At 64.5% G+C, this 54778-nt stretch carries 59 protein-coding genes (2 of these 59 running past the window's edge); 33 read left to right on the top strand and 26 right to left on the bottom strand.

Features of this window, described 5'->3' with window-relative positions; genetic code table 11:
* The 5 genes from LRP30_RS26160 to LRP30_RS26140 all read right to left on the bottom strand — a co-directional run.
* On the bottom strand, positions 1–500 hold the 5' portion of the coding sequence (locus LRP30_RS26160) for a branched-chain amino acid ABC transporter substrate-binding protein (protein ID WP_128932936.1). It extends 619 nt beyond the left edge of the window; only the first 500 of its 1119 coding nucleotides appear in the window; its start codon is at positions 498–500; its stop codon lies off the left edge, out of view.
* Positions 501–671: 171 nt separating this feature from the next.
* A complete protein-coding gene (locus tag LRP30_RS26155) occupies positions 672–1415 on the bottom strand; it encodes an ABC transporter ATP-binding protein (RefSeq protein ID WP_091888961.1) in 744 nt (247 codons plus the stop codon).
* Positions 1412–2245: an ATP-binding cassette domain-containing protein gene (locus tag LRP30_RS26150; RefSeq protein WP_128932937.1), complete on the bottom strand. Its 834-nt coding sequence runs from the start codon at positions 2243–2245 to the stop codon at positions 1412–1414. Before LRP30_RS26150 ends, LRP30_RS26155 begins: the two co-directional genes overlap by 4 nt.
* Entirely contained in the window at positions 2242–3543 is a 1302-nt protein-coding gene (gene livM, locus LRP30_RS26145; RefSeq protein ID WP_128932938.1) for a high-affinity branched-chain amino acid ABC transporter permease LivM, read from the bottom strand. The genes LRP30_RS26150 and livM overlap by 4 nt, the downstream gene beginning before the upstream one ends.
* A gap of 24 nt (positions 3544–3567) precedes the next feature.
* Positions 3568–4485, bottom strand: coding sequence for a branched-chain amino acid ABC transporter permease LivH (locus LRP30_RS26140; protein ID WP_128932939.1), 918 nt, complete (start codon positions 4483–4485; stop codon positions 3568–3570).
* A 269-nt stretch (positions 4486–4754) separates the two neighbouring features.
* Here LRP30_RS26140 and LRP30_RS26135 point away from each other — a divergent pair, with 269 nt between their 5' ends.
* Together LRP30_RS26135 and LRP30_RS26130 are read left to right on the top strand one after the other, a co-directional pair.
* A complete protein-coding gene (locus tag LRP30_RS26135; RefSeq protein WP_164940188.1) occupies positions 4755–4916 on the top strand; it encodes a hypothetical protein in 162 nt (53 codons plus the stop codon).
* Positions 4917–5104: 188 nt separating this feature from the next.
* The gene (locus LRP30_RS26130) at positions 5105–5629 is read left to right on the top strand and encodes a hypothetical protein (protein ID WP_249756671.1); all 525 of its coding nucleotides are present in this window, start codon (positions 5105–5107) and stop codon (positions 5627–5629) included.
* On the opposite strand, the gene LRP30_RS26125 is transcribed toward LRP30_RS26130, so the two are convergent.
* The 3 genes from LRP30_RS26125 to LRP30_RS26115 form a co-directional block, all read right to left on the bottom strand.
* Entirely contained in the window at positions 5591–5983 is a 393-nt protein-coding gene (locus tag LRP30_RS26125; protein WP_091888951.1) for a carboxymuconolactone decarboxylase family protein, read from the bottom strand. The two genes, LRP30_RS26130 and LRP30_RS26125, sit on opposite strands and share 39 nt — an antisense overlap.
* A gap of 111 nt (positions 5984–6094) precedes the next feature.
* Entirely contained in the window at positions 6095–6877 is a 783-nt protein-coding gene (pcaD, locus tag LRP30_RS26120; protein WP_128932941.1) for a 3-oxoadipate enol-lactonase, read from the bottom strand.
* A 37-nt stretch (positions 6878–6914) separates the two neighbouring features.
* Positions 6915–8270, bottom strand: a complete 1356-nt coding sequence (locus tag LRP30_RS26115) for a 3-carboxy-cis,cis-muconate cycloisomerase (protein ID WP_128932942.1) — start codon at positions 8268–8270, stop codon at positions 6915–6917.
* A 169-nt stretch (positions 8271–8439) separates the two neighbouring features.
* Here LRP30_RS26115 and LRP30_RS26110 point away from each other — a divergent pair, with 169 nt between their 5' ends.
* From LRP30_RS26110 to adhP, 11 genes are all read left to right on the top strand, one after another.
* Positions 8440–8886 carry a carbon monoxide dehydrogenase subunit G gene (locus LRP30_RS26110; protein ID WP_128932943.1) on the top strand — a complete coding sequence of 149 codons (447 nt, stop codon included), beginning with the start codon at positions 8440–8442 and terminating at the stop codon, positions 8884–8886.
* Between the two features lie 135 nt (positions 8887–9021).
* On the top strand, positions 9022–9507 hold the full coding sequence (locus LRP30_RS26105) for a (2Fe-2S)-binding protein (protein WP_091888943.1): 486 nt from the start codon (positions 9022–9024) through the stop codon (positions 9505–9507).
* A 33-nt stretch (positions 9508–9540) separates the two neighbouring features.
* Entirely contained in the window at positions 9541–10347 is an 807-nt protein-coding gene (locus tag LRP30_RS26100; RefSeq protein WP_128932944.1) for a xanthine dehydrogenase family protein subunit M, read from the top strand.
* 62 nt (positions 10348–10409) lie between these two features.
* Positions 10410–11333 (top strand): MoxR family ATPase, encoded by a 924-nt coding sequence (locus LRP30_RS26095; protein ID WP_128932945.1) that lies wholly within the window; start codon positions 10410–10412, stop codon positions 11331–11333.
* Positions 11334–11496: 163 nt separating this feature from the next.
* The gene (locus tag LRP30_RS26090) at positions 11497–12699 is read left to right on the top strand and encodes a VWA domain-containing protein (RefSeq protein ID WP_249756670.1); all 1203 of its coding nucleotides are present in this window, start codon (positions 11497–11499) and stop codon (positions 12697–12699) included.
* A gap of 10 nt (positions 12700–12709) precedes the next feature.
* The gene (locus LRP30_RS26085) at positions 12710–13033 is read left to right on the top strand and encodes an XdhC family protein (protein WP_008564652.1); all 324 of its coding nucleotides are present in this window, start codon (positions 12710–12712) and stop codon (positions 13031–13033) included.
* A 2-nt stretch (positions 13034–13035) separates the two neighbouring features.
* Positions 13036–13737, top strand: a complete 702-nt coding sequence (locus tag LRP30_RS26080; protein WP_128932947.1) for an XdhC family protein — start codon at positions 13036–13038, stop codon at positions 13735–13737.
* Entirely contained in the window at positions 13734–15338 is a 1605-nt protein-coding gene (locus LRP30_RS26075; RefSeq protein ID WP_128932948.1) for a molybdopterin-binding/glycosyltransferase family 2 protein, read from the top strand. Before LRP30_RS26080 ends, LRP30_RS26075 begins: the two co-directional genes overlap by 4 nt.
* 209 nt (positions 15339–15547) lie before the next feature.
* Positions 15548–15937 carry a DUF4189 domain-containing protein gene (locus tag LRP30_RS26070; protein WP_249756669.1) on the top strand — a complete coding sequence of 130 codons (390 nt, stop codon included), beginning with the start codon at positions 15548–15550 and terminating at the stop codon, positions 15935–15937.
* Positions 15938–16111: 174 nt separating this feature from the next.
* Positions 16112–16522: a DUF2000 family protein gene (locus tag LRP30_RS26065; protein WP_128932949.1), complete on the top strand. Its 411-nt coding sequence runs from the start codon at positions 16112–16114 to the stop codon at positions 16520–16522.
* Between the two features lie 135 nt (positions 16523–16657).
* Positions 16658–17683 (top strand): alcohol dehydrogenase AdhP, encoded by a 1026-nt coding sequence (gene adhP, locus LRP30_RS26060; protein WP_249756668.1) that lies wholly within the window; start codon positions 16658–16660, stop codon positions 17681–17683.
* 105 nt (positions 17684–17788) lie between these two features.
* On the opposite strand, the gene LRP30_RS26055 is transcribed toward adhP, so the two are convergent.
* The 3 genes from LRP30_RS26055 to LRP30_RS26045 are packed head-to-tail and all read right to left on the bottom strand — an operon-like array spanning position 17789 to position 19020.
* Positions 17789–18202 (bottom strand): GFA family protein, encoded by a 414-nt coding sequence (locus LRP30_RS26055; protein WP_128932950.1) that lies wholly within the window; start codon positions 18200–18202, stop codon positions 17789–17791.
* Between the two features lie 12 nt (positions 18203–18214).
* Positions 18215–18688, bottom strand: coding sequence for an SRPBCC domain-containing protein (locus LRP30_RS26050; protein WP_128932951.1), 474 nt, complete (start codon positions 18686–18688; stop codon positions 18215–18217).
* Complete coding sequence (locus LRP30_RS26045; protein ID WP_128932952.1) at positions 18685–19020, bottom strand: metalloregulator ArsR/SmtB family transcription factor; 336 nt, start codon at positions 19018–19020, stop codon at positions 18685–18687. Before LRP30_RS26045 ends, LRP30_RS26050 begins: the two co-directional genes overlap by 4 nt.
* Positions 19021–19128: 108 nt before the next feature.
* On the opposite strand from LRP30_RS26045, the gene LRP30_RS26040 reads away from it, so the two are divergent.
* The 6 genes from LRP30_RS26040 (at position 19129) to LRP30_RS26015 (ending at position 25127) form a co-directional block, all read left to right on the top strand.
* Positions 19129–19824, top strand: a complete 696-nt coding sequence (locus LRP30_RS26040; RefSeq protein WP_091888919.1) for a TetR/AcrR family transcriptional regulator — start codon at positions 19129–19131, stop codon at positions 19822–19824.
* Positions 19821–20609 carry an efflux RND transporter periplasmic adaptor subunit gene (locus LRP30_RS26035; RefSeq protein WP_128940429.1) on the top strand — a complete coding sequence of 263 codons (789 nt, stop codon included), beginning with the start codon at positions 19821–19823 and terminating at the stop codon, positions 20607–20609. The genes LRP30_RS26040 and LRP30_RS26035 overlap by 4 nt, the downstream gene beginning before the upstream one ends.
* Complete coding sequence (locus tag LRP30_RS26030) at positions 20606–21538, top strand: ABC transporter ATP-binding protein (protein ID WP_128932954.1); 933 nt, start codon at positions 20606–20608, stop codon at positions 21536–21538. Before LRP30_RS26035 ends, LRP30_RS26030 begins: the two co-directional genes overlap by 4 nt.
* Before the next feature lie 12 nt (positions 21539–21550).
* Complete coding sequence (locus tag LRP30_RS26025) at positions 21551–22714, top strand: ABC transporter permease (RefSeq protein ID WP_128946572.1); 1164 nt, start codon at positions 21551–21553, stop codon at positions 22712–22714.
* A gap of 30 nt (positions 22715–22744) precedes the next feature.
* The gene (locus LRP30_RS26020) at positions 22745–24052 is read left to right on the top strand and encodes an adenylate/guanylate cyclase domain-containing protein (RefSeq protein ID WP_128956132.1); all 1308 of its coding nucleotides are present in this window, start codon (positions 22745–22747) and stop codon (positions 24050–24052) included.
* Between the two features lie 160 nt (positions 24053–24212).
* On the top strand, positions 24213–25127 hold the full coding sequence (locus LRP30_RS26015) for a PhzF family phenazine biosynthesis protein (protein WP_128932957.1): 915 nt from the start codon (positions 24213–24215) through the stop codon (positions 25125–25127).
* A gap of 180 nt (positions 25128–25307) precedes the next feature.
* Here LRP30_RS26015 and LRP30_RS26010 read toward each other — a convergent pair whose 3' ends face one another.
* Both LRP30_RS26010 and LRP30_RS26005 read right to left on the bottom strand, forming a co-directional pair.
* Positions 25308–25769 (bottom strand): DUF488 domain-containing protein, encoded by a 462-nt coding sequence (locus tag LRP30_RS26010; protein WP_128932958.1) that lies wholly within the window; start codon positions 25767–25769, stop codon positions 25308–25310.
* An 8-nt stretch (positions 25770–25777) separates the two neighbouring features.
* Positions 25778–26614, bottom strand: a complete 837-nt coding sequence (locus LRP30_RS26005) for a DUF72 domain-containing protein (RefSeq protein WP_128932959.1) — start codon at positions 26612–26614, stop codon at positions 25778–25780.
* A gap of 101 nt (positions 26615–26715) precedes the next feature.
* Between LRP30_RS26005 and LRP30_RS26000 the strand changes: the two genes are divergently transcribed.
* The 4 genes from LRP30_RS26000 to LRP30_RS25985 all read left to right on the top strand — a co-directional run bounded on the left by LRP30_RS26000 (position 26716) and on the right by LRP30_RS25985 (position 30263).
* The gene (locus tag LRP30_RS26000) at positions 26716–27081 is read left to right on the top strand and encodes a hypothetical protein (protein ID WP_128932960.1); all 366 of its coding nucleotides are present in this window, start codon (positions 26716–26718) and stop codon (positions 27079–27081) included.
* An 87-nt stretch (positions 27082–27168) separates the two neighbouring features.
* On the top strand, positions 27169–27363 hold the full coding sequence (locus LRP30_RS25995) for a hypothetical protein (protein WP_128932961.1): 195 nt from the start codon (positions 27169–27171) through the stop codon (positions 27361–27363).
* 257 nt (positions 27364–27620) lie between these two features.
* Positions 27621–28754, top strand: coding sequence for a glycosyltransferase family 2 protein (locus LRP30_RS25990; protein WP_128932962.1), 1134 nt, complete (start codon positions 27621–27623; stop codon positions 28752–28754).
* Positions 28755–28760: 6 nt separating this feature from the next.
* Complete coding sequence (locus tag LRP30_RS25985; RefSeq protein WP_249756667.1) at positions 28761–30263, top strand: glycosyltransferase family 39 protein; 1503 nt, start codon at positions 28761–28763, stop codon at positions 30261–30263.
* Between the two features lie 36 nt (positions 30264–30299).
* On the opposite strand, the gene LRP30_RS25980 is transcribed toward LRP30_RS25985, so the two are convergent.
* Both LRP30_RS25980 and LRP30_RS25975 read right to left on the bottom strand, forming a co-directional pair.
* Positions 30300–32189: an adenylate/guanylate cyclase domain-containing protein gene (locus LRP30_RS25980; protein WP_249756666.1), complete on the bottom strand. Its 1890-nt coding sequence runs from the start codon at positions 32187–32189 to the stop codon at positions 30300–30302.
* A 62-nt stretch (positions 32190–32251) separates the two neighbouring features.
* Entirely contained in the window at positions 32252–32776 is a 525-nt protein-coding gene (locus LRP30_RS25975) for a FecR domain-containing protein (RefSeq protein WP_128940604.1), read from the bottom strand.
* 679 nt (positions 32777–33455) lie between these two features.
* On the opposite strand from LRP30_RS25975, the gene LRP30_RS25970 reads away from it, so the two are divergent.
* Positions 33456–34562, top strand: coding sequence for a DUF2778 domain-containing protein (locus LRP30_RS25970; RefSeq protein WP_164939647.1), 1107 nt, complete (start codon positions 33456–33458; stop codon positions 34560–34562).
* 123 nt (positions 34563–34685) lie between these two features.
* Here the strand turns inward: LRP30_RS25970 and LRP30_RS25965 are convergent, their stop codons facing one another.
* On the bottom strand, positions 34686–35279 hold the full coding sequence (locus tag LRP30_RS25965; protein WP_164940190.1) for a cysteine hydrolase family protein: 594 nt from the start codon (positions 35277–35279) through the stop codon (positions 34686–34688).
* A 129-nt stretch (positions 35280–35408) separates the two neighbouring features.
* Here LRP30_RS25965 and LRP30_RS25960 point away from each other — a divergent pair, with 129 nt between their 5' ends.
* The gene (locus tag LRP30_RS25960) at positions 35409–36242 is read left to right on the top strand and encodes a LysR family transcriptional regulator (RefSeq protein WP_249761835.1); all 834 of its coding nucleotides are present in this window, start codon (positions 35409–35411) and stop codon (positions 36240–36242) included.
* 176 nt (positions 36243–36418) lie between these two features.
* Positions 36419–37171, top strand: a complete 753-nt coding sequence (gene lepB / locus LRP30_RS25955) for a signal peptidase I (protein ID WP_249756665.1) — start codon at positions 36419–36421, stop codon at positions 37169–37171.
* A gap of 289 nt (positions 37172–37460) precedes the next feature.
* On the opposite strand, the gene groL is transcribed toward lepB, so the two are convergent.
* Positions 37461–39101, bottom strand: coding sequence for a chaperonin GroEL (groL, locus tag LRP30_RS25950; protein WP_060736470.1), 1641 nt, complete (start codon positions 39099–39101; stop codon positions 37461–37463).
* Between the two features lie 45 nt (positions 39102–39146).
* Complete coding sequence (locus LRP30_RS25945) at positions 39147–39461, bottom strand: co-chaperone GroES (RefSeq protein ID WP_128932969.1); 315 nt, start codon at positions 39459–39461, stop codon at positions 39147–39149.
* A 381-nt stretch (positions 39462–39842) separates the two neighbouring features.
* Here LRP30_RS25945 and LRP30_RS25940 point away from each other — a divergent pair, with 381 nt between their 5' ends.
* Positions 39843–40130 (top strand): usg protein, encoded by a 288-nt coding sequence (locus LRP30_RS25940; RefSeq protein WP_091888885.1) that lies wholly within the window; start codon positions 39843–39845, stop codon positions 40128–40130.
* Between the two features lie 7 nt (positions 40131–40137).
* On the opposite strand, the gene LRP30_RS25935 is transcribed toward LRP30_RS25940, so the two are convergent.
* Positions 40138–42264, bottom strand: a complete 2127-nt coding sequence (locus LRP30_RS25935; RefSeq protein WP_249756664.1) for a tetratricopeptide repeat protein — start codon at positions 42262–42264, stop codon at positions 40138–40140.
* A 219-nt stretch (positions 42265–42483) separates the two neighbouring features.
* Between LRP30_RS25935 and LRP30_RS25930 the strand changes: the two genes are divergently transcribed.
* The gene (locus LRP30_RS25930; protein WP_128940440.1) at positions 42484–43011 is read left to right on the top strand and encodes a cupin domain-containing protein; all 528 of its coding nucleotides are present in this window, start codon (positions 42484–42486) and stop codon (positions 43009–43011) included.
* Between the two features lie 132 nt (positions 43012–43143).
* Here the strand turns inward: LRP30_RS25930 and LRP30_RS25925 are convergent, their stop codons facing one another.
* On the bottom strand, positions 43144–44394 hold the full coding sequence (locus LRP30_RS25925; protein ID WP_249756663.1) for a nucleoside transporter C-terminal domain-containing protein: 1251 nt from the start codon (positions 44392–44394) through the stop codon (positions 43144–43146).
* A gap of 172 nt (positions 44395–44566) precedes the next feature.
* On the opposite strand from LRP30_RS25925, the gene LRP30_RS25920 reads away from it, so the two are divergent.
* Positions 44567–45805, top strand: a complete 1239-nt coding sequence (locus LRP30_RS25920; protein WP_249761834.1) for an MFS transporter — start codon at positions 44567–44569, stop codon at positions 45803–45805.
* 133 nt (positions 45806–45938) lie between these two features.
* On the opposite strand, the gene LRP30_RS25915 is transcribed toward LRP30_RS25920, so the two are convergent.
* From LRP30_RS25915 to LRP30_RS25895, 5 genes are all read right to left on the bottom strand, one after another.
* Entirely contained in the window at positions 45939–46697 is a 759-nt protein-coding gene (locus tag LRP30_RS25915; protein ID WP_091888875.1) for an SDR family oxidoreductase, read from the bottom strand.
* Between the two features lie 24 nt (positions 46698–46721).
* Positions 46722–47480, bottom strand: a complete 759-nt coding sequence (locus LRP30_RS25910; protein ID WP_128932974.1) for a proteasome-type protease — start codon at positions 47478–47480, stop codon at positions 46722–46724.
* A 205-nt stretch (positions 47481–47685) separates the two neighbouring features.
* A complete protein-coding gene (locus LRP30_RS25905; RefSeq protein ID WP_128932975.1) occupies positions 47686–48528 on the bottom strand; it encodes a transglutaminase family protein in 843 nt (280 codons plus the stop codon).
* A gap of 167 nt (positions 48529–48695) precedes the next feature.
* Positions 48696–49640, bottom strand: a complete 945-nt coding sequence (locus tag LRP30_RS25900) for an alpha-E domain-containing protein (protein WP_091888869.1) — start codon at positions 49638–49640, stop codon at positions 48696–48698.
* A 4-nt stretch (positions 49641–49644) separates the two neighbouring features.
* Positions 49645–51063 carry a circularly permuted type 2 ATP-grasp protein gene (locus LRP30_RS25895; RefSeq protein WP_128932976.1) on the bottom strand — a complete coding sequence of 473 codons (1419 nt, stop codon included), beginning with the start codon at positions 51061–51063 and terminating at the stop codon, positions 49645–49647.
* Positions 51064–51284: 221 nt separating this feature from the next.
* Between LRP30_RS25895 and LRP30_RS25890 the strand changes: the two genes are divergently transcribed.
* From LRP30_RS25890 to LRP30_RS25880, 3 genes are all read left to right on the top strand, one after another.
* Entirely contained in the window at positions 51285–52022 is a 738-nt protein-coding gene (locus LRP30_RS25890; RefSeq protein ID WP_128932977.1) for a molybdopterin-binding protein, read from the top strand.
* A 42-nt stretch (positions 52023–52064) separates the two neighbouring features.
* Positions 52065–52592 (top strand): xanthine phosphoribosyltransferase, encoded by a 528-nt coding sequence (gene gpt / locus LRP30_RS25885; RefSeq protein ID WP_128932978.1) that lies wholly within the window; start codon positions 52065–52067, stop codon positions 52590–52592.
* Positions 52593–52699: 107 nt separating this feature from the next.
* Positions 52700–53317, top strand: coding sequence for a hypothetical protein (locus LRP30_RS25880; RefSeq protein WP_128946585.1), 618 nt, complete (start codon positions 52700–52702; stop codon positions 53315–53317).
* A gap of 20 nt (positions 53318–53337) precedes the next feature.
* On the opposite strand, the gene LRP30_RS25875 is transcribed toward LRP30_RS25880, so the two are convergent.
* Entirely contained in the window at positions 53338–54360 is a 1023-nt protein-coding gene (locus LRP30_RS25875; protein ID WP_128946586.1) for a methionine synthase, read from the bottom strand.
* Positions 54361–54465: 105 nt separating this feature from the next.
* On the opposite strand from LRP30_RS25875, the gene LRP30_RS25870 reads away from it, so the two are divergent.
* Positions 54466–54778 carry the 5' portion of a 2-hydroxychromene-2-carboxylate isomerase gene (locus tag LRP30_RS25870; RefSeq protein ID WP_249756662.1) on the top strand. It continues 296 nt past the right edge of the window, so 313 of the gene's 609 nt are visible here — the first part of the coding sequence; its start codon is at positions 54466–54468; its stop codon lies beyond the right edge, outside the window.

The following is a 54778-nucleotide window of genomic DNA, read 5'->3' as shown; positions in this document are numbered from 1 at the left end:
AGGATCGCGATGTTCTTGCCCTTGAAGTTCTTGGCGATGTACTGCGCCGCGATCAGGCCCTGCTGATCGTCGCGGCCGCAGACGCGCGCCACGTTCCAGAGCTTGCGCTCGGTGAACAGCGGGTTAGTCGAGGCGGGCGTGATCTGGAGCACGTTGCCGTCGGCATAGGCTTCAGAGGCGGGGATCGACGACGACGAGCAATAGTGCCCGGCCACGAACGGGATTTTCGCGCCGGCGATCTTCTCAGCGATCGAGCGCGCCTGCTTCGGATCGCAAGCGTCGTCCTCGACGGATAGCGCCAGCTTCTTGCCGTTGACGCCGCCGGCGGCGTTGATGTCGGTCACGGCCATCTCGGCGCCGTTCTTCATCTGGCGGCCGAAGGCGGACTCGCCGCCGGTCATCGGGCCAGCGACTGCGACGCTGACATCCTGCGCGAATGCCGCGCTCGACAGCGCGAGCGATGCGCCGAATGCCAGACCGATGAGCTTCAGTGATTTCATGAGATACCTCGCGGGTGGTCGCCTGTGGGAGTTGCCGGGATTGCCCGGTCCAAACCGGTCCCATTCTCGAATGAAATTGCCGAGAAGTCACCGGCAAAATACGGGCGTGGGCGGAGATATCTCGCCACATTGGGCCGCACGTGGTTCGCCCATAGTCGCCCTTGGGGGGCGTCAGCCGTGCCGGCCGCCTTCCAGATAGGCGGCGCGAATCTCGGGGCGCTGCAACAACTCGGCGCCGGTCCCCGCCAGCGTGATCAGACCATTGACCATGACATAGCCGCGATGGGCAAGCTTGAGGGCATGGTTGGCGTTCTGCTCGACGATCAGGACGGTCAGGCCGTCCTGCCGGTTCAGGGTGCGGATCGCATCGAAAATCTGGCGGGCGATCAGCGGTGCCAGCCCGAGCGAGGGCTCGTCCAGCAGGAGCAGGCGGGGACGGCTCATCAGGGCGCGGCCAATTGCCAGCATCTGCTGCTCGCCGCCGGACAGGGTTCCACCGCGCTGGGCAAAGCGTTCCTTCAGCCGCGGAAACAGCGTGAACACGCGCTGGAGCGTCGCCTCGCGCTCCGCATCGGTGCATCCGGTGGCATCCGCCCCCATCTGGAGGTTTTCCGCAACGCTCATGCGCGGGAAGATGCGGCGGCCTTCTGGCGATTGCGCGATGCGCAAATGCGCAATCTCGTGGGTGGGAACGTCGGTGATGTCGCGACCTTCGTACAGGATCTGGCCGGCGCGGGCGCGCGGCTTGCCGAAGATCGTCATCATCAGCGTCGACTTGCCGGCGCCATTGGCGCCGATCAGGGCAACGATCTCGCCGGCATTGATCTCGACATCGACGCCCTTCAGCGCCTCGATCTTGCCGTAGGCGGCACGAAGACCGTGGATCGCGAGCAGGGGAGTGGGGGCCGACGTCACGTCCCGCTCTCCATCACGGCCACGGCCTCGTCCTCGTCGGCGCCGAGATAGGCGGCGATCACCTTGGGGTCGTCACGGACTTCGCGCGGGGATCCTTCCGCGATCTTGACGCCATGGTCCATCACCACGATGTGGTCGGAGATCTGCATCACGACCGACATGTCGTGCTCGATCAGCAGGATCGAGGTGCCGAGCTCGTCGCGGATCGAGAGCAGGAGTTCGCCCAAGGCGGCGCTCTCGCGCGCGTTGAGGCCGGCCGCGGGTTCGTCCAGGCACAACAGCGCGGGCTCGGTGCACATGGCGCGCGCGATCTCGAGCCGGCGCTGATCGCCATAGGCGAAATTGCCGGCAGCGTCGTCGGCGCGGTCGAGCAGATTGACCCGCCTGAGCCAGTCGGTGGCGAGATCGATCGCGCGCTTTTCGGCGTCGCGGTAGGCGGGGACGCCGAGGAGACCGAGGAGGGTGAAGCCGGAGGCGCGCATCAATGGGTTGTGCTGCGCCACCATCAGGTTCTCCAGCGCGGTCATGCCGGGAAACAGGCGGATGTTCTGGAAGGTGCGCGCGACCTTGGCCTGCTTGGCGATGCGGAAATCGTTCAGCCGCTCCAGCGCGATGACCTTGCCGTCGTCATGCTTCAGGCGAATGGTGCCGCCGCTCGGCTTGTAGAAGCCGGTGATGCAGTTGAAGACGGTGGTCTTGCCGGCGCCGTTCGGTCCGATCAGTGCGGTGATCTTCTTCCGCTCAGCCGAGAGCGACAGGTCCTGCACGGCGACGATGCCGCCAAAGCGCATGGTGAGCCGGTCGACGCTGAGAATCTTGTCGCCGCTCATCCGTGCCCTTCCTTGACGAGGTCGGAGGAGATCGCCTGCGCTTTGGTCAGATACACGGTGGGGGAGCGGTGGCCGATCAGGCCGCGCGGCCGCCAGATCATGATCAGCACCATCGCCATGCCGAACACCAGCATGCGATAGGTTTCGAGGCCGCGGAACAGCTCGAAGCCGCCAATCATGGCGAGCGCTGCAAGCGCGACGCCGAGCTGCGAACCCATGCCGCCGAGCACGACGATGGCGAGCACCAGCGCCGATTCCTGGAAGGTGAAGGATTCCGGGCTGATGAAGCCCTGGCGCGTGGCGAAGAACGCGCCGGCGAAGCCGCCGAACATGGCGCCCGTCGCAAACGCCGTGAGCTTGGTGGTCGTGGTGTTGATGCCGAGCGCGCGGCAGGCGACCTCGTCCTCGCGCAAGGCCTCCCAGGCTCGTCCGATCGGCAGGCGGCGCAGGCGGATCGTCACCCAGTTGGTCAGGAGCGCAAGCGCCAGGATCAGGTAGAACAGGAAGATGATGCGGTGGGTCGCCGAATACTCGATGCCGAGCCTGGCGGCGAGCCCCTCATCGCTGTTGTCGAGCGGGATGCCGAAGAAGGTGGGACGCGGAATGCCGCTGACGCCGTTGGGACCGCCGGTGAGCTGCTGCCAGTTGATGATGACGAGGCGGATGATCTCGCCGAAGGCGAGCGTCACGATGGCGAGATAGTCGCCGCGCAGACGCAGCACGGGGAAGCCGAGCAGCACGCCCCAGAATGCGGCGAGGATGCCGGCGAGCGGCAGGCAGATCCAGAACGACCAGCCGAAATTGGTGGCGAGCAGCCCGTAGGAATAGGCCCCGACGGCATAGAAGGCGACGTAGCCGAGATCGAGCAGGCCGGCGAGGCCGACCACGACGTTCAACCCCCAGCCCAGCATGACATAGGTGAGCACGAGGATCGCGAGGTCGAGGATGTAGCGCTGGTCATAGAAGAAGACAGGTACCAGCAGCGTGAAGATCAGGAGCGCCGGCGCGAGAAAGCGGCCGATGAAGGACACACCGCTCTGCACCGCAGGCGGCACCAGCTTCTCGCCGCCATTGGGACCGATCCATTGCCGCACCAGCTCGATCAAGATCGAGCCGCCGAACACGATGGCGACGAGGGAGGCGAGCTCACCGAAGCGCGTCCAGTAGGTGAGCTGGCCGGAAGAGCCCGCCTCGGTGCGGATACCGACCATCAGCGAGAACAGCACCAGCGCGACCAGCGCGTTGATGACGGCTGTCTTCAGGAGGGAGAGGATGCCCGTTGCGGATCTGGCCGTCATGGTCGAGGGAGCTGTCACGCGGCGTCAGACTTTTTCGACTTCGGGACGGCCGAGCAGGCCGGTCGGCATGAAGATCAGCACGACAATCAGGATCGAGAACGCCGCGACATCCTTGTACTCGACCGAGAAATAGGCCGACCAGAACGTTTCGATCAGACCGATCGCAAGCCCGCCGAGCATGGCGCCGGGCAGCGAGCCGATGCCGCCGAGCACGGCTGCGGTGAAGGCCTTGATCCCGGCGACGAAGCCCATGAAGAAATCGACCAGGCCATAATAGAGCAGGTACATCAGGCCCGCGACCGCGGCGAGCGCGGCGCCGATCACGAAGGTCATGGAGATGGTGCGGTCGACGTTGACGCCGAGCAGCGCCGCCATGGTCTGGTCCTGTTCGCAGGCGCGCATGTCGCGCCCGAGCCGGGTGCGCGAGACCAGCCAGGTGAAGATCGCCAGCAGCACGATGGTGGTAATGACCACCATGATCTGGATGTTGGAAAGCTGGATCACGAAGCCGTCCGGGCTCTCATGCAGCGTGTAGCCGCCGGTGATGAAGGGCGGGATCGGCTTGACGCGGGCACCTTGCGTAACTTGCGAGTAGTTGGTCAGCACGAACGACATGCCAATCGCCGACAGCATCGGAGCGAGGCGGAAGGAATGGCGCAGCGGCCGGTAAGCGATACGCTCGATGGTCCAGCCATAGAGCGCGGTGATCGCCATCGAAACCAAGAGAACCACGAGCAGGATCACCGGGATTGCGGTGAGGCCGAACGAGATCAGGATCAGGAAGGTGATCAGCGCAATGAAGCCGCCGATCATGAAGATGTCACCATGGGCGAAGTTGATCATGCCGACGATGCCGTAGACCATCGTGTAGCCGATCGCGATCAGGCCGTAGATCGAGCCCAGGACGAGACCGTTGATGAGCTGCTGGGCGAAATAATCCATGCGCTGCCGTTTACCAAACCTGACGCGGCTCAAAGGGAGAGAGAGTTCTCAAGTTTCTTCTCGGGCCCCGGCAGCCCTTGAGCGTTCTTCCGGTTTTTGTAACAGGAGGGAACTGGCGGCTGCAACTGGCCAGATCCCGACATCAAGGCTTGTACAGAGGTCATTTTCACCTTCGGTTCCCACGAACAGTGAGGAACCGGGTTCCTGGGCAACCAAAATGGAGGGCGGCCGTTGTCTCGCCTCTGTCGTCCAACAAGGGAGTTCCCCGAATGACGAAGCAACAGAACCAGAATCCGGGTCAGCAGAATCAGAACCCCGGCCAGCGCACCCCTCAGCAGCAGCAGGGCGGCGGGCAGAAACCCGGACAGCAACAGCAGGATCCGATGCGCCAGGGCGACCGGCCCGGTCAGCAACAGGGTCAGGACAAGTAATTTGGGAGCCCAGGCGTGAGAATAGGGGCCCTGCCGTAAGGCGGGGCCTTTTTATTGCGGCGCCCCGGTCCACCGGGCAGTTAAGGTAAACAAAGGGTTTAAATTGCCGCCACAGTCCGATGCGAGTTAGCTCCGGCAAAGCCGCTGCCTTCCGTTGAGGGCCTTCGGCAAACCAAGCGGGAAGCGGCATGTTCAGGAATTGGCGGATCGGCTCGGTCAACGGCGCGCTGCTGGCGGCCTATTTCATCCCGGCCTGGACCCTCGTCGCCTTCAGCATCATGGTGGCACCGGTGCACGGCCTCTATGAGCGGCCGAGCGTCGCGGTCGCGCTGTTCCTCAGCGACCATCTCGAGATGACGGGAATGAGCACGGTGCGGGCCGCCTGGCTGCTGGCCCTGGGCCGACTGACTGTCGTGGCGTTCTTCGTGATCTATCTCGCGCTGCTCTGGATCCCCCGCACGCGGAAGAATGGCGGCAGCGACGAGGCGCTCGGCGTTGCCCTGGCGATCGGCAGCCTGATCTCGTTTGCCAGCATGGTGATGGCCTCGAAGGTCGGCGAGATGGCCGCGCTCCGGCTGCACGCCACCGAGCTCTTGCTCTTGCTCGGTGCCGCCATCGTAGTGGTGATCGAGAAGCCGGCGACGGCGCCAAAGACCGTCGAGACCGCCGCACCGCTAGGTCTTGAGCAGGCCGAGCTCCTGCACAATCGCTGAGGCTTCCTTCACGGCGTGGTTCGCCGCCGGGACGCCGCAATAGATCGCCTGCTGCAGCAGGATTTCCTTGATGTCGTCGGGCGTGAAGCCGCCCTCGGCAAGCGCGGCGCGCACATGCAGGCGGAATTCGTCCCATTGCCCGAGCGCGACCATGGTGCCGATCACCAGCACCCGCCGCGTGCGCTCGTCGAAATGCGGCCGCGTCCATATCTCGCCCCAGGCATAGCGGGTGATCAGGTCCTGGAAGTCGGTGTTGAACGCGTTGCGGCCCGCGATCGACTTGTCGACCCAGGCGTTGCCCAGCACCTTTCGGCGCACATTCATGCCGGCATCGCGGCGGTTCTGGTCGTCCATTGTGTTTCCTCCTTCGTCATTGCGAGCGTAGCGAAGCAATCCAGAAATGCGTCCGCGGAGACAGTCTGGATTGCTTCGTCGCTACGCTCCTCGCAATGACGCGTTGTGAGATCAGCGCTGTGTCAAGAACCCCACCACCGCGTCCGTAAACGCGTGCGGCTGTTCGACGTTGGAAATGTGGGCGGCGTCGATGATGGTCATGCTGGCGCCGGGAACGTTCGAGCGGATCAGTTCGGCTGCCGAGATCGGCGTCGCCATGTCGTGGCGGCCGGCGATCACCAGTGTCGGGCTCTTGATCTTGGGAAGCAGCGCGCGCTGGTCCAGCGTCGACAGCGCCTCGCAGCAGGCGAGATAGCCCTTGACGGGGGAGGCGAGCAGCATCGACTTCATTCTGGCGGTGATCTCCGGCTCGCGCTCGCGGAAGTCCTGGGTCAGCCAGCCCGCGATCACGGCATCCGCGACCGCCGCGATGCCGCCCTTCTTCACGGCGTCGATGCGCTCCAGCCATTTAGTCGGCTCGGCATAATAGCAGGAGGTGTTGGCGAGGACGATCTTGCCGAAGCGTTCCGGCGCGTTGGCGCCCAGCCATTGCCCGACCATGCCACCCATTGACAGGCCGCACCAATGCACCTTCTCGATGTTGAGATCGTCGAGGATCGCGAGCACGTCGCGGCCGAAGCGCTCCATCGTGTAGGGACCGGGCGGCACGTTCGATTTGCCGTGGCCGCGGCGGTCGTAGCGGATGACGCGGAACACCTGCGTCAGCGCCTTCATCTGCGGCTCCCACATTTGCAGCGTGCAGCCGAGCGAGTTGGAGAGCATCAAGGTCGGTCCGCCGTCGCGGCCCTCGACGGAGACGTTGAGCAGGCATCCGTCGGCATCGATCATGGGCATGCGGCGTCTCCGTCGTATTTGGTCGTAATTGCGGTTCTTATTCGCGGTCCAGGCTGTCGAGCAGCCGGTCGATCAGGGCTTGGGAAGCTCCTTGATAGGCCATCGGCTCGAACAATGCCGCAATTTTTTCCGGCGGCAGATGAGCAGTGACTAGCGAAACAGCCGACAGCACCTCGCGCAGATGCTTCTTCTCGGCGACCGCGCGCTTGCTGGCGGCTTCGACGAGATGATGCGCATCGCTCTTGCCGATCTTCTCTGCCAGCGCAAAGGTGACCGCTTCCGCCATGATCAGGCCATGCGTCGCATCGAGATTGCTGCGCATGCGCGCGGCGTCGACGTCGAGGCCTTCGGCGATGTCGACGATGGCGGCAAGCGCCCCCGAGGTGACCAGCATCAATTGCGGCAGCGTCGGCCACTCCGCATGCCAGGGGCCGGCACTGCGCTCATGATCCTGCACCTGCGCGGCCAAAATCGTCGCGGCGAGCTGCGGGGCCATGGTCGCAGCGCCGAGAGCGCTTGCGGCGGCAACCGGGTTGCGCTTGTGCGGCATGGTCGAGGAGCCGCCGCGGCCTTCACCGGCAGGCTCGAACGCTTCGGCGACATCGGTCTGCATCAGCAGCGAGACGTCGCGCGCGATCTTGCCGCAGCTGCCGGCGAGAATTGCAAAGCAGGAGGCGGCTTCCGCGATGCGGTCGCGATGGGTGTGCCAGGGCGCCTCAGGCAGCGGCAGGTTCAGCTCCTCCGCCAGCCGCTCGGCGACCGCGAGTCCCTTGTCGCCGAGGGCTGCGAGGGTGCCGGCGGCGCCGCCGAATTGTAGCGCGAGACCCTCGCGGGAGAGCCGCCTGAGGCGGCAGCGGGCGCGGGCAAGGCTTGCAGCGTATTCGGCGGCCTTCAACCCGAACGGCATCGGCAGCGCGTGCTGGAGCCAGGTCCGCGCTACCATCGCGGTGGCGCGATGGGCTCGCGCCAGCGCGGCAAAACCCTTGATGGCGCGGCTGAGGTCGGTGTCCAGCGCATCGATGCCAGCGCGCAGCGTGAGCATGGTTGCGGTATCGATGACGTCCTGGCTGGTCGCGCCCCAATGCACGTAACGCGCGGCTTCCGCATCGGCCTTGCCGACATTGGCGGTCAGCGCCTTGACCAGGGGAATCGCGAGATTGCCTGATCGCGTTGCCGCCTCGGCCAGGGCTGCCATATCAAAGGCATCAGCCTTGCAGGCAGATGCGATCGGCCCCAGCGCGGATGCGGGAATCACAGCTGTGGCGGCCTCGGCCCGTGCCAGGGCTGCCTCGAAATCGAGCATGTTCTGAAGGGTCGACCGGTCGTCGCAGACCGCGCGCATGGCTGCGCTCGACAGCATCGGCGCGAGCAGGGGGGAGAGGGAAGTGCTCATATTGTGCGGGACCTAACCACCATGGCCCGCCTGTGCCAATCCCAAACTATCGGCGCAAGCTTTTTGCAGTTGCGAATATGCATTGCACGGGACCGGAGGCCGCCCTTTCCTTTACGTCCTCCGTGCGTTACTTGAACAGCATTATAGTTGTGCGATCCGGGAGGCACCCATGGCCATGACGATGAACGGCGAAGTCCAGCTTGCGGCGTCGCGCGAGGCCGTGTGGGACAAGCTCAACGATCCCGAAGTGCTGAAGGCCTGCATTCCCGGCTGCGAGGAGCTGGAGAAAACTGACGACGGCGGCTTTCGCGCAACGGCGAAAATGAAGGTCGGCCCGGTATCCGCGCGCTTCAGGGGCAAAGTCATGCTGTCCGATCTCGACCCGCCCAATGGCTACAAAATCTCTGGTGAGGGTGAGGGCGGGGTGGCCGGCTTCGCCAAAGGCGGCGCGGCCGTCAAGCTCGCGGAGAAGGACGGCGGCACGCTGCTCTCCTACGACGTCGAGGCGCAGATCGGCGGCAAGTTGGCGCAGCTCGGCCAGCGCCTGATCAACGGCGCTGCCAAGAAGCTGGCCGACGAATTTTTCGCGAACTTCGCCAAGGCGGTACAGGGCTGAAGGCTATCGCCTTTCGGCATGGCGCCTTGCGTCCGGGGTGATGTTGCCCCCGGGCATAATGGCCCATATGATGGGTTGGAATAATTATAAGAACCGCTTCGATGGGACCCGTCGGGGCGCTGATAGAGAGTGCTTATGGCAAAAATCTCCCTCATCGTGAACGGCAATCCAGTCACGGCCAACGTCGATCCCCGCACCCTCCTGGTGCAGTTCCTGCGCGAGAATCTGCGGCTGACCGGGACCCATGTCGGCTGCGACACCTCGCAGTGCGGCGCCTGCGTCGTGCATCTCGACGGCAAGGCCGTGAAGTCCTGCACCACACTGGCGGTGATGGCCGACGGCCACGAGGTCAAGACGATCGAGGGACTGGCCGCGGACGGTGCGCCGCTGCATCCGATGCAGGAAGCCTTCCGCGAGCATCATGGGCTCCAGTGCGGCTTCTGCACGCCCGGCATGATCATGACTGCGATCGACATCGTGCATCGCAAGGGCCATGAGCTCGACGACAACACCATCCGCGAAGAGCTGGAAGGCAATCTCTGCCGCTGCACCGGCTATCAGAACATCGTGGCCTCGATCTCCGCCGGCGCGAAGGCGATGGCCAAATCCGATCTCGCGTAAACCGCGCGCGCACTCCGCGATCAGGACACACCCATGTACGAATTCAAATATCATCGCCCTGGGACCGTTCGCCAGGCGGCCAATCTCCTGGTGAAGAACGAAGACGCCAAGGTGATCGCCGGCGGCCACACGCTGATCCCCGTCATGAAGCAGCGTCTCGCCAACCCGCCGCATCTGGTCGACCTCTCTCACATCGAGGGGCTCGACACGATCGAGATGAAGGGCCGCTCGCTGGTGATCGGCGCCACCGCCAAGCACGCCGAGGTCGCGGCCTCCGCCGTCGTCGGCGAGGCGATCCCGGCGCTCGCCAGCCTTGCCGGCGGAATCGGCGATCCCGCCGTGCGTCACAAGGGCACGATTGGCGGCTCGCTCGCCAACAACGATCCAACCGCAGATTATCCGGCCGCGGTGCTCGCGTTAGGGGCCACCATCGTCACCAACAAGCGCCGCCTCAAGGCCGAGGAGTATTTCCAGGGCCTGTTCTCGACCGCGCTGGAAGCTGACGAGATCATCACCAAGGTGATGTTTCCGCTGCCGAAGAAGGCGGCCTACATCAAATTCCGCAACCAAGCCTCGCGCTATGCGCTGGTCGGCGTGTTCGTGGCGCGGCGTCCGTCGGATGTACGCGTCGCCGTCACCGGTGCGGGCTCCGAAGGCGTGTTCCGCGTCACCGCGTTCGAGGAGGCCCTGAAGAAGCGCTTCTCGGCGAAGGCGCTTGACGGCATTGCGGTGCCGGCGGAAGGCCTCAACAGCGACATCCACGGCAGCGCCGAATACCGCGCGCATCTCATTGGCGTGCTGACGCGCCGCGCCGTCGATGCCGCCAATGCCAAGGGATGAGCTGACCTCATCCCTCGGCCCAAATCTGTCCCCGGTGAGGGCGTAGCGAGACTGGCTTTTTCATGACTTCAGCGGCCTCTTCTTCCGGTGCTTTGCCGGCATCGGTCGATGCGATGCTCGAACTCCTGACGTCGCGCGGCTACCTCGCCGAGCGAGCGCTGGCCACGGTGACCTACCTGTCGCTGCGCATGGGCCGGCCGCTGTTCCTGGAAGGCGAAGCCGGCGTCGGCAAGACCGAGATCGCAAAGGTGCTGTCGGCAGCACTTGGGCGGAAGCTGATCCGCCTCCAGTGCTACGAGGGCCTCGACGTCTCCTCCGCTGTCTATGAGTGGAATAGCGCCGCGCAGATGATCGCGATCCGGATGGCGGAAGCCGCCGGCGACACCGATCGCGACCAGCTCTCGAGCGACATCTTCGCCGACCGCTACATGATCAAGCGGCCGCTGCTTCAGGCGCTGGAGCCCGACGTTGCCGGTCCCCCGGTGCTGCTGATCGACGAGCTCGACCGCGCCGACGAGGCGTTCGAGGCGTTCCTGCTCGAAATCCTCAGCGATTTCCAGGTGACGATCCCCGAATTCGGCACCGTGAAGGCGCCGCACCCGCCGATCGTCATCATCACCTCCAACCGCACCCGCGAGATCCACGATGCGCTGAAGCGGCGCTGTCTCTATCACTGGGTGGACTATCCCGCCGCCGAGCGCGAGCTCGCGATCGTCAAGACGCGCGTGCCCGGCATCTCGGCAAAACTCTCGCAGCAGGTGGTGCGCTTCGTCCAGGCGCTGCGCAACCAGGACTTCTACAAGTCGCCGGGCGTCGCCGAGACCATCGACTGGGCCACCGCTTTGTCGGAGCTCGACGCCCGCTCGCTGACCCCGCAAGTGGTCGGCGATACGCTGGGCGCACTGCTCAAATACCAGGACGACATCACGCGGATGCAGGGCGATGCCTTGCAGAAGGTACTGAAAGACGCGACGACCGACAATTGACGCGCGTTAATTGAGTTCGTCGTTCCGGGGCGCGCGTAGCGCGAGCTACGGTGCGCAATTGCCCACCTGAGAATCCATCGGGCCGCAGAGTCGGTGGATGAATGGAGTCCGGGCTCGCGCCAAAGAGGGCGCGCCCCGGAATGACGAGGGGATGGATACGACCATGGCCATCAATCACCTTGCCCCGGAGCAAACCGAGCAGTTCGCCGACAACATCGTCGGCTTTGCCCGCGCGCTGCGTGCAGCTGGCATGCCGGTCGGACCGGGCGCCGCCATCGACGCCATGAGCGCGCTCCAGGTGATCGACATCGGCAGTCGCGCCGATGTCTTCACCACGCTCGAGGCGATCTTCGTCAAGCGCCACGAGCATGCGCTGATCTTCAAGCAGGCTTTCAACCTGTTCTTCCGCGCCTCGGAAGAATGGAAGCACATGCTGGATTCGGTGCCGCTGCCGGAGCAGGCCAGGAAGAAGCCGCAGGCAGGCTCCCGCCGTGTGCAGGAGGCGATGTCGCAGCCGCGGATGACGGAGATGCCGCAGCACCAGGAGCAGGATCTGCGCCTGTCGGTCTCCGACAAGGAGATCCTGCAGAAGAAGGACTTTGCGCAGATGAGCGCGGCTGAAATCGCCGAGGCGCTCCGCGCCGTCGAGCGGATGCACCTGCCGCAAGCCGAGCTCCTGACGCGCCGGCAACGACCCGATCCGCGCGGCCTGCGGCTCGACCTGCGCCGCACGCTGCGCGCATCTTTACGAACCGGCGGCGACATCATCGACATCCATCGCCTTGGACGTATCGAGAAGCCCGCGCCGATCGTCGCGCTGCTCGATATCTCGGGCTCGATGAGCGAATATACCCGCCTTTTCCTGCATTTCCTGCATGCCATCACCGATGCGCGCAAGCGCGTCTCGGTGTTTCTGTTCGGTACCCGGCTGACCAACGTCACCCGCGCCCTGCGCCAGCGCGACCCCGACGAGGCGCTGGCAAGCTGCTCGGCCTCGGTCGAGGACTGGGCCGGCGGCACGCGGATCTCGGCCTCGCTGCACAACTTCAACAAATTGTGGGCACGGCGCGTGCTGAGCCAGGGCGCCATCGTGCTGCTGATCTCCGACGGGCTGGAGCGGGAGGCCGATTCCAAGCTGGCCTTCGAGATGGACCGGCTGCACCGCTCCTGCCGGCGGCTGATCTGGCTGAACCCGCTGCTCCGGTTCGGCGGCTTCGAGGCCAAGGCGCAGGGCATCAAAATGATGCTGCCCCACGTTGACGAATTCCGCCCGGTACATAATTTGAGTTCGATCCAGGAGCTGATCACCACGCTCTCCCGGCCGCTGCCGCCGCATCACCGCAGCCTGATCCGCTCCGCAGCTTGAGAGGCCAGCCATGCTCGATCGCGACGAGGATATTCTGAAGGCAGCGGAGGACTGGCAAAAGGCCGGCCGTGGCGTTGCGCTCGCCACTGTGGTGGAGACCTGGGGCTCGGCGCCGCGCCCGGCGGGCTCGAGCCTCGTCATCAACGACGAGGGCACGTTCTTAGGCTCCGTCTCCGGCGGTTGCGTCGAGGGCGCCGTGGTCACCGAGGCCATGGACGTGATCGAGAGCGGCAAGCCCAAGATGCTGGAGTTTGGCGTTGCTGACGAGACCGCCTGGAATGTCGGGCTGTCCTGCGGCGGCACCATCCGCGTCTTCGTCGAGAAGGTGGGTTAGTCGTGAAGTTCGCGATCCTGCACGAACTCAACGCCGAGCGCGCCGCGCGCCGGCCGGTGATTCTGGTGACGGACACCGAGAGCGGCGAGCAGCGCTTGGTGAAAGCCAAGGACTTTGCCAAAGATCCGCTGCACGCAGAACTCGACAAGCAGCTTCGTATGGGCAAGAGCGCCAATGTCGAGGCCGGCGGCAAGAAGCTGTTCCTCAACGTATACGCGCCGACCGCAAAACTCGTCATCGTCGGCGCGGTGCATATCAGCCAGGCCTTGGCGCCGCTGGCACGCTCGCTCGGCTACGACGTCACGGTCGTCGATCCCCGCACGGCCTTTGCGAGCCCCGAGCGCTTCCCCGACATTCCGCTCGTCGCGGAATGGCCTGACACGGCGCTGCCGTCGCTCAATGTCGATGCTTACACCGCTTTCGTCGCGGTAACGCACGATCCCAAGATCGACGATCCCGCGCTGCTGCACGCCTTCGAGCGCAACTGCTTCTACATCGGCGCGCTCGGCTCGCGGAAGACACATGCGAAGCGCGGCGACCGGCTGCGGGCGCAGGGCGCCAAGGAGAGCGACATCGCGCGCATTCACGCGCCCATTGGCCTTGCGATCGGCGCGGTTTCTCCGGCCGAGATCGCGGTGGCGATCATGGCCGAGATCACGGCGGTGCTGCGGCTGCCTCCAAAACAAAAAGAAGAAGCGGCATGAAGTTCGGCCCGGCGAGCCCCAAGGATGCGATCGGCGGGGTGACCGTTCACACCCTGCGCCAGGGACCGCTGGTGCTCAAGAAAGGCACGACGATCGGCCCCGCCGAGGTCGAGGCGCTGGAGCGCGCTGGGATCAAGGACATCGTGGTCGTGCGCATGGAGGCTGGCGACGTCTCCGAGGACGTTGCGGCCGCCAGCATCGCGCTTGCCGTCGGCGGCGAGGGCATCCATGTCGAGCGCGCCTTCACCGGCCGCGCCAATCTGTTCGCCGCGCGGGCGGGCGTGCTGGTGATCGACCGCGCCGCGGTCGATCGCATCAACAATGTCGACGAGGCCATCACCTTTGCCACGCTCGCCGCCTACAAGCCGGTGGTCGAGGGCGAGATGGTCGGCACCGTCAAGATCATCCCGTTCGGCGTCGAAGAGGGTTTGCGCGATGCCGCGGTCAAGGCGGCCGGCAAGGACGTGCTCAGAGTAGCGCCTTATGTGGTCAAGCGTGTCGGGGTGGTTTCGACGCTGCTGCCGGGCCTGTCATCCAAGGTCATCGACAAGACGCTGCGTGTTACCGCCGAGCGGCTTGCGCCGGCCGGCGCCAGCATCATCGCCGAGCGACGGGTCCCGCATGAGGAGCAGGTGCTGTCGGCTGCGATCAAGGAGTTGCTGGGCCTTGGCGCCGAGCTCGTCATCGTGTTCGGCGCGTCCGCCATCGCCGACCGCCGCGACGTGATCCCGGCGGCGGTCACCGGCATCGGTGGTGAGATCGAGCATTTCGGCATGCCGGTCGATCCCGGCAATCTGCTGCTGATCGCGCGCGCCGGCGAGGTGCCGGTGCTGGGCGCGCCGGGCTGCGCGCGCTCGCCGGTCGAGAACGGTTTTGACTGGGTGCTGATGCGGCTGCTCGCCGGCATCAAGGTGACGCGGTCCGAGCTGATGGGCATGGGTGTCGGCGGCCTCCTGATGGAGATCGTGACGCGGCCGCAGCCGCGCGCAAAACCCGAGACCGAGGGCAACAGCCAGGTCGCCGCCATCGTTCTGGCGGCCGGCCGCTCCACGCGGATGGGCGGACCGAACAAGCTGCTCGCGGAGTTCAACGGCAAGAAGCTGGTGCGGATCGCCACCGAGCAGGCGCTGGCCTCGAAGGCGTCCGAGGTGATCGTCGTCACCGGACATCAGGCCGAACTGGTCGAGCAGGCACTGCAAGGCCTGAAAGTCAAGTTCGTCCGCAACCCGGATTTCGCCGGCGGCATCGCAAGCTCGGTCAAGGCCGGCATCGCCGCCGTGCCCGAGACCTGCGACGGCGCCCTGGTGTGCCTCGGCGACATGCCGCTGATCGACGCCGGTCTGATCGACCACCTCATCGACGGCTTTGCACCCGACCGCGGCAACCTCATCGTCGTGCCCGTCAGCGAAGGCCGCCGTGGCAACCCCGTGCTGTGGTCGCGCCGCTTCTTCAAGGAGTTGTTGACCCTCGACGGCGATGTCGGCGCGCGGCATCTGATCGCCAAGCACACTGAAGCGGTGGCCGAAGTGCCCGTGGATGGCGAGAGCGCCTTCCTCGACATCGACACCCCGCAGGCGCTGGAAGCGGCAAGACGCGGATGACGCTTCCGTAAACGCTGCCGTAGGATGGGCAAAGCGAAGCGTGCCCACCAATTTGCAGGTAGTTGTGAGGACAGATTGGTGGGCACGGCGCTGCGCCTTTGCCCACCTTTCGGCATCTCTCACCCCTCCGATTTCAACCACCCGTTCACCATCTGGAAACGACCCCCGCTTAGAGTCCCTCCACCTGCCTTGGGGGGAGGGGTTTTTCCATGGCTTCGAACGTCGTCGCGCGCCGTTGCGCGATGTTTTTCTTTGCGTTGTCGGTTTGTGTCTCCGGCGCCCGTTACATCACCGAAGCCCACGCGGCGGGCGCTATTGCGGTCGGCAAGTGCGGCGCGTATGGCCAGGCCTATGATTACGGCGCCGAGCACGAGGCGCGCGCCGCGGCACAGAAACTGTGCAAGGGCGATTGCACGACCGTGACGATGAAGCGCGCCTGCGCTGCGATGTCGGTCGATCTCGCCAATCCCTGCGGCGCTTATGGCTTTGCCGTCAAGCCGAAGATTTCGGACTCGCTCAATGCCGCCACGCGCGAATGCTACAAATATGGCGGCAAGGAATGCGTGATCCGCGCCTGGGCCTGCGACGCCAAGGGTTGATCCTTCGAGCGCTGATTCCTCTTGCTGTCATTCCGGGGCGATGCAACGGTACCGCGCGGTGCGCGGACCTGAGCATCGAGCCTCCCCCGACTTTGGGACGCGATGGATTCTCGATGCGCAGCGCATCAGAGCTCGCGCCAAGTGGCGCGCCCGGAATGACATCTAGGAATACACATGCAGTTCGACACCAAGATCGCTGTCGTGATCCGCACCGATCTTCAGGCTTGGCAGAAGCTCAACGTCGCGTCTTTCCTGACGAGCGGCATTGCCGCGGCCTTTCCGGAATGCATCGGCGAAGCCTATGAGGACGCCTCGGGCACGAAATATCATGCGCTGATCGGCCAGCCGATCCTGATCTATGGCGCCGATGGTCCGGCATTATCGCGCGCGCTCGACCGGGCGCTGACGCGCAACGTCAAGCCGGCAGTCTATACCGAGGACATGTTCAAGACGACGCATGACGCCGCCAATCGCGAAGTGGTGAGGGCGGTGATGCGCACCGACCTCAATCTCGTCGGCATCGCGATGCGCGCCGAGCGCAAGGTAATCGACAAGATCATCGACGGCCTCAAGTTCCATAGCTGAGCCCGCAGGCGCGTCACGTCGTCCGTCGTGTCGTGATGGCGATCGGGTTGCGCAAAGTTTGTGCTGTTTGACGCCCATCAAAGGAGGACCGCTCGGTATCGCTAGTCTCAGTCTGTAATGCAAAGGAGCAGACCGATGCCGACCATGAAAGCCGCAATTGTCAGACAATTCGGCAAGCCGCTGGTGATCGAGGACGTGCCGGTGCCGCAGCCCGGTCCGGGCGAGGTTCTGGTCAAGGTGAAGGCCTGTGGCGTCTGTCACACCGATCTGCACGCCGCGTCCGGCGACTGGCCGGTGAAGCCGGTGCCGCCCTTCATTCCCGGCCATGAAGCAGCCGGCATCGTCGCCGCGGTCGGGTCCGGCGTGAAGAACCTGAAGGTCGGCGATGCCGTGGGCGTCGCCTGGCTGCACGATGCATGCATGTCTTGCGAATATTGCGAGACCGGCTGGGAGACGCTGTGCGAGCACCAGCACAACACCGGCCACAGCGTGAACGGCGGCTTCGCCGAATATGTCATCGCCTCGGCCGCCTTCGCCGCAAAGCTGCCGGCGAGCGTCGATTTCGCGGCCATTGCGCCGATCCTCTGCGCCGGTGTTACCACCTACAAGGGATTGAAGGAGACCGAGGCGCGACCCGGCGAGTGGGTCGTGATCTCAGGCGTCGGCGGGCTCGGCCATGTCGCAATTCAGTACGCCAAGGCGATGGGGCTCAAGGTCGCGGCGGTCGATATCGCCGAGGACAAGCTCGCGCTCGCACGTGAGGCCGGCGCCGATCTCGCGGTCAACGCACTCGCGGCAGGCGCCGTGGACAATGTTCTTGCGGCAACAGGGGGCGGGGCGCATGGCGTGCTGGTGACGGCGGTGTCGACCGCAGCGTTCGCCCAGGCACTGAAGATGGTGCGCCGCAAGGGCACCGTCAGCCTCGTCGGCCTGCCGCCGGGCGAATTCCCGACGCCGATCTTCGATGTCGTGCTCAAGCGCATCACCGTGCGCGGCTCGATCGTCGGCACACGGCGCGATCTCGACGAAGCCATCGCGTTTGCCTCGGACGGCAAGGTCAAGGCCGAGGTGACGAAGGTGCCGCTCACGCAAATCAACGACGTTTTCGACCGCATGAAGGCCGGCAAGATCGACGGCCGCATGGTGCTGGATTTTGGCTAAAGCATGATCCGGAAAAGTGCGAAGCGGTTTTCCGAACAGATCATGCTCAAACAACAACCTAAAGCGCGATGACGATTCATCCCAATCTCATCGCGCTTTAGCATCTCACCCCGGCGGCATGCCTTCGAACTTTATCAGGCTGGCGTCGAGGCGATCCCAGTCATAGCCGCGCGCGGCGAAAGTGACCGCCTGCGGCTTGTAGCGGCCGGGCTCGTCGAGGGTTGCGGCGCGGATCGTGAAGACGCCAGGCTGTGCCGCGAAGGTCATGTACACAGGCACGCCGCATTGTGTGCAGAAGCCGCGTGTCTTCACGTTGCCGCTGTCGGCGACCATGTCCCAATGCTTCGCTTCGCCGGTCAGCGTGACGCCGGCGCGCGCGAACGTTGCGTACGAGCCATGGCCGCTGCCGCTTTCCCGCTGGCAGTCCCGGCATTGACAGTGATTGCTGAACAGCGGCTCACCGGCAATCGAATAGCGGATTGCGCCGCAGGCGCAGCCGCCAGTAAAAGGCTTGTCCATCGCGATATCTCCTCACTTCTCGCCGCTGATCTCGTCGAGCTGTCTGACGACCTTCTTCCAGCCGCCGCTCATCACGTTGTAGGCCGACTCGTTCCTGGGCATCACGAAGCCCGCATGGACAAGGCGAATCCGCGTGCCGGCTTCGACCGGGGTGAGGGACCACGTCACGACAGTGTCGAGCGGCGCGCCGTAACCGGTGTTGCGCTCATCGCCGCCCTTCCAGGCGTAGACGAGGCGCCTGTTGGCCACGACCTCGAGAACCCGGCAATGAATGACGCCATCCCAAGCGCCGCCAGGGGTGGTCTGGAACGTGAAGGTGTTGCCTTCACTCGCCTCGAAGCCGGTCGGCTGCATCAGCCAGCGCGCGATCAACTGCGCGCTGGTCAGCGCCTTCCAGATCGTCTCCGGCGCATGAGGGAGCACTTCGTCAATGACGATGTCCCGGATGTTGTCTTGGGTCTCGGCTTTCAACTCGGCTGCATTCACGGATCGATCTCCTTCAAGAGGTCACGCAGGTTCTGGAAGCGCTCGCGCCAGAACACGCCGTAGTGGTCCATCCAGGTGATCAGCGGCTCGAGGCCGCGCGGCGCGACGCGGTAGTAGACATTGCGGCCCTCGGCGCGCTCGGCGACGAGGCCGGCTTGCTTGAGGGATTTCAGGTGCTGCGAGATCGCGCCTTGGGTCACGCCGCTGCCGCGTGTCAGCTCGGCGACGCTGATTTCCCTGCTGTCGAAGACGCGTTCGAACACCGCGCGGCGCGTTGGGTCGGCGAGGGCGCGCATCACGGCGGTTACGGGGTTGGGGGTGACTTCCATCATGAGAAACGCATTAGCATGTGCTAATTCATTAGTAAACACTAATTTGTCGTGTCGGCCTCGACTTCTTCGTTGATTGACAATGACTGACTAGTCAGTCATAAATAGCAAATGACGAAGAAGCCCGCCAGAACAGCGATTGCATCCGTGGCCCGAGCCGGGAGCCACGCACCCGAAGCCGGCGCTGACGCCGAGGCCCGCGTGTCAAACCGCGCCGCCCGGGCCGCGGAGCGGCGTGCAGCGATCGTGGAGGCGGCGATGGACGAGTTCATCACGCGCGGCTTTGCCGCGACGCGGCTCGACGACATCGCGAAGCGCGCCGGTGTCGCCAAGGGCACGATCTACCTGCACTTCAAGGACAAGGAATCGATGTTCGAGGAGCTGGTGCGCATTGTCATCGTGCCGGTGGTCACGCGCCTCACGGCGCTGCCGCCGCCGGTGGGCTCGGTGCGCGACCTGATAGAGGCCTTCGCCGGCAACTTCCTGAAGGAGGTCATCGGCACCAGGCGCGGCGATCTCGTCCGCCTGATCGTGGCGGAGGGGCCGCGCTTTCCATCCGTTGCCGATTTCTACTACCGCGAAGTGGTCTCGCGCGGGATTGCCGCCATGCGCGCGCTGATCGAGCTCGGCATCGCCCGCGGCGAGATTCGGGAGAAGGATCTCGCGCGCTATCCACAGATACTGGTCGCGCCCGCGATGATCGCGGTGATCTGGCAGAGCCTTTTTGTGCGGCATGCGCCGCTCGACGCGCAGGACATGCTGCGCGTTCATCTCGATTTGATTTTTGGCGAACGGAGGACGACATGAGGTCGTCACGAGCGATTTTTAGATTTGCATTGGCCGTCGTGCTCGCAACCGTGCTTGCAGCCTGCAACGAGAAGCGCGATCCCGGATTCCAGGGCTGGGTCGAGGCCGACATGATCTTCGTCAGCCCGGACGAGGCCGGCCGGGTGACCAAGCTCAATGTCCGCGAGGGGGACGAAGTCAAGGTCGGCGATCACCTCTATTCCGTCGATGACGATCTCCAGCTGGCCGATCTCAACCAGAACAAGGCGACGCTGGCGAATGCGCAGCAAACCTATGACCGGGCGGCGTCGCTGAACAAGACCGGCTCGGGCACGCAGGCCAATCTGGACTCCGCCGTGTCCGCCTTGCGCGTCGCACAAGCGCGGGTGGCGACGTCGGAGACGCGGATGGCGCGACGCAAGGGCTTTGCGCCGGTCGCCGGCACCATCCAGCAGATCTATTTTCGCGAGGGCGAGATGGTGGCGGCGCAGCGGCCGGTGCTCTCGATCATGCCGCCCGGCAACATGAAGCTGCGCTTCTTCGTGCCGGAGGCCGAGCTGCCGAAGCTCGCCATCGGCGACACGGTGCGCATCGCCTGCGACAATTGCGCGGCCGATCTCACCGCAAAGATCTATTTCATCGCAACCTCGGCCGAATATACCCCGCCCGTCATCTACAGCCTCGATGAGCGCAACAAGCTGGTCTATCTGATCCAGGCGCGGCCCTCGCGGCCCGACGCCTTGCGCGTCGGACAGCCGATCGACGTCCATCTCAATCCGAAGACACCGGTGGCGGACAAGCGATGAGCGGCGGCAACGGCATCGCGATCGACGTCAAGGGCCTGACCAAGTCGTTCGGCGGCCGCGAGGTCGTGCACGATCTGTCGATGCAGGTGAAGCGCGGCTCGATCTACGGCTTCCTCGGGCCGAACGGCTCTGGCAAGACAACGACCATCCGCATCCTCTGCGGCCTGCTCACGCCCGACAGCGGCGAGGGCACCTGCCTCGGATACGACATCCGCCGCGATGCCGAAAAGATCAAGCGCCAGGTCGGCTACATGACTCAGCGCTTCAGCCTGTACCAGGACCTCTCGGTGCGCGAGAATCTCGAATTCGTCGCCCGGCTCTATGGCCTCACTGACGCGCGTGGCGCTGCTCGCGACATGATCAAGCGACTCGGGCTCTCCGGCCGCGAGGAGCAGCTCGCCGGCGAGCTCTCTGGCGGCTGGAAGCAGCGCCTGGCGCTAGGGGCCTGCACGCTGCCCAATCCGCAACTCCTGCTGCTCGACGAGCCGACCGCCGGCGTCGATCCCAAGGCGCGGCGCGACTTCTGGAACGAGATCCATGCGCTCGCCGCCGACGGCCTCACCGTGCTGGTCTCGACCCACTACATGGACGAGGCCGAGCGTTGTCACGAGATCGCCTACATCGCCTATGGCCATCTCCTGACGCATGGCACGGTGGAGCAGGTGATCGCCAAATCCGCGCTCACCACCTACACTGTCACAGGCGAAGACCTGAATGGGCTCGCGGCCGAGCTCACCGGTAAGCCCGGCATCGACATGGTGGCGCCGTTCGGCACCTCGCTGCACGTTTCGGGGCGCGACGTCGCTGCGCTCGAAGCCAGCATCGGGCCGTGGCGCGAGAAGAGCGGCCTGGACTGGCAGAAATCGTCGCCATCGCTCGAAGACGTGTTCATCGAGCTGATGAGCCATTCCAAGGACAATTTCCAGTAAGGACAATGTCCAATGAGCGCTGTCGATCATCCCGCGCCACAGCACGAAATCCGGGAGCGCTTTGGCTTCTGGAGACGCTCCTATGCGATGCTGATCAAGGAGTTCATCCAACTGAGGCGAGATCGCGTCTCGTTCGCGATGATCGTGATGCTGCCGGTGATGCAGCTCATGCTGTTCGGCTACGCCATCAATACCACGCCCCACAATCTGCCGAGCGCGGTGCTGCTCCAGGAGGACTCCGATCTCGCCCGCTCGATCCTGAAGGCGCTGGAGAACACCGCCTATTTCCGCTTCCTCTATGAAGTGCACGACGTCGAAGATTTCGACAATCTGCTGAAATCCGGCAAGGTGCTGTTCGGCGTCGAGATCCCGCGCGGCTTCGAGCGGGCGGTGCGGCGCGGCGACAAGCCGGCGCTGCTGGTCGCGGCCGACGCCACAGATCCCGTTGCGGCGAGCTCGGCGATCGGTTCGCTCGGCATGGTGGTGCAGACCGCGCTCAAGCACGATCTCTACATCGGCGATCCCCCGGAGATGCCGTTCGAGATCCGCGCGCATGCCCGTTACAATCCGGCCGCGGCCTCCAGCCTCAACATCGTGCCGGGCCTGGTCGGCACCATCCTCACCATGACCATGCTGATCTTCACCGCGCTGTCGGTCACGCGCGAGGTCGAGCGCGGCACCATGGAGAGCCTGTTGTCGATGCCGATCAAGCCGGTCGAGGTGATGTTCGGCAAGATCGTGCCTTACGTGCTGGTCGGCTTCGTGCAGGCCTTCCTCATCATCGGCATCGGCGTCGGCCTGTTCGGCGTACCCGTGCTCGGCAATCTGTTCCTGCTGGCGCTGCTCTCGACGCTGTTCATCACCACCAATCTGTCGATCGGCTACACCATCTCGACGCTGGTGCAGAACCAGCTCCAGGCCATGCAGATGTCGATGATGTTCTTCCTGCCCAGCATCCTGCTCTCCGGCTTCATGTTCCCGTTCGCGGGCATGCCGGCCTGGGCGCAATATGTCGGCGAGGCCCTGCCGCTGACCCATTACCTGCGCATCGTCCGCGCCATCATGCTGAAGGGCGCGACCATGCAGAACCTGCGCTTCGACACGCTGGCGCTGGCGGCCCTGATGCTGCTCGCCATGACCATCGCCGTGACGCGCTTCCGCCGCACGCTGGATTGAGGCACAATGCCCCCGGAATCGAGGGGTGAAATGGTCAGGTTTGCAAGCAGGAAAGCCCGGCAGCATGCCGTGCTGTCGGAGGATTTCGAGCGCGAGCTGACGCGGGAGGTGCTGCGCACCGAGCTGTCGCGGGTGCGCGCGCTGATCATGACGGGCTGCGTCATGATGTTGTTCCTCACCACGATCTACCTGATCGATCCCGCTGTCGTGAACCGGGTCTGGCGCGGAACGGAAGGGCTCATCGAGATTTACGGCCTTCTGGTCGGCTTCATCCTGTTCGAGGTCTGGGTCCACACCCAGATCAGGAAGAACCTCCGCCTTGATCGCGACCTGCCGGTGATCAGGCGCTATCTCGGCACGCTGATCGAGACGTCGCTGCCCACGGTGATCCTCATTCTCCAGATCCGGACCATGGGCGCGACCCAGGCGCTCGGCTTCGCCGTGCCGCTGATGTACTTCATCTTCGTCATTCTCTCGACGCTGCGGCTCGATTTCTGGCTCTCCACTTTCACGGGGCTCGTGGCCGCAGCCGGGCTTCTAGCAATCGCGCTGTATTACAATTCGGCGAGCGAGGCCGACGAACCCCTGATTTATTTCCACGCCGTGCGGAGCATCATCATCCTGATCTGCGGCGTGCTCGCCGGCGCCGTCGGCGCCCAGCTGCGGCGGCAATTTGCCGCGAGCATTGCGGCGACCACCGCGCGGGACCGGGTGACGAATCTGTTCGGCCAGCACGTCTCCCCGCAGGTGGTGGAGCGGCTGATGGCGGCGGGAACGACTGCAGGCGGCGACCTCCGCCGCGTCGCGGTGATGTTCGTCGATTTCCGCGGCTTCACGGCCGGTGCGCAGTCGCGCACGCCTCAGGAGGTAGTCGACCGGCTCGACGGCGCCTTCGCCGTTTTGGTCGATATCCTCGACCGCCACGGCGGCATCGTGAACAAGTTCTTGGGCGACGGCTTTCTCGCGCTGTTCGGCGCGCCATTGGAGGCCTCCGACGCCGCGCACCGCGCGGTCGCTGCCGGCCGCGAGATGCTGACGGCGATGGACCGCATCAACGCGCAGACGAGCTGGCCGCTGCGGATCGGCATCGGCATCCATTTCGGCGAGGTCGTCGCCGGCAACATCGGCTCGCCCCGGCGCAAGGAATACACGGTCATCGGCGACACCGTGAATTTCGCCTCGCGCCTGGAGGCGCTGAACAAGGAGCTCGGCTCCCAGCTCCTGATCTCCGAGTCCGTGCGCGAGGCGCTGGGAGACGACGGCAGCGATGCCGTCGCGCTCGGCGAGGTCGAGGTGCGCGGCTATGAGCGGCCGGTCGCGGTGTTTCAGCTGGGGTGAGCGCTGTCTAGAGCGGGGCGTAGGCAAGGCGCCCGCAACGTCGCTTCCGCGAATGCTCCGATTGCTCCGAATTTTGGGGCATGACGGGCGATGTCGCCGGCCTGTAGACTTGTCGGCGATGCGGCCGGTTGCGGCCGCGACTTGCATGGGGAAGTGAAAGATGCAGCGCCGCTACATCACCGTCGATGTGTTCACCGACCGCGCCTTCGGCGGCAATCAGCTCGCCGTGGTGCTCGATGCCGGCGGGCTGTCCACTCAGCAGATGCAGTCAATCGCCACCGAGTTCAACTATTCCGAGACGACCTTCGTGCTGCCGCCGCGTGACAAGGCGAATGATGCCGAGGTGCGCATCTTCACCCCGGTCAGGGAGATGCCGTTCGCGGGTCACCCGAATGTCGGCACGGCCTTCGTGCTGGCGACGATCGCCAAGGAGCCGAAGCCGCGCTTGCTGTTCGAAGAGAAGGCCGGACTCGTGCCGGTCGACGTCCGGCGGGAGCAGGGCCGGGTGGTGAGCACCGAGCTCACCGCGCCGCAGCCGCTGGCGCGGTTGTCGCAACTGTCGGCCGCGGATGCCGCGAGCTGCATCTCGCTCAGCGCGGAGGATATCAGGGTCGACCGTCACGCGCCGCAGGTCGTCGGTGTTGGAACGCCATTTTTGGTGATCGAGCTGCATTCGCGCGATGCGCTCAAGCGGGCGAGGTCCGACGCGGCGGCCTTCGGCAGGATATTTCCGCGCGACGGCGCAGTCTCGGCCTGGTTCTATACGCGCGATGTGCCCGCGGCGGAGGCGCCCTGCGAGCTTCAAGCGCGGATGTTCATGCGCGGCGCCGGCGGTCTCGCCGAGGACCCTGCCACCGGCAGCGCCACGGTCGCGGCCGCCGCGCTGTTCGCCGATCTTGACCCCGCGCGCGACGGCGAATTGAAGCTCACGGTCGGCCAAGGCTTTGACATGGGCCGCCCGAGTCTGCTGCTGACGCGGGTGCGCAAGCAGGACGGCAAGATCATCTCGGCCCATGTCGGCGGCAGCTGCGTGCAGATGATGGAAGGGACGTTTCGGTTGGCGGGAGAGGGCTAGGGTGCTCTCAGCTCGTCATTCCGGGGCAGCGCATCGCATGCGGGTAGACCCGTCATCCTGAGCTGCGAGCCCTTGCGAGCCTCGAAGGATGTACGGCCGAACCGCACCTCGGTGGCACGCCGTCGTCCTTCGAGGCCTCCGCTTCGCTACGGCACCTCAGGATGACGGCTACGGCGGCAGCTACACCTGCCGCCCCGCCAAATTCTTCACCGCCACGCCATCGCGCTCCTCGATGATCTCCGCGATCATCTGGCGGTGGCAGTGGGTGTGGTCGCGCTCGTAGCAGAGCAGGCACACGGGGCCGGCCTTCTTCACCAACGCCGAGAGCTCGTCCATCTCTTCTCGCGCCTGCGGCGTCTTCAGGTGCTGTGAATAGATTTTTTCCAGCACATCGTATTGGCCGCTGCGGGCGGCGAGGCGGCCTTCCTTCGGCGTGCCGAGCGCGGCGAGATGGATATAGGCGATACCGCGTTCGTCGAGTCCTGCGGAGAGCTGCTTCTTGGAGAATCCCGGCCGTCGCGAGGACGTCACCGCGCGCACGTCGACCACGAGCTTGACGCCGGCCTGTTCCAGCTCGTCCAGCACGGCCTTGGGCGGCGTCTGCTCATAACCGATGGTGAAGAGCTTCTTCGCCTTTGCCATGGGAGACCTCAGCTCACACGGGCGATGAGTTCCATGGCGCCGTGCGGCGCGCGCACCTTGCCCTCGTGGATGACGTAGGCGAACACGTCGCGTGGCTCCTTCTTGGGCTTGGCCTTGTCAACCTTCGGAAGGTCGTCGGGCTCGCTTCCCGACGCCCAGGCCTGAAAGCGCTCGGCCCAGGCATCGAGCTGCTTCGGCGGATAGCAGGTCTTGATCTCGTCATTGCCCTTCTGAAGCCGCGCATAGACGAAATCGCCGGTGACGTCGGCAATCGCCGGATATTTGCCGTGCTCGGCGAACACCACCGGCGTCTCGAATTCGCGGATCAGCGCGACGAAGTCAGGCGTGCAGAAGCTGTCATGGCGCACTTCCACGACGTGGCGCAGCGCGCGGCCCTCGAGCTTGCGCGGCAACAGCTCCAAGAACTTGCCGAAATCGGCGCCGTCGAATTTTTTGGTCGGCGCGAACTGCCAGAGCACCGGCCCGAGATGGTCGCCGAGCTCCAGCACGCCGGAATCGTAGAATCGTTTGATGGAATCGCCGGCCTCGGCGAGCACGCGGCGGTTGGTGGCGAAGCGCGGTCCTTTCACCGAGAACACGAAACCGTCCGGCACCTCGCTCGCCCATTTGCGAAAGCTCTCCGGCTTCTGCGAGCCGTAATAGGTGCCGTTGATCTCGATCGAGGTCAGTTTCGAGGCGGCGTACGACAACTCCTTGGCCTGCGTCAGCTTCTCCGGATAGAACACGCCGCGCCAGGGCTCGAAGGTCCAGCCGCCGATGCCGATGAAGATGTTGCCGGATTTTTTGGACGCGGTTTTTGCTTTGGCCACGGAAGGATCTCGCATCGACGGGGAGGGGCCTCATCCTAATCAAACCAGTTGTGATTGGCCAGTTGGCCCGTCCCGTCTAAGCTCGCGAGCCGGACCCGCGAAGCAGGAGAACAAGAATGCGGATGCTGTTGCTGGGAGCCGCGCTCGTCATGATGACATCTGCTGCCATGGCGGATGACGACGATGCGAAAAGCGCACAGAAGCTCGCCCAGCAGGGCCGCGACGATTACTGGCATTGCCTGGCGCGGGAATATTCCCGCGACTCAAATCAGGGCCTGTCGGAACAAGATTTTGGCCGTTCGGTCGCGGGCGCCTGTCCGTCGGAGCGGCAATATTACCGGGTGGTGCTGCTCGACTATCTCACCACGCAATATCCCAACGTCGATTCCGGTGCCCATCTCGCCACCGCGAACAGGGCGGTGGAGTCGGCGCAGAAGGACATCGTGACGGCCTTCGTCAAGCACCGGCCGCCGCAGAAATAACTCCATTGACCGTTGCTGCCCGGCAGCTCTTCCGGCTGCGCGCTCATCCATGGTATCACTGGGCGCATCTGGAACAGGGATGGGTCCATGTCGTCTGAGTCGGTGGGGGGCATTCTGGGCGCGATCGTCGCGGCGATCGTGCTTGCGGTCGCCGTCGTGTTCGGACCGATCGGCCAGTACGGCAAGCCGGCGAAAGTCGAGCAGGCCCCTACTGCGGCACCCGCAGCCCCGGCCGCTCCGGCGCCGCGAGGGCCGGTGATTCGGGAAGTCCCCAACCAATAGGGCACCAAAATCGGGTTTTGGCCCCCTTGCGAAGCGGATTCGTCGTTCCTATCTAGCTTCCAACGGCGACGTTGAGCGAAAACTCCGTCGCTGGGACGACCTTGGAATAGCTTGGGCCTGCGCCGGATGTACGCGCGGTCCGCCGTTCCGGGGTCGTTGGCATTTTAGGGCCTCTTTTGGGCCGTTCCCCTTGGAAACCCCGGCTTGGTAGCGCAAGAACTTGGCAGCGCATGACGTGGCGGATATACGCTGCCGTCATGAATGAAGCGATCAGACCGGGCGTCGACAACCTGCCGCAGGCTCAAGAGGGGCCGGAACTGTCGGTCATCGTCCCGACCTTCAACGAGCGCGACAACGTCACGGTGCTGTACCGGCGGCTGGAGGCGACACTCATCAACGTCGCCTGGGAAGTCGTGTTCGTCGACGACAATTCGCCCGACGGCACCTGGGACGTCGTGCGCGCGCTGGCGCAGCGCGACAGCCGCGTGCGCTGCGTGCGCCGCATCGGCCGCCGCGGCCTGTCGGGCGCCTGCATCGAGGGCATCCTCGCCTCGAGCGCCCCCTTTGTGGCCGTGATCGATGCCGACCTCCAGCACGACGAGACGCAACTGCCGAAGATGCTGTTGCTGCTCGCGAGCGACGAGGCCGACCTCGTGGTCGGCAGCCGCTACATCGAGGGCTACAAGAGCGAGGGTTTCAACAAGCAGCGCGCCGGCGCCAGTGCCCTCGCGACCGAGGTCGCCAGGAAGATGCTGCGGGTCGAGATCGCCGATCCCATGAGCGGCTTCTTCATGATTCGCCGCGATCGGTTCGAGCAGCTCGCGCCAAAGCTTTCGGTGCACGGTTTCAAGATCCTGCTCGACCTCGTCGCGACCGCGCATGGCGGCTTGCGGGCGGTCGAGATTCCCTACACCTTCGGCGCCCGCCAGCATGGCGAGAGCAAGCTCGATTCCATGGTCGCGCTGGACTTCCTCGGCCTCGTCCTGGCCAAGCTGAGCAACGACATCGTCTCGCTGCGATTCATCCTGTTCGCGATGGTCGGTGGCATCGGCCTCGTGGTGCACTTGACCACGCTGTTCATCGCGCTTCAGCTGTTCAAGGTGCCGTTCCCGGAGGCGCAGGCCGCCGGCGCCATCGTCGCCATGACCAGCAACTTCATTCTCAACAACTTCCTCACCTATCGCGACCAGCGGCTGAAGGGTCTTGCGCTGCTGCGCGGCCTGATCGCCTTCTACATCGTGTGTAGCGTTGGCCTGCTCGCCAATGTCGGCGTCGCCTTCTCGGTCTACGACCAGGAGCCGATCTGGTGGCTGGCCGGCATGGCCGGCGCGCTGATGGGCGTGGTGTGGAATTACGCGATGTCCGGACTGTTCGTCTGGCGCAAGAAATAGCGCGATATGGGCGGAGCTGACGCGGGGATCGTCCGCAACACCGCGCTGGCAATTCTTGCGCTGGTCGGCTTGCGACTGGTCGCCGCCGCGTTCACGCCGATCACCTTCGACGAAGCTTATTACTGGATGTGGTCGAACAATCTGGCGGGCGGTTACTACGACCACCCGCCGATGGTGGCCTATGTTATCCGCGCCGGCACCATGATCGCCGGCAACACCGAGCTCGGCGTCCGCCTCGTCTCGATCCTGCTGGCGCTGCCGATGAGCTATGCGGTCTATCGCTCCGCTGCGATTCTGTTCGGCGGCGCGCGCGTGGCCGCGAACAGCGCCATCCTGCTCAACGTGACGATGATGGCGTCGGTCGGCACGCTGATCGTGACGCCCGATGCGCCGCTGCTGGTCGCCTCCAGCTTCGTGCTGTTCTTCCTCGCAAAGGTGCTGGAGACCGGCCGCGGCGTTTGGTGGCTCGCGGTCGGCGCAGCCGTTGGCGCGGCGCTGCTGTCGAAATATACGGCGTTGTTCTTCGGGCTCGCGATCCTGATCTGGCTCGCGGCCGTGCCGAAGCTCAGGCCCTGGTTCCTCACGCCGTGGCCCTATCTTGGTGGTCTCGTTGCTCTTGCGCTGTTCTCGCCAGTGATCCTCTGGAATGCGGACCATCAATGGGTCTCGTTCGCAAAGCAGCTTGGCCGCGCCAGAATCGAGGACTTTCGTCCCGTCTTCATCGCCGAGCTGATCCCGACCCAGATCGCGTTCGCGACCCCGCTCGTCTTCATCCTGGGCGCGATGGGGCTGCATGCGCTGACCTGGCACCGGGCCGGTGCATTGGCCTCGCGCGTGCTGATCGAGACGATGTTCTGGACCATCGTCGCCTATTTCGTCTGGCATTCCCTGCATGCGCGCGTCGAGGCCAATTGGTTCGCGCCGGTCTATCCGCCCTTCATCGTCGCCGCGGCCGCCGCCGCCAATCTCGTGCAATGGAAGCCGCGCCAGCGGCGCCTGGTCGATTTCTGCCTGCGCTGGGCCGCGCCAACAGGCGTCGTGATGTTTGCAGCCCTGATCGTGCAGGCCAATACTGGCTGGCTGTCCGGATATCGCCGCGATGCCACCGTGCGCAGCGTCGGCGTCGGTTGGCGCGATCTTGCTGCCGAGATCGAAGCCGTGCGCATGCGCAGTGGCGCGACTTGTGTGCTCGCGCAGGACTATGGAACCACGGGCTGGCTTGCCTTTTATCTACCGCGCGGCACCTGCGTGGCGCAGCAGAGCCAGCGCATCCGCTGGGTCAACATGCCCGAGCCCGATCCCAAGCTGCTCGCCGGCAAGCTGCTCTATGTCGACGAGCTGCGCAGCGATGGTCATCCCGCCCTCAACGACCTCTTTGCGACGGTGACGCAGATTGCGCAATTGCAGCGCAAGCGCGGGCCGCTCGTGGTCGAGACCTACGGCATCGATCTCTTGGAAGGCGCCAAGGGCGACGTGCTCGACCGCTCCCCGCCGCCGGAAGCGCGGTAGCGGCCGCGCTGCCTCCGCATCGTCGTCCTGGCGAATTCAGTCCATCACCTCGGCCTCAGCCGCAGCCTGCCTCGGCCCATCGCGGTCCCGCCAGAACCAGACGGTCACGACGCCGGAGCGGCCGCGGACTTGGGTGAGCAGGGGGCCCGACAGGACGCCGTCGGGAGCGCCGTGGAAGTCAGCGGTATTCAGCAGCGTATCGCTCAGCGCGAGCCGCGCGTCGTGCAGGGCGGCGATCTCCATCAGCCGGCTCGCGACGTTGACGGTGTCGCCGGTCGCCGTGATGTGCTGGTGGCTTTCGCCGAGGCGGGAGGCGACGATCTCGCCGAAATGCGCGCCGATCTTGAAGCCGAGCTGATCTCCGATCGCTGGCGGCAGCGAGGCGATCCAGTGCTCGACGCCGCGATGCAAGTCGATCGCGCATTTCAGCGCGCGCACCGCGTCATCGGGCATGGCGCGCGGCAGGCCGAACAGGATCATGGCGCCGTCGCCGAGAAAGCCGGTGATCAAGCCGCCGCAATCGACCGCAGTCTTGTCGATCAGCGCGTGAAACGCCTTCAGCATGTCCTGGAGCGCGTCTGGATCGGTCCGTTCGCTCAGCGCCGTGAAGCCGGAGAGATCGATGAAGACCACGGCTGCGTCCTGGCGGACGGGCTTGGACAGGAAATTCGGATCGCGCGCCAGCCAGTCCTGCACCGCCGGCGCCTGGAATTGCGCTAGCGATCTGCTCTTGGCGGCGAGATATTGCGTGCGGCGGCCTCCCGCCCACAACTGCACGCCGGCAAAGACCGCAACTGGCGGCACCGTGGCCGCGAGCGTGGTCGCGGCGTTCAGCCAGATCCCATGCGTGAACGCGAACACGTTGAGCCCGGCCCAGGCGAGCATCACCGCGGCCGCCGCCATGACGCCGAGCGCACTGCGCCGCCAGGCGAGCAGGCCGACTAGCAGCATCGGCAAGAGGATCGCGGCGAGTGCGTCGGCGATATGGACCCTGCGGTCGCGCACGACGCTATCGCCGGCGACAAGGTGGGTGATCGCGGTCGAGACCACCTCGACGCCGGGCATCAGCGAATCGAACGGCGTCGGGTAGAAGTCGCCGCCGCCGGCGACCGCGGCGCCGATCACGACGATCCGGTTCTCGATCACCGCGCGGTTGAGCGTGCCGTCGAAGATGCTCTGCGCGCTGACGGTGCGGATGGTGCGGCGCGGGCCGTAATAGGTGATAGGCAGCGCGAAGTCGCTGTCGGTCGGCACCGTGCGGTCGCCGAGCCTGAGATGATCCGGCGCGATCGTCAGCGGCTTGTCCAGCGCGCGGGCCGCCACGCGCAAGGGAAACGACAGCTCGACCTTGTCGGCCGTCCGGAACAGCATCGGCACCGAGAGCGGCGAGCCCGACTGTCCCGTCGCGACATTGACGACGCCGACCTCGGCATGGTCGGCGAATGCAGGCAGCGGCAGCAGAAAGCGCTCGGCCTGCGGCAGGACGGCGAGGGGACCTTCGCTGCTCGGCGCCACGGTCTCGCTGGCGGCCGGGAAGATCGCCGCGGCGGCGAGCACCATGGGACCGGTGGCAAGTGTATTTGCCAGCGTCGCATCTCCGATCGCGGCGCTGCGGTCGACCAGCAGCAGGTCGATCGCGACGACCTTCGGCTTGAATTGCACGATGGTGTCGACGACACGGGCGAGATCGGCGCGCGGCAGCGGATAGCTGCCGCCGCGCTTCACCACGGTATCGTCGATCGCGACGATGGTGACGAGATCGGGCGGACGTTGCACGCCGCGAACCTGGGTCCGCCAATCCGTCAGCGTCGCTTCGAGGCGGTCGAGAAAGCGCAGATGGCCGTTGGCGTGTGCGGCATAGACGCCCGCGCCCCACAGCGCGGTGAGGACGAGCGCCATCAGGATCTGAACGCGTCGGCTACGCATGCGGTCGGTTTGCAATCTTCTATTGTCCAAATCTCATCGGCCGAGCGTTGTTTGACCCTGCCTTATTGTCCAAGCCTCGCCATCAGCGCGTCGACGCGCGGCTGGCCCCATGTCTTGACGGTCAACGGGCCGGTTGGCTCGACATCGACGCCTTCGCCCGGTCCAAGCACGACACCGCGTCCACGGGCCCTGCGGCTCACGCCGACACGGCCGTCGGCAACGAACACGGAGGTCTTGGCGTCAGCGACATCGACCGCCCATTTCGTGCCGCGCACCGCGGCGATCGCCTGCGGCGTCAGCACCTTGAACGGATTGCCGCCGGACTTCTTGGGCACCTCGATCAGCAGGGCTTTGCTGCTCAACTCCACGGAGTCTATATGTCCGTCGCGGTTGGCGTCCTTTAGTTCAAATCTGGCGCCGTTTTCGGCAACGATCGTGATCCCGTTGTCGCAGCGCCAGACTTGCGTGCCCGCGACCGACGGTGATGCCGTGCAGCCCGCATTGGTCGCAGGCTGTGCACTTGCAAACCCAATCAACAACAATGACCACGCCACGGCGTAAAACCCGGCGCGTGAAAAGCCTCTCATGCCAGCCTCCGTTTCGCGTGCTCGGCACAGTTTCAAGGCGATGTTGATACGCCACCGTATCACCCGCAGAGGCTGCTGAAAAGTGCCGAGGTGAGAGCTATTTTCTCGTGGCGGCGATTGCCAGACCGGCGCGATCAACTTTCAGTCACGGCGCCGTGCCGCATGAGCGCTTCCGTTCGCGATGTGAGATGCGCGTGAGCTGTTGCCGCGATCGGCCGGCTCAGGGCAGGGCTGCTGGAAGCGGAGTCCACCAGCCTCGCGCAATGCTCAGCCGCTAGGGTGAGGCGGTATTGAAGACCACGAAATTGACTTGGTTGGATGCGTTTACAAAGGCGGCCGAAGAGGTCCGCTGACCGCACCGATCCGGCCGAGAATTATAGTTAACAGTCTCGCCTAAGTCCGTAGTTCTGCGGGCTTTTTTCTCGAAATGGGACAGCATTAACGAGTTGCCCCACATCCGCCTGAACTTAATCCGCATTTAACTAAAAGTCGCCTTAATGACGCTCCGACCCTCTGCGAGATGCTGTTCCCGGATCGTGACCAGCGGCGCTTCGAAGGGGGACTGAGTGACACCGTCCTGGACGCAAGGCGAATGAGTACGAGTATCGCTGCGCAGAGTAACGCGGCACGGAAGTCCAAGAAATTCTCGAAGAATTATTCGCGGAAATCTTCCCGGAAAATGACCACCCACAATTGGCTTGGCGCCGCGGCGATCGGCTGCGTCGTGATCGGCGCCGGCTGGACCATCTACACCAACATCCTCGGCGCCAGCGTCTATCCAACCGTCGGCAACAGCGGCTACGACGAGCCGGTGATCAAGCGCGCGCCCAAGGTTGCGCTGCGCGAGGCGGGTGAGGCGGTCAAGGAAGCCTTCGCGCTCTTGCCCGACCGGTTGCAGGTGGCCGCGCCGATCTCGCGCGAGATGTTCAACGAGCGCTTTGCCGCGGCTGCGACGCAAGGCGTGGCCTCGAACGCGGCCAGCGCCGCGCCTGCCGCGCCCGCAACCAAGGTTGCCGAGGTCAAGGAAACGTCGAAGGACGCGCTGAAGGAGGCCGCGAAGCCGAGCGTGATCGCGAAGGTCGCGGACGCGCTGAAGCCGCACGGCTCGGCCAAGATTGCGGACGCTGGCAAGGCCAAGCGCGCTGACGCAGGCGTGCAGCTGGCCTCGGCCGATCCGGCCGAGATCGTGCCGGCGCCCGAGGCAAAGCCAAAATCCTTCGCCGATCGCGCCAAGGCCGCGGTGATGTCGATCACCGGTCCGCGCCAGTCGATGGTCGAAAAGCTCTGGGGCAAGCGTGAGCCGTCCGGCGGGCTGCTCGCCTATGCCTCGGCCGATGCCAGCATTACCGCGTCCATCGCGCCGAAGGAGCAGAACCCGATGTTCGGCGGCGCGCCGCCCTATGAGCGCGACACCGCGGTCTACGACATCACCGCAAAGACGGTTTATCTGCCCGACGGCACCAAGCTAGAGGCGCATTCCGGCCTCGGCTCAAATCTCGACGACCCGCGCTCGTCGAAAATCCGCATGCGCGGCGTGACGCCGCCGCACATCTACACGCTGAAGCCGCGCGAGGCGCTGTTCCACGGCGTGCCGGCGCTGCGCCTGACCCCGGTCGGCGGCGAGAGCGCGATCTACGGCCGCGACGGCTTGCTCGCACACACCTTCATGCTCGGACCGAACGGCGATTCGAACGGCTGCGTGTCGTTCAAGGACTATTACGCATTCCTCGACGCCTACCGCAACAAGGGCATCCGCAAGCTCGCGGTGCTGGCGCGGGTGGAGTGACGTCGGCAAAGCCCGCCGATGTCTGCCCGTCTAAAGCGCGATGAGATGAGGATGAATCGTCATCGCGCTTTTGGGCCGACTTCAATGCCCCCTTGCGGGGAAAAGCCCAGATTCAGCCGGCACTCACGTCAGCGCATCGCCGCGCGCGATGATCGCGAAGCGGTCTGACAGCTCGGCCAGCGCGACCTCGTGGATGGTCCGGGCGTCCAGCGTGCCGCCGCGGCCGTCGGGTAGATCACGCGTGGCGCAGGCATCGGCATCGATGGTCGTGCGAAAGCCAAGATCGAGCGCGGCACGGGCGGTGGAGCTGACGCACATATGCGTCATGAAGCCGGCCAGCACGATGTTCTTGCGTCCACTCGCGGCGAGCTGCGCCTGCAAGTCAGTGCCGGCGAAAGCGTTCGGCAACTCCTTCTCGATCACGAGCTCGTCCGCACGCGGCGCGAGCTCGGCGACGATGGCGCCGCGATCGGCGGAGCGATCGAACAGGCCGCCGGATTTGCCGCGATGGGCGATATGGATGATCGCAGATCCGCGCTCACGCGCCCGTGCCAGCAGGGCAGCCGCCCGCGCAATCGCAGGCTTGGCGTCGGGCAGGGCGAGGGGACCTGCGAGATATTCATTCTGGATGTCGATCAGCACCAGCGCGGCGTCGCCAAGACGCGGCGGGGTGAGGTCGGCATCGGCGAGCTGCAGCAGGGTCTTTGCGGGCGTCATGATCTTCAGAATCTCCAAGGCGGAACGTTGACCTAGCATAGCTCGTCGGGTGCCTGCTGATATGCAGGGATATTGCAGCCGATGGCTGCGATATTGCAGGTCAATGCCGGCCGATATAGGCTTGAAGCCATGAATTGGGACGACCTTCGCATCATCGCCGCGGTCAGGGACGAGGGCACCTATGCCGGCGCCAGCGCGCGGCTGCGCATCGACGAGACCACGGTCGGACGCCGGCTGTCGCGCATCGAGCGAGCGCTCGGCCTGCGCCTGTTCGAGGCTGCGGACGGTCTCCGCAAGCCGACCCGTCAGTGCGAGGCGGTGCTGGCGCACGTCCAGGCCATGGCGGTGCATGCCGCCGAGATCGGCCGCATCAGTGAAAGCTTGCCGGGCCCGGTGGGACGACTGCGCATCGCCACGACCAATGCAGTCGCCGAGGAGGTGCTGGCGCCGCGCGCGAGCGACTTCCTGCGCGCCAATCCCGGCCTGATACTGCAATTCCTGGCCTCGAGCGAGAACGTCAAATTCTCGCGCTGGGAGGCCGATCTGGCGATCCGTCTGCGCAAGCCCGACAAGGGCGATTTCTCGATCTCCAGACTCGGCGACATCCGCATCTACTATTTCGAACCGGTCGCGACCGAAGGCGAGCCGGTGCTGTGCGCCTATCCGGACGAGCTCGGCACCATTCCCGAGATGCAATTCCTGCGGACGAAGAAAATCCGGCCGCGCTGTGTCACCGACAATGTCCGCGTCATCCGCACGCTGATCCGCTCGCACCGGGCCGCAGGCGTGCTGCCGGAGCACAGCTGCACCGATTTGCTCGGCGACCGCCGCCTGCGCGCCACGCTGCTGCCGAAACGGCGCGACGTCTGGCTGCTGGTGCAAAACCATCTCAAGCGCGACGCCGCGACCCGCGTGACGATCGACTGGGTGCGGGCCTGCTTCAGCGAGCTTGCGCGGCGATAACCCCGAGAGCGCGTGAAAACCGGAGGGCCGCCCATTGGCGGCCCTTCACATATCCGTCTGTCGCCCCGCGATGAACGCGTGGCCGCCCTGTGCGACCAAGATCACGGAGCCGGGATTGCACGCGCGCAAAAGTTGCGTAATCTCGCGACGACTACGGAATTGATCAGGGCAGGTGCATGACCATTCTTGAGGAAACGATCCGGCCGCGGTCGTCGGCGCAGTCGCGGGAATGGAAGGCGATTGTCATCCTGATCCTGCTGATCCCGGTGCTGTGGTCGCCGCCGTTCCTGTTTCGCTTCTTCCTGTATCAGCCGTTCAACATCCCTTCTGGTTCGATGGCGCCGACGCTGATGGTCGGCGACTACGTCTTCGCCGCGAAATATGCCTATGGCTACGGCCACTATTCTTTCCCGTTCGCGCAGTCCTGGATCTCGGGCCGCGTCTTTGCCGCCGAGCCCGAACACGGCGACATCGTCGTGTTCCGGACGGCGAAGGACAGTTCGGTCGATTACGTCAAGCGCGTGGTCGGGCTGCCCGGCGACCGCATCCAGATGCGGCAGGGCCAGCTCATCCTCAACGACCGCCCGGTGACGCGCGTCGCGCTCGAGTACGGCCTCGCCGGCGCTGCCTGCGGTGTGGACGGCGGCGTCAAGGTCAAGCGCTGGCGCGAGACGCTGCCGAGCGGCGCGTCCTATGTGACCTATGATTGCATCGACAACGGCTTCCTGGACAACACCAACGTCTTCACGGTGCCGCCGGGCCACGTCTTCGTGCTCGGCGACAATCGCGACAATTCCACCGACAGCCGCATGATGTCGACATTCGGTTTCGTGCCGATGGACAATCTCGTCGGTAAGGTAACGCGGATCTTCTGGTCGCTCGACGAAGACGGCGAGCCGCACATGGAGCGGCTGGGGAAGGTGGGGTGAGGCCAGATCATTCCGCGCAAAAGATCGTCATTCCGGGGCGGCGCAAAGCGCCGAGCCCGGAATCCATTGATCCGCAGACTCGGTCCGGAGGTTGGCATGCTGTCACTGCCGCCTGGATTCCGATCTTCCATGTGAGGGGATCAGGCGAACACGTCAGTCGCAAGTGCTGAAATGGATTCCGGGCTCGCGCCCAAGGGGGCGCGCCCCGGAATGACGAGCGGAGAAAAACAAAAACCCCGGCATCGCTGCCGGGGTTTCGCATTTCGTCGTTTGCCAGAGTGGCTGGACCTTAGAAGTCCATGCCGCCCATGCCGCCGCCGGGGGGCATCGCCGGACCGGCGCCGCCCTTCTTGGGCAGCTCGGCGACCATGGCTTCCGTGGTGATCAGGAGCGCGGCCACCGAGGCTGCGTTCTGGATCGCGGTACGGACCACCTTGGTCGGGTCGATGATGCCCTTCTTGACGAGGTCGGCATATTCGCCGGTCTGGGAGTCGAAGCCGTAATTGTAGGCCTTGTTCTCGAGGATCTTGCCGACGATCACCGAGCCGTCTTCACCGGCGTTGATCGCGATCTGGCGAGCGGGAGCCGACAGCGCCTTGCGCACGATCTCGACGCCGGTCTTCTGGTCGTCGTTCTTGGTGCGCAGGCCCTTGAGCTGCTCGGAGGCACGGAGCAGGGCGACGCCGCCGCCCGGGACGATACCTTCCTCGACAGCCGCGCGGGTCGCATGCATCGCGTCATCAACGCGATCCTTGCGTTCCTTCACCTCGACCTCGGTCGCGCCGCCGACGCGGATCACCGCGACGCCGCCGGCGAGCTTGGCCAGACGCTCCTGGAGCTTCTCACGGTCGTAGTCCGAGGTGGTCTCCTCGATCTGCGCCTTGATCTGGGCCACGCGCGCCTCGATGTCGGCCTTCTTGCCGGCGCCGTTGACGATCGTGGTGTTCTCCTTGTCGATCATCACCTTCTTGGCGCGACCGAGCATGTTGAGCGTGACGTTCTCGAGCTTGATGCCGAGATCTTCCGAGATCGCCTGGCCGCCGGTCAGGATCGCAATGTCCTGCAGCATGGCCTTGCGGCGATCGCCGAAGCCCGGAGCCTTGACGGCCGCGACCTTCAGACCGCCGCGCAGGCGGTTCACGACCAGGGTTGCGAGAGCTTCGCCTTCGACGTCCTCGGCGACGATGACCAGCGGCTTGCCGGTCTGCACCACGGCCTCGAGCAGCGGCAGCAGCTCGTTCAGCGAGGAGAGCTTCTTCTCGTTGATGAGGATGTAGGCGTCGTCCATCTCAACGCGCATCTTGTCGGCGTTGGTGACGAAGTAGGGCGAGATGTAGCCGCGGTCGAACTGCATGCCCTCGACGACGTCGAGCTCGGTCTCGAGCGACTTGGCTTCCTCGACGGTGATGACACCCTCGTTGCCGACCTTCTTCATGGCGTCGGAGAGGAACTTGCCGATCTCCTGGTCGCCGTTGGCCGAGATGGTGCCGACCTGGGCGATCTCGTCGTTCGAGGTGACCTTCTTGGAGTTCTTCTGGAGGTCCGCAACCACGGCTTCGACCGCGAGGTCGATACCACGCTTGAGGTCCATCGGGTTCATGCCGGCGGCAACGGACTTCGCGCCTTCCTTCACGATCGCCTGAGCGAGCACGGTGGCGGTGGTGGTGCCGTCGCCGGCCGCGTCAGCGGACTTGGAGGCGACTTCGCGCACCATCTGGGCGCCCATGTTCTCGAACTTGTCGTCGAGCTCGATCTCCTTGGCGACGGTGACGCCGTCCTTGGTGATGCGGGGAGCGCCGAACGACTTGTCGAGCACGACGTTGCGGCCCTTCGGACCGAGCGTGACCTTCACCGCATTGGCGAGGACGTCGACGCCGCGCAACATCTTGTCGCGCGCTTCAACCGAGAATTTGACTTCTTTGGCTGCCATCTGGAATTTTCCTTGAGGTGTTTGACTGGAGGGAAAGAGGGGCTCTTAGGCCGCCTTCTTCTTGGAAGCGGGGACGTCGAGGACGCCCATGACGTCGCTTTCCTTCATGATCAGCAGGTCTTCGCCGTCGATCTTGACTTCGGTGCCGGACCACTTGCCGAACAGCACGCGGTCGCCGATCTTGAGGTCGATCGGGATCAGCTTGCCGGCTTCGTCGCGGCCACCGGGGCCGACGGCGATGACTTCGCCCTGGGAGGGCTTTTCCTTGGCAGTGTCGGGAATGATGATGCCGCCAGCGGTCTTCTCTTCTGCGTCGATGCGCTTGACCACGACGCGGTCGTGAAGCGGACGGAATTTCATGCAGTCCTCCTAAGCAATTGCACGAGTTGAGGATTTTTAGATGGTTAGCAGTCGTTGCCCGCGAGTGCTAGCACGGGCGAGGCAGAAATAGGACGGGAATTTTGCGGGGGCAAGGGCTTCTAGCAGAAAAATTAGCACCCGGAAGCGCGGACTGCCAGAATCTCTTTTCCATCGTTAACGGCGCGCCGGGCCCGTATTAGCACGGAGCCGCGTCTGCTGCTAACGCATTGAATTTCAACAGCTTGTTAAACTTTTGAGCTTGAGATGAATTGTCAGTTTGCGTCACATTTCGCTCATGTGAGCGCATCAGTACCGGGTGGCTCGTCAAGCACACACCGACCAGGCCGCCCCCTTCAATGCGCTCCTGCAAAGGAGGTTGGCATGGGACTGCGGAGTGGGGGCGTTTCCGAGGATTTCCGGAAACAGATGCTGGGTTACGGGCTGACGACGGCGCAAATTCTCTATCGGATGCCGGATCATCCCTCGCTGCTCCAGACTTACGTCTGGCAGAACTACGACATGTTTCCGAAATTTCCGGCGCTGAAGGATTTCCTCGCCTTCTGGCAGGAGAAGCTCGACGGGCCCCTGTTCTCGGTGACGGTGGCACATTCCAAGCTGATCAAGCCGGCCGAGCTGCGCGCCGTAGATGGCGTGTTCCGGCTGCATTGAGGAGAGATCAGACGCCGCCGCTGCAATAGCGTTTCCACATCGCGCGATAGGCGTCGTCCACCGCTCGCGCGTATGAGGCAGGATTGCCGGCGGCCGCAGCGTCGATCTGTCCGGGCAATTCGCGGCGCAACTTGTCGAGGTCGCCGATCTGCGCCGCACCGCTAGCTGCGATTTCGATATAGGCCTCATTGCCATCCGCGACCCAGTTCGGCAGGCCAAGCGCGGTGAGGATGGCGCCGCCGGCACGGCTGGGCAGACTGGTCCCGAGCTTCGCCACCACGGGCACCCCCATCTGCAAGGCTTCCAATGTGCTGACGCCGCCATTCTGCGGGAAGGTGTCGAGCGCAATGTCGACGCGATTGAACGATGCCAGATGTTCGCTTCGCAAGGTGGCTCCGAGCAAATCGACGCGTTCGGCCGGCAATCGGCAAGCCGCAAACCGCGCCAGCAGATTGTCGCGGACCAGTTGATCGTCCAGTGCAACATCCTTGATCAGAAGTCGCGAACCCGGCACCCGCTCGAGAATCCTGGACCAGACTTCCACCGCCTCATCCGAAATCTTGCTGATGCGGTTGAAGACACCGAATGTGACGAAGCCGTTCGAGAGCGCCGGCATTGGCGCGCGAGCAATCCCGGCCGGCAGTGGTGCCAGCGTCACGAAGCACGGCAGGTCGACAACGGTCTCCGCAAACAGATGCCGAACCGCGAAAGGAATCGCGACGGGGTCCGAGAACAAATAATCGATCGTTGGCAGCCCCGTGCCAGTACCGTGGCCCCAACCATGCACCTGGATCGGTGCCGGCTTGCGCGCGAACACGCCGAGCCGGTTGCCTCTGGTATGGCCGGACAGATCGATCAGGATATCGACGCCATCGGCGCGGATCTGGGCGGCGAGGCGATCGTCGGTCCATTGCGAGGCGTCGCGCCAGCGATCGGCGAACCCTTGAAATTCGCTGGTCGTCGCATCCACCTTTGACGAACAAGAGTAGCACACGATCTCGAACTGCGCCCGGTCATGGTGTTGCAGGACTGGCTTGAAGACGAACGCGGCCGAATGCGCGTTAAAATCCGACGAGACATAGCCAAGCACCAGACGGCGATCCAGATCGCGGTCATTGTCATGCGGTCCCGCCGCTTCTGAAGCGATTTTCGCGCCGATCTGCTCCCACCATACTCGCCGCGCTTGCTGATGCTGCTCAACGCTGGCGTTCGGCACAAAATCGAGCGTAAATATCTTGTTGGAGATCGCGCTCTGGAGGTCAGGCTGGATGTCAAGGGCTCTGTCGAAGCTGGCGAGGGCTTCCTCGACCCGGCCTAGCCCGGCGAGACAAAGGTCGAGCACCGAGTGAGCTTGAATGGAATCGGGAGCGATCGCGAGGGCCTTCTCGCAATCGTGCGATGCCTGGGCAATTTGCTGGATCTGGAGCAGGACACTGGCCCGTGCGAGCCACCCATTCGCGTCGTCGGGTGCCAGCGCGATTGCCCGATCGCCGTCTGCCAGGGCTTCGTCAAATCGCTGAAGTTCTCGCAACGCGATGGCGCGGTTCGCGAGCGCTGAGGCATAGTCAGGCTTGATCGACAGCGCGCGGTTCAGGCTTGCGACGGCCTCGTCATAGTTGCGCTGACGGCAGAGCGCCCAACCCCGACCGTTGTGGGCTTCGGCAAGGTTGGCGTTAATCGCGAGCGCCTTGTCGTAGCTCTCGAGCGCTTCCTGGACGAGATCAAGGGCCACGCTCGCGTTGCCGAGATTGGACAGGGCCAGGGCGTAGTTAGGTCGCAAGGCGAGGGCCTTTCGATAGCTCTCGCGTGCGTCATCGTGACGTCGTAGCCCGTTTCGCGCAACGCCTAGGCTCATATGAGCCTCGGCAGATCGCGGATCCACGGCAACCGCTCGGCTTAGCAGAAATTCGGCTTGCTGGTAGTTTTTGGCATCGGACTCCAAAGTGCCGAGCATATGCAGCGCGATGAATTGGTTGGGTGCGAGCTGCAGGAGTTGGCGATAGGCCGCCTGGGCCTCGGGGAAAAGCCCCATCTTGTGCAGCTGGAGTGCGTGCCCGAGCAATGGCAGCACTTCGGCCTTTTGCCGTTTCTGAAGCCGGGCATTTTGAAATGCACGCTGACCTACGTTGCCCATGAATCAATTCCCCCAGAATCTCCCGGCGAGATTAATTCAGCGTGAGAACGAATTCGAGACGATGGCCGCGCGCCACGACAGCTTGGGACAAGCTACGACCGATTGGTCGTCGAGTGACTGGCCTTAAGCCCGGCAATTGCTGCCTCGTCCAAGACTGGATAATCTGCCTTCGGGTTGTACCCGTCCGGCGGGGCGCGGCTCAGATCAGGGAGGCAGACAATGGCCAAGCAAAAGGCATCAAGACCCGCAACGAAGACCGCGGTGAAGAAGCGGAGCGGCGCCAAGGCAGCGGCGCGATCCTCGGCACGCAAGGCAGTGAGGGCGAAGGCCCGCACTGCCGCACCCAAGAAGCTCGCACGCCCTAAGCAGCGCATCGCGATCAGCCATCACCGGGAGGAAGACTTCAAAGCCGACGGCCTGCGCGCCTACGCCAAATACCGCGACCTCGGCATTGCCGAGGCGACCCACGGCCTCGCGCAAGCGCATGTGATCCGCCTGCAAGGCCCCTGCAATCCGGCCGAGGTCTCAAAGCTGCACTATCACGACGTCGACTTCCAGATGGTCTACGTGCTCAAGGGCTGGGTGAAGACCTACATGGACGGCCAGGGCGAGACCTTGATGAAAGAAGGTAGCGCCTGGACCCAGCCGCCGAGGATCAAGCACATGATTCTGGATTATTCGGACGACGTGGAATTGCTGGAGGTGATCCTGCCGGCGGAATTTAAGACGGTGGAGTTGAAGGCATAGGCGCTATCAGGAACAGCGCACAACTCTCTCCACTCGTCATTGCGAGGAGCTCTTGCGACGAAGCAATCCAGACTATCTCCGCGGACACATTTCTGGATTGCTTCGCTTCGCTCGCAATGACGCGGAGAGAGTCTACGTCAACACTCCCACCACCGCTCCCATCAGGCACGTCGTCAGCGTCCCCGACACGACCGACTTCAGCCCGAGCGCGTTGATCTCCTCACGCCGCTCCGGCGCCATGACGCCGAGGCCGCCGATCATGATGCCGAGGCTGGCGAAATTGGCGAAGCCGCACATCGCGTAGAGCATGATCAGGCGCGAGCGCGGATCGAGCGTATCGGGTGGCAGCTTCGAGAAGTCGACATAGGCGATCAGCTCGTTGAGCACGGTTTTCGTGCCCATCAGGCTGCCGGCGGTGACCGCCTGGTCCCATGGCAGTCCCATCAGCCAGCATACCGGCGCCATCACCAGACCCAGCAGCCGTTGCAGTGAGATTGGGGCGCCGCCGATATCAGGCAGCAGGCCGAGGATGACGTTGACGAGATAGACCAGCGCCACCAGCACCAGCAGCATCGCAACGATGTTGATCAGCAGCTCAATCCCCGCACTCGTCCCTTTCACGATCGCGTCCATCGTCCCGGAGACCTCCATCTCCGGATTTTCCAGCGCGCCGCCGGTGCGCCTGTCTGAGGTCTCGGGCACCATGATCAGGCTGACGAGGATCGCGGCCGGCGCGCCCAGCACAGAGGCGATGACGAAATGCGCGGCGGCATCGGGGATGAGGGGAGCAAGGAGCGTCGCGTAGAGCACCAGCACCGTGCCGGCGATACCGGCCATGCCGCCGGTCATCACCAGAAACAATTCGCTGCGCGTCATCTGTTTCAGATACGGCCGCACGAACAGCGGTGCCTCGACCATGCCGAGGAAGATGTTGGCGGCGGTGGAAAGCCCGACCGCGCCGCCGACGCCTAATGTGCGCTCCAGCAGCCAAGCCATGCCCCGCACGATCGGCGGCAGCACCCGCCAATAGAACAGCAGCGTCGTCAGCACGCTCATCACCAGCACGATCGGGAGCGCCTGGAACGCCAGGATGAAATCGGCACCCGGCACCTTCACGTCAAAGGGCAGGGGGCCACCACCGACATAGCCGAACACGAACGAGGAGCCGGCGCGCGAGGCCGCGGAGATCGCACCGACTGCGTCGTTGATGGCGCCGAAGGCGCGCGCGACGATCGGCAGCTTCAGGAGGACGATGGCGGTCGCGAAGGTGGCGACGAGGCCGATCGCCGCCTGTCGCAGCGAGACGGCGCGCCGATTTTCTGCGAGCGCGAAGGCGATCAGCAGCAATGCGAAAATGCCGAGTGCCGATTGCAAGCGCAGCATGATGTCCCCAAAGCCCCAGTGATTATGGCCGCGCCTGCGGTGCAAAGGCAATGCCGGCACATGCAGGAAGCGTCCCGCTGTTGACAAGCCGGTCCGCCTCAGTCACGCGGGGCACGTCGAGAACCAGGGGGCGGACGGTCCGAGGGTGACCCAAGAGACGATCCAAGAGGCGATGCCAGAGCAGCCGATACCAGCCAGTCGGCCGGTCAGTGCCCGCGCGCTCCTCGCCCACCGCGCCTTCCTGTTCTTCCTGCTCTCGCGCAGCCTGTCGCGCTTTTCCAGCCAGATCGCGGCGGTCGCGATCGGCTGGCAGATCTACGATCTCACCGGCTCGGCCTTCGATCTCGGCATGGTCGGCCTCGTCCAGTTCCTGCCGACCGCGCTGCTCGTGTTCGTCGCTGGACACGCCGCCGATCGCTACGAGCGCAAGCGCGTCGTCCAGCTCTGCCAGCTCGTGGAAGCGGCGACCGCACTCTACCTGGCCCTTATCACCTATCTTGGCGCCGTCGGCGAGGTGCAGATCTTCGTCGCGACCTTCGTGCTCGGCATCGCCGGCGCTTTCGAGAGCCCGACCACGGCGGCGCTGTTGCCGCTGATCGCGCCGCAAGGCTCGCTCCAGCGCGCCACCGCGGTCTCCAGTGGCGCGGCGCAGGTCGCGACCATCACGGGTCCGGCGCTCGGCGGCTTTGCCTATGCGGTGGCGCCACATCTTGCCTATGCCGTAATGGTGCTGTTCTGGATCCTTGGGATGATCCTGACCGGCTTCATCCGCCCGCGCCCGCAGGCGGTCGCCAAGGAGGGGACGAGCTCGGACAATGTCTTTGCGGGCGTCCGCTTCATCCGCGGCAATCCTGCGATCCTCGGCACCATCTCGCTTGATCTGTTCGCGGTGCTGTTCGGCGGCGTCACCGCGCTGTTGCCGATCTATGCCCGCGACATCCTCCAGACCGGGCCGGTCGGGCTTGGCGTGCTGCGTGCGGCACCTGCGGTCGGCGCGCTCTTGATGACCATGGTGCTGGCGCGTCACGCCATTTCGCGGCATGTGGGCCTGCGCATGTTCCAGGCCGTGATCGTGTTCGGCCTCGCCACGATCGTGTTCGCGCTGTCGTCCTGGATGTGGCTGTCGGTGCTTGCGCTCGCCGTCCTGGGCGCGGCCGACACGATCAGCGTCGTGATCCGCTTCTCGCTGGTGCAGCTGTCGACGCCCGACGAGATGCGCGGCCGGGTCGGCGCGGTGAACTTCCTCTTCATCAACGCCTCGAACCAGCTCGGCCAGTTCGAGAGCGGGCTCACCGCCGCCCTGTTCGGCGCCATGCCCGCCGCCGTGCTCGGCGGCGTCTGCACGGTCGCAGTGGCGCTCTTGTGGATGAAGCTGTTCCCGAGCCTGCGTCGGGTGGAGAGTTTGGAGTAGGGGGTCCTCCGCTCTCTCCATGTCATTGCGAGGAGCCCTTGCGACGAAGCAATCCAGAATCTTGTCGCGGCGACAGTCTGGATTGCTTCGCTGCGCTCGCAATGACGATTGGGGAGGCGCCGCGTTCTTTAAATTACCCCCGTCCCACGAACGGCATCTTGGTCGCCATTACCGTCATGGTCAGCACGTTGGCATCGAGCGGCAGGCTTGCCATATAGGCAACGGCATCGCCGACCGCCTTGGCATCCATGCGCGGCTCGTGCTTGGTGGTGCCGTCGGGCTGGAGCACGCCGGGGCCGTTGACCATGCGGTCGGTCATCGGTGTCGCCGCATTGCCGATATCGACCTGGCCGACCGCGATGTCATACATGCGGCCGTCGAGATTGGACGCCTTGGTGAGGCCCGTGATGGCGTGCTTGGTCGAGGTGTAGGCCGCCGAGAACGGTCGCGGCGCATGCGCCGAGATCGAGCCGTTATTGATGATGCGGCCGCCGCGCGGGGTCTGGTCCTTCATGATGCGGAAGGCGTGCTGGGTGCACAGGAATGGGCCGGTGAGGTTGGTGTTCACCACCGCCTGCCACTGTTCGAGGCTGAGATCCTCGAAGTTCACGGCCGGCGCGCCCATGCCGGCATTGTTGAAGAGCACGTCGAGGCGGCCATAGGTGGCCTTCACCTTGTCGAACAGCGCGGCGATCGAATCCGGCTTGGTCATGTCGGCGGTGACGCACAGGCTCTTTCCCGCAGGGCCGAGCTTCGCGGTCTCCTCGAGCATGTCGAGCCGGCGCCCTGTGAGCACCACGGTGAAGCCGGCGTTCATCAGCGCCAGCGACGCCGCACGCCCGACACCGGTGCCGGCGCCCGTCACCACTGCGATCTTCTTTGTTTCACTCATTGTTTCCTGCCTTTTCTTTCGCTGTCAGGTTTTGGGTTCTTTTTCGTTCTTGTAGGGCGGGCGCGGAATGTTCTGATGCGCGGCGCGCAGCGCCGCCGACCAGCGCGAGCGCAGATCGTGGAAATAGGGCTCGCCCGCCTCGATGCGGTGATTGAGATCGGCTTCGCAGGCGTCGTTGCGCACCACCAGCACGTCGATCGGCAGGCCGACGCCGAGATTGGAGCGCATGGTCGAGTCCATCGAGATCAGGCCAGTCTTCAGCGCCTCGTAGAGCTCGACGTCGTAGTGCATGGCGCGGTCGAGCACCGGCTTGCCGTATTTGTGCTCGCCGATCTGCAAGTACGGCGTGTCGGTGGTGCACTCGATGAAATTGCCGGCGGTGTAGATCATGAACAGGCGCATCCGGGAGCCCTTGATCTGGCCGCCGAACAGGAAGGAGACGTCGAAGGAGACATCCTCGGATTTCAGTGCCGGCCCTTCGGTCGCGTGCACCGCCCGGATCGCCCGGCCGATGCGCTGGGCCGCCTGGAACATGGTCGGCGCGTTCATCAGCGTCTCGACCTCGCCCGTGTCGGGGTCCTCCAGGCCTTCGGTCAACGTCGACAGCACCGACTGGCTGATGGCGAGGTTGCCGGCGCTGGCGATCGCCATGATGCGCTCGCCGGGCTTGGAGAAGATGTGCAGCTTGCGGAAGGTCGAGACGTTGTCGAGGCCGGCATTGGTGCGGGTATCGGCGATCATCACCAGACCGTCCCGAACCAGGATTCCGCAACAATAGGTCATTTCCAGTCCCCGAACGCGTTTGCGCGAAATTACTAGCCAATTTCGGGGGCCGCTCCAACCCCCGATTCCCGGGGACACGTCATTCCGGGGCGCGCCCAGCGCGAACCCGGAATCCATTTATCCACTAGCTCTGCGGCCCGATGGATTCTCAGATGCGCAATTGCGTACCGTAGCTCGCGACGTTGTCGCTCCCCGGAATGACGATCTAACTCTGCCACTGTGACTGCGATTGCCCGCCGCGGCCGGCCTGCTCGACCTTGACCGCCACCGTCAGCGTCTCCGTGCCGCCGCCATAGCGGGTGCCGCGCACGGGGGCTGCGCCGAGATAGTCGAGCCCGATCGCGACGCGGACATGGGCGTCGGTGGCGCAGATGCTGTTGGCGGGATCGAAGCCGACCCAGCCGAGATCGGGCACATAGGCTTCCGCCCAAGCATGGCCGGCCTCCTGATGCACCGTGCCGTCGGAGCGCAGGAAGTGCCCGGAGACGAAGCGTGCCGGCACGCCGCCGCTGCGCGCGCAGGCGATGAAGATGTGCGCGTAGTCCTGGCACACGCCGCGCTTGAGCGCGAAGGCTTCGGCCGCCGAGGTGCCGCTGTTGGTCGGGTCCTCGTCGAAGGTCATGTGATCACTGATTTGCGTCATCAACGTGTGCAGGAAGCCCAGCGTGTCGCTCTCGGCCTCGCTGCGCAACTGGCGCGCAACCGCCATCATCGCCGGATTGACGGTGGTGAGGTCGGTTGCGCGCAAAAACATGCCGGCCGGAAAGCGCTCGTCCGTGCCGCGCAGCACGCCGCCGGTGTCGTGAGTCTCGATCAGGCCCTCGGCGATGATCTTGATGTCACTGAGGGGCCCGCAGGACAGCACATGGGTGACGTTGCCGAACGCGTCCTCGTGGGTGTCGAGCTTGGTGTCGGTCGAGACGTCGATCTGCCATTCCGCCACATATTGCCCGTCATGGCTGCCGGGCGTCATGCGCAGGATCTGGATCACGCTGGTGGCCGGCGGCTCGTAGCGATAGGTCGTGGTGTGCTGGATTCGCAGGCGCATGGTGGACCGTGCAATTAGTGGTTAGCCCGACTGCTCCCGCGAAGAAGCTGGTCATGCCCGGGCTTGTCCCGGGCATCCACGTTCTTCCTCGTCGCGTGAAAGCAAGAACGTGGATGGCCGGGACAAGCCCGGCCATGACGATATCCCATTTCGTCAGTCGAGGGCCATCAGATCAAATACTGCTTCGTGATGATTTCGCCCAGTCTGGAATTGTCCGCGATGAATTCCTGAATGAATTCATGCACGCCGTGCTGGAAAATGTCGTTCATGTTGCTGTGTTCCAGCCGGTTGCGGATGCCGCGGGCGTGGCGCTGGGCCGGGCCCTGGCGGCCATAGGCGACGCCGATCTGGTCGAGGTTGCGCACGAGATTGCCGTAGCAGCTTGCCAGCGAGCGCGGCAGCGTGTCGTTGAGGATGAGCAGGTCTGCAATCAGCCAGGGTTTCAGCGTCTCGCGGTAGACCCAATGATAGGCCGTCAGCGCCGAGACCGAGCGCAGGATGGAGCTCCACTGATAGAAGTCGAGCGGGCCGCCGACATGCTCCTCCTCGGGCAATAGCACGTGATACTTCACATCGAGGATGCGCGCGGTGTTGTCGGCGCGTTCGAGATGCACGCCCATCCGCGAGAACCAGTAGGCATCGTTGCGCAGCATGGTCCGATAGGCCGAGCCATCGAAGCGCAGCGAGGTCTCCTGCACGAAGCGCAGGAATTTGGCGAGGTCCTCGCGCGTCGAGGTGCCCTTGCTCCAGACCGCCTGAAGCTCGATCCAGGCCGAGTTGATGGTGTCCCACATCTCGCTGGTCAGCGCCGTGCGCACCGAGCGCGAGTTCAGCCGCGCTGCCTCGATGCAGTTCCGGATCGAGGACGGGTTGTCCGCCGAGAACGAGAGATAGTCGACGACGTTGTGCTCGTTGGCTTCCTCATATTGCTGATAGAAGCTGGCGGCGACGCCGGCGGTGAGCAGCGCCGAGTCCCATTCATTGGTCTTGCCGATATAGGCGGCGGGAAGCGCGGTGACGCGCAAGGTCGCATCGATGGTGCGCGCGAGATACTCGGCCCGTTCGACGTAGCGGGCGAGCCAGTAGAGGTTTTCGGCGGTACGCGACAGCATCTCTCTACTCGTCCAAAATCCAGGTGTCTTTGGTGCCGCCGCCCTGGCTCGAATTGACCACCAGGGAGCCTTCCTTCAGTGCGACGCGTGTCAGCCCGCCAGGCACGATCGTGGTGCGCTTGCTCCCCGTGAGCACGAAGGGCCGCAGGTCGACATGGCGCGGCGCGAGGCCTGACGCCGTGCAGGTCGGGCAGGTCGAGAGCGCCAGCGTCGGCTGTGCGATGAAGCCTTCCGGCTCACGCTTCAGCTTCTCGCGGAAGGCTTCGATGGTGGCCTTGGTCGCGGCGGGGCCGATCAGCATGCCGTAGCCGCCGGAGCCATGGACTTCCTTGACGACGAGCTCGCCGAGATTGTCCAGCACATACGCGAGATCCTTCGGCTCGCGGCAGCGCCAGGTCGGCACGTTCTTCAGGATCGGCTCCTCGCCCAGATAGAATTTTACGATATCGGGCATGTACGAGTAGATTGCCTTGTCGTCGGCGATACCGGTGCCGACCGCGTTGGCGAGCGTGATGTTGCCGGCCGCATAGGCCGACATCAGGCCGGGCACGCCGAGCACGGAATCGGGGCGGAAGGTGAGGGGGTCGAGGAAATCGTCATCGACGCGGCGATAGATCACGTCGACCCGCTTCAACCCTTCTGTGGTCCGCATGAACACTTCATTGTTCTTGACGATGAGGTCGCGCCCCTCGACCAGCTCGATGCCGAGCTTGTCGGCGAGGAAGGAATGCTCGTAATAGGCCGAGTTGTAGACGCCGGGCGTGAGCAGGGCGACGGTCGGCTCGCCGGAAGCACTTTGCGGCGCGACCGAGCGCAGCGCGGCGAGCAGCTCGTCCGGATAGCGTTCGACCGGCGCAACCTTGTGGCGGGCGAACAGATCCGGGAACAGCCGCATCATGATCTCGCGGTTTTCCAGCATGTAGGACACGCCCGAGGGCGTCCGCGCGTTGTCCTCCAGCACGATGAAGTCTTCTGCGTCGACACGGACGATGTCGATGCCGGCGATGTGCACGTAGACGTCGTGCGGCACCTGCTGGCCGTTCATCTCGGGCCGGAACACTGGGTTCTGGAAGATCAGATCGTCGGGCACGATCTCGGCGCGAAGGATGTCGCGGCCGTGATAGATGTCGCGCAGAAACATGTTGAGCGCGCGCACGCGCTGTTTCAGGCCCTTCTCCAGCAGCGCCCATTCCTTGCCGGACATGATCCGCGGGATCACGTCGAACGGGATCAGGCGCTCGGTCGCCTCGGCTTCGCCATAGACCGCAAAGGTGATGCCGATGCGGCGGAACAGGAGCTCGGCCTCCTGGCGGCGATATTCGAGCGCCTCGGGAGGCGTCTCCTTGAGCCAGCGCGCCAGCTCCTGATAGGCGGGGCGAAGGTCCCCGCCGGGAATATTCATTTCATCAAACGCGATTGCCATAGATCCCGATTTGTTTCCGTGGCCATGCGGCAAGAGTGCATGACTTTCATGTGGTAGCAAGGGGCGGGCCAGCGCGATAAGCATGGAGGATGGGCATTTGCCGGGGATGCCCGGCGGCTTGCCTGAAAAAATGGCTGAGGACTGCTTATTTCGGCAGCAAAACCGCGTGACTTGAACGCGTTACCTCGGCAAAGTCGGCGCCACAGGTGAGGGACAGTTTTATGAGCGAGATCGTCACGGCGGGCATTCTGGTCATTGGGGACGAAATCCTGTCCGGCCGGACCAAGGACAAGAACATCGGCTTCATCGCCGAATATCTGACCAATATCGGCATCGACCTGAAGGAAGTGCGGATCGTCTCCGACGAGGAGGACGACATCATCGCCGCGTTGAATGCACTGCGGCAACGCTACACCTATGTCTTCACCACTGGCGGCATTGGCCCGACCCATGACGACATCACTGCCGACAGCGTTGCCAAGGCCTTCGGCGTCGGCATCGACCATCACCCGGAGGTGGTCGCCCGCTTCCGCGAGCGCTGGAGCGAGCAGGATCTCAACGAGGCCCGCTTGCGCATGGCCCGCATCCCTGATGGTGCCGAGCTGATCCAGAGCGCCACCATCCTCGCCCCCGGCTTCAAGATCGGCAATGTCATCGTGATGGCCGGCGTGCCCTCGATCATGCAGGCGATGATGGACATCGTCTCGCCCAAGCTGAAATCCGGCGTGCGTATGCTCTCCGAATCGGTCCGCGCCAATGCGCGCGAGGGGGACATCGGCAGTCCGCTGCGGGCCATTGCCGCCGCTCACCCCGACACCATCATCGGCAGCTATCCCTTCATGGACGAAGAGCAGAGGCCCAACACCAATCTCGTGGTGCGCTCGCGCGATGCGGAGAAGCTCGCGGCGGCGATGGCGGCGGTGAAGGAAATGCTGGCGGGATTGAACATCACCCGCTAAAGCGCCCAGCTTGCTGGACGTTTGACGAAGCAGGAGACGACAATGGCTGGTGAAGCACCGGAACTGAGCGCGCAGGAGCGGGCGGGCAAGGCCTTCCCGGTCTCGTGGGACCAGTTCCACCGCGATTGCCGGGCGCTGACCTGGCGGCTGAACGAGGTCGGCCCGTTCCATGCGGTGATCGCGATCACCCGTGGCGGCCTGGTGCCAGCCGCGATCGTGGCGCGCGAGCTCGGCGTGCGCGTCATCGATACGGTCTGCATCGCCAGTTACGAGCATAACAAGCAGGGCGAGCTCCAGGTCCTCAAGGGAATTTCCGAGGCGGCGATGAAGCTCGGCGGCGGCACCGGCAAAGGGCTGTTGATCGTCGACGACCTCGTCGACACCGGCAAGACCGGCAAGCTGGTGCGCGAGATGCTGCCCGACGCGCATTTCGCCACGGTCTATGCCAAGCCGATGGGCCGTCCGCTGGTCGATACCTTCATCACGGAAGTGTCGCAGGACACCTGGATCTTCTTCCCCTGGGACACCGCGCTGTCCTATCATCCGCCGCTGCGAGATGGGGCGGCGTGACTATCGCCGTCATTGCGAGGAGCGAAGCGACGAAGCAATCCAGACTGCTTCCGCGGATGCATTTCTGGATTGCTTCGCTTCGCTCGCAATGACGGGCGGAGGGAGCTATGCCCCTGCAAAACCGCGTCACGCCGACAGGCGACATCATCGCCACCCCTCATCGCGGCCTGTTCACCGGCAACCGCGGCATCATCCATGATCCCGCGACGAAGACGCTGCTGAAGAAGCGCTGGTCGTCGTCGGCCTGGCTCACCTGCACTTGCGAATTCCGTGGCCGGCGCCGCGAGGTGATGGCACAGCGCAGCTGGACCGAGCTGTTCTTCCTGGACGAGGCCACTGCGCTCGCCGCCGGCCATCGCCCCTGCTTCTATTGCCGCCGCGACGATGCCAATCGCTTCCGGGCCGCATGGGAGAAGGGCAATCGCGTGCACAGCGTCCGCATGCACGACATCGACACGGTACTGCATCACGAGCGGCTCGATCACGGTAGGAAACGACTGCACGCGCTGCTGGTGCCGCTGCACCAGCTTCCCGCCGGTGCGATGGTTCAGCAGGGTGCGGAGAGCTTTCTGGTGACGCAGGGCAGGGCCCTGCTGTGGTCACCGGCGGGCTATAGCGCGGTCGAGCGTCAGCTCAGCGAAGCGGCGTTGCTGACGCCGCCCTCAACGCTGCGCACATTGAACGCCGGCTACGCGCCAGTGTTGCATCCGACGGCGCTGCCTTAGCGCAGCGCCCGCCTTTGCCATTACCCGAGTTTCTCGCGGGCCAGCGCGGCTCCTGCGCCGAGCGCCGCCAGCTTGGCTTCCGCGATCTCCCGCCGCATCGGCGCCATGCCGCAATTGGTGGTGGCGATGATGTTGCTCTTGGGGACGAATTTCGATACCGCCTCGATCACCTTCACGACGTCCTCGGCGGTTTCCACCGTATCGCTGGCGACGTCGATCACGCCGGCCTGCACGATCTTGGTCTTGAGCAGCGCCAGCAGGTCGAGCGGCACCTTCGAATTGCGGCACTCGATCGCGACCTGCTGGATCGGGCTGGCGTCGATCGCCGGAAAGATCTGCTCATACTGCCGCCATTGGCTGCCGAGCGTCTCCTTCCAGTCGGTGTTGGCCTTGATGCCGTAGCCGTAGCAGATGTGCACGGCGGTGGCGCAGGAGAGGCCCTGCGCCGCGCGCTCCAGCGCCTTGATGCCCCAGTCGTTGACCTCGTCCATATAGACGTTGAAGGCGGGCTCATCGAACTGCACGAGATCGACGCCGTCGGCCTGGAGCGCCTTGGCCTCCTCGTTTAGCAGCTCGGCGAAGGCGAACGCCATCTTGACGCGGTCGCCGTAATATCGGTCCGCAATCGTGTCGATGATGGTCATCGGGCCGGGCAGGGTGAATTTCAGCTTCTTCTTCGTGTGCGAGCGCGCAACGCGCGCCTCGTCGGCATGAACGCGGCCCTTGAGCCGGAGCGGAGCGACCACCTGCGGCACCATCGCCTTGTAGCGGTCCTTGCGGATGCCCATCTCGACCTTGTGGGCGAAGTCGATGCCTTCGATCTTCTCCAGGAAGCCGTGCACGAAATGCTGGCGGGCCTGCTCGCCCTCGGTGACGATGTCGATGCCGGCGTCCTCCTGAATCTTCAACCAGATCAGTGTCGCGTCGCGCTTGGCGCGCAAGAGCTCTTCGCCCTGCGACTTCCAGGGCGCCCAGAGCATGTTGGGCTCGGCGAGCCATTCCGGCTTCGGCAAGGAGCCGGCGATCGTGGTTGGAAACAGCATGGCGGCCTCCCGGCGGGTTGTGTTGCGCCCCTTCCTGCCATGTCTTAACGTCGAGGTACAGAACGACAAAAGTCGTCAAACCCGCGACGCCGGACCGGAAACGCCATGATCGAATTCTTCTTCGACTGTTCCAGCCCCTGGACCTATCTCGCCTTCCACAACATCCAGCCGCTCGCGAAAGAGCTCGGCGCGGAGATCATCTGGCGGCCGATCCTGGTGGGCGGCATCTTCAATACCGTCAACCCGAGTGTCTATGCGCAGCGGGAGAAGCCGGTGCCGCTGAAGGCGCGCTACATGAAGAAGGACCTCGCCGACTGGGCCCGCTCGGCTGGCCTGTCGATCAAGATGCCGCCGACGGTGTTTCCGGTGAACAGCGTCAAGGCGATGCGTGGCTGCATCTGGCTGGGCAAGGACATGG

This window comes from Bradyrhizobium sp. C-145 (genome assembly GCF_023375135.1).
Taxonomy (GTDB): Bacteria; Pseudomonadota; Alphaproteobacteria; order Rhizobiales; family Xanthobacteraceae; genus Bradyrhizobium; species Bradyrhizobium zhanjiangense.
This window is presented reverse-complemented; position numbering and strand designations above follow the sequence as displayed.

Coding starts and splice junctions, on each gene's coding strand:
- adhP (WP_249756668.1), top strand. CDS start 16,658: ATGCCGACCATGAAAGCCGCAATTGTCAGACAATTCGGCAAGCCGCTG.
- LRP30_RS26125 (WP_091888951.1), bottom strand. CDS start 5,983: ATGGACGACCAGAACCGCCGCGATGCCGGCATGAATGTGCGCCGAAAG.
- LRP30_RS25900 (WP_091888869.1), bottom strand. CDS start 49,640: ATGCTGTCGCGTACCGCCGAAAACCTCTACTGGCTCGCCCGCTACGTC.
- LRP30_RS26035 (WP_128940429.1), top strand. CDS start 19,821: ATGAGGTCGTCACGAGCGATTTTTAGATTTGCATTGGCCGTCGTGCTC.
- LRP30_RS26105 (WP_091888943.1), top strand. CDS start 9,022: ATGGCAAAAATCTCCCTCATCGTGAACGGCAATCCAGTCACGGCCAAC.
- gpt (WP_128932978.1), top strand. CDS start 52,065: ATGGCTGGTGAAGCACCGGAACTGAGCGCGCAGGAGCGGGCGGGCAAG.
- LRP30_RS26115 (WP_128932942.1), bottom strand. CDS start 8,270: ATGAGCACTTCCCTCTCCCCCCTGCTCGCGCCGATGCTGTCGAGCGCA.
- LRP30_RS25910 (WP_128932974.1), bottom strand. CDS start 47,480: ATGACCTATTGTTGCGGAATCCTGGTTCGGGACGGTCTGGTGATGATC.
- LRP30_RS25920 (WP_249761834.1), top strand. CDS start 44,567: ATGCCAGAGCAGCCGATACCAGCCAGTCGGCCGGTCAGTGCCCGCGCG.
- LRP30_RS26070 (WP_249756669.1), top strand. CDS start 15,548: ATGGCTTCGAACGTCGTCGCGCGCCGTTGCGCGATGTTTTTCTTTGCG.
- LRP30_RS26150 (WP_128932937.1), bottom strand. CDS start 2,245: ATGAGCGGCGACAAGATTCTCAGCGTCGACCGGCTCACCATGCGCTTT.
- LRP30_RS25915 (WP_091888875.1), bottom strand. CDS start 46,697: ATGAGTGAAACAAAGAAGATCGCAGTGGTGACGGGCGCCGGCACCGGT.
- LRP30_RS25975 (WP_128940604.1), bottom strand. CDS start 32,776: ATGAGAGGCTTTTCACGCGCCGGGTTTTACGCCGTGGCGTGGTCATTG.
- LRP30_RS26075 (WP_128932948.1), top strand. CDS start 13,734: ATGAAGTTCGGCCCGGCGAGCCCCAAGGATGCGATCGGCGGGGTGACC.
- LRP30_RS26025 (WP_128946572.1), top strand. CDS start 21,551: ATGAGCGCTGTCGATCATCCCGCGCCACAGCACGAAATCCGGGAGCGC.
- lepB (WP_249756665.1), top strand. CDS start 36,419: ATGACCATTCTTGAGGAAACGATCCGGCCGCGGTCGTCGGCGCAGTCG.
- groL (WP_060736470.1), bottom strand. CDS start 39,101: ATGGCAGCCAAAGAAGTCAAATTCTCGGTTGAAGCGCGCGACAAGATG.
- LRP30_RS25875 (WP_128946586.1), bottom strand. CDS start 54,360: ATGCTGTTTCCAACCACGATCGCCGGCTCCTTGCCGAAGCCGGAATGG.
- pcaD (WP_128932941.1), bottom strand. CDS start 6,877: ATGCCCATGATCGATGCCGACGGATGCCTGCTCAACGTCTCCGTCGAG.
- LRP30_RS26015 (WP_128932957.1), top strand. CDS start 24,213: ATGCAGCGCCGCTACATCACCGTCGATGTGTTCACCGACCGCGCCTTC.
- LRP30_RS26055 (WP_128932950.1), bottom strand. CDS start 18,202: ATGGACAAGCCTTTTACTGGCGGCTGCGCCTGCGGCGCAATCCGCTAT.
- LRP30_RS25985 (WP_249756667.1), top strand. CDS start 28,761: ATGGGCGGAGCTGACGCGGGGATCGTCCGCAACACCGCGCTGGCAATT.
- LRP30_RS26010 (WP_128932958.1), bottom strand. CDS start 25,769: ATGGCAAAGGCGAAGAAGCTCTTCACCATCGGTTATGAGCAGACGCCG.
- LRP30_RS26110 (WP_128932943.1), top strand. CDS start 8,440: ATGGCCATGACGATGAACGGCGAAGTCCAGCTTGCGGCGTCGCGCGAG.
- LRP30_RS25995 (WP_128932961.1), top strand. CDS start 27,169: ATGTCGTCTGAGTCGGTGGGGGGCATTCTGGGCGCGATCGTCGCGGCG.
- livM (WP_128932938.1), bottom strand. CDS start 3,543: ATGACGGCCAGATCCGCAACGGGCATCCTCTCCCTCCTGAAGACAGCC.
- LRP30_RS26085 (WP_008564652.1), top strand. CDS start 12,710: ATGCTCGATCGCGACGAGGATATTCTGAAGGCAGCGGAGGACTGGCAA.
- LRP30_RS25880 (WP_128946585.1), top strand. CDS start 52,700: ATGCCCCTGCAAAACCGCGTCACGCCGACAGGCGACATCATCGCCACC.
- LRP30_RS25980 (WP_249756666.1), bottom strand. CDS start 32,189: ATGCGTAGCCGACGCGTTCAGATCCTGATGGCGCTCGTCCTCACCGCG.
- LRP30_RS25970 (WP_164939647.1), top strand. CDS start 33,456: ATGACCACCCACAATTGGCTTGGCGCCGCGGCGATCGGCTGCGTCGTG.
- LRP30_RS25945 (WP_128932969.1), bottom strand. CDS start 39,461: ATGAAATTCCGTCCGCTTCACGACCGCGTCGTGGTCAAGCGCATCGAC.
- LRP30_RS26090 (WP_249756670.1), top strand. CDS start 11,497: ATGGCCATCAATCACCTTGCCCCGGAGCAAACCGAGCAGTTCGCCGAC.
- LRP30_RS25925 (WP_249756663.1), bottom strand. CDS start 44,394: ATGCTGCGCTTGCAATCGGCACTCGGCATTTTCGCATTGCTGCTGATC.
- LRP30_RS26140 (WP_128932939.1), bottom strand. CDS start 4,485: ATGGATTATTTCGCCCAGCAGCTCATCAACGGTCTCGTCCTGGGCTCG.
- LRP30_RS26020 (WP_128956132.1), top strand. CDS start 22,745: ATGGTCAGGTTTGCAAGCAGGAAAGCCCGGCAGCATGCCGTGCTGTCG.
- LRP30_RS25930 (WP_128940440.1), top strand. CDS start 42,484: ATGGCCAAGCAAAAGGCATCAAGACCCGCAACGAAGACCGCGGTGAAG.
- LRP30_RS25935 (WP_249756664.1), bottom strand. CDS start 42,264: ATGGGCAACGTAGGTCAGCGTGCATTTCAAAATGCCCGGCTTCAGAAA.
- LRP30_RS25960 (WP_249761835.1), top strand. CDS start 35,409: ATGAATTGGGACGACCTTCGCATCATCGCCGCGGTCAGGGACGAGGGC.
- LRP30_RS26045 (WP_128932952.1), bottom strand. CDS start 19,020: ATGATGGAAGTCACCCCCAACCCCGTAACCGCCGTGATGCGCGCCCTC.
- LRP30_RS26005 (WP_128932959.1), bottom strand. CDS start 26,614: ATGCGAGATCCTTCCGTGGCCAAAGCAAAAACCGCGTCCAAAAAATCC.
- LRP30_RS25990 (WP_128932962.1), top strand. CDS start 27,621: ATGAATGAAGCGATCAGACCGGGCGTCGACAACCTGCCGCAGGCTCAA.
- LRP30_RS26000 (WP_128932960.1), top strand. CDS start 26,716: ATGCGGATGCTGTTGCTGGGAGCCGCGCTCGTCATGATGACATCTGCT.
- LRP30_RS25895 (WP_128932976.1), bottom strand. CDS start 51,063: ATGGCAATCGCGTTTGATGAAATGAATATTCCCGGCGGGGACCTTCGC.
- LRP30_RS26130 (WP_249756671.1), top strand. CDS start 5,105: ATGTTCAGGAATTGGCGGATCGGCTCGGTCAACGGCGCGCTGCTGGCG.
- LRP30_RS26135 (WP_164940188.1), top strand. CDS start 4,755: ATGACGAAGCAACAGAACCAGAATCCGGGTCAGCAGAATCAGAACCCC.
- LRP30_RS26040 (WP_091888919.1), top strand. CDS start 19,129: ATGACGAAGAAGCCCGCCAGAACAGCGATTGCATCCGTGGCCCGAGCC.
- LRP30_RS26095 (WP_128932945.1), top strand. CDS start 10,410: ATGACTTCAGCGGCCTCTTCTTCCGGTGCTTTGCCGGCATCGGTCGAT.
- LRP30_RS25905 (WP_128932975.1), bottom strand. CDS start 48,528: ATGCGCCTGCGAATCCAGCACACCACGACCTATCGCTACGAGCCGCCG.
- LRP30_RS26100 (WP_128932944.1), top strand. CDS start 9,541: ATGTACGAATTCAAATATCATCGCCCTGGGACCGTTCGCCAGGCGGCC.
- LRP30_RS25890 (WP_128932977.1), top strand. CDS start 51,285: ATGAGCGAGATCGTCACGGCGGGCATTCTGGTCATTGGGGACGAAATC.
- LRP30_RS26065 (WP_128932949.1), top strand. CDS start 16,112: ATGCAGTTCGACACCAAGATCGCTGTCGTGATCCGCACCGATCTTCAG.
- LRP30_RS25940 (WP_091888885.1), top strand. CDS start 39,843: ATGGGACTGCGGAGTGGGGGCGTTTCCGAGGATTTCCGGAAACAGATG.
- LRP30_RS25965 (WP_164940190.1), bottom strand. CDS start 35,279: ATGACGCCCGCAAAGACCCTGCTGCAGCTCGCCGATGCCGACCTCACC.
- LRP30_RS26030 (WP_128932954.1), top strand. CDS start 20,606: ATGAGCGGCGGCAACGGCATCGCGATCGACGTCAAGGGCCTGACCAAG.